This is a genomic window from Chitinophaga pinensis DSM 2588 (genome assembly GCF_000024005.1).
GTDB lineage: Bacteria > Bacteroidota > Bacteroidia > Chitinophagales > Chitinophagaceae > Chitinophaga > Chitinophaga pinensis.
In genome coordinates this window covers 2,076,029-2,133,699 of sequence record NC_013132.1, presented here as the reverse complement: position 1 = coordinate 2,133,699, position 57,671 = coordinate 2,076,029, and the positions used below count along the sequence as shown (strand labels likewise).

Here is a 57,671-nt window from a genome sequence, read left to right as displayed (position 1 = left end):
AGGCTGGATAATAAACTGCCGCTTCTTAATGCGTTTTACCGCAAAGGCTGCGACAAATGCATTCAGTTCATCCTCCGGCAGCAACATCCGTTTTAGGATATGTTGCTTCAATACTTCCAACTCGTTCATAGTGATAAATTTAATTCAGCGAAACGTCCGATTATACCTCTAAGTTAAACCACTCGCGGAAAACAAGGCTACATATATAATCTTCTCAACAATTTAAAAAACACCTTAATACTAACTATCTCATTGTAAAATATTTAGCACCGTAAATTGATTTACTTGTCCGAATTATCTGTATATTTAATTGCAGACCGCACCTCAAATAACGACTCAGAAGACCATAAACTATTACATCAACCAATTCAAAAATTGAAATCCTTAATATTTAGTGTAAGCCTTATCTGAAATCCACGCGACAATAGTCCAGCGTAGTGTACTGACATGTCATATCACAACAACTCATATGCAGGAGTGATGCCTGCCGGTGAAACTATTGTCTCATTTTTCCACAACATCACACCCAAATCCACATAGTAAAATGAAGTACATATTCAATAGAAAGATATGGCTGCTGATTTTGCCCGTTACAGCGGTTATTTATTTCTCCTGCGCAAACAACACTGAAAAGAAAACGCCAACAGCGCAAGCTGATGATGCCGGCTCCTGCCGATGCAGCGACAGCGTAAGTATTCCGTTCAATAACAATGTTCCCGGAGATCTTCCTGCGGGATTGTTTACTAACCAGGTAAATGCCAATTGTTTCGGCTGGTGGGAATTCGTCACATTAAACTGGCCTACACAAGGCGACTTTTTCGGTCAACCTGGCAGTACTGCTCCGGTACAATGGGAGAACTATATCACTTCAGAAGAGTTATATCCGTCTGATGGTGCTGCTCCCCGCCCCTGGACACAGCTAAGGGAACACTTAAATCTGCCGAAAGACGCACTGGCTAAGGACGAACGTATGAAGGAAGCTACGCTCCTGCTGAGTATGACCAGTAAATTTGATGGTTTACCGATGTTCCTGGATAGTATGAATACGGAAGAAGCACAGCCTCAGTTCAGCCCTGCCTGGCTGGGTGCACAGAACGGAACGAATGTATGGTACGCCATTCATTTCAACCAGGATGAGTATAACTATATTGTAAACAATAAATTCTACGATGCTTATAAGCAACATGAAGCGGTGAATAAAGGCGTACCTATCGTATTCCCGTCCGGCGCCTATAACGGCCCTACCGGTGCAGTAGAAGTAAAATCTGCCTGGCTGGAAGTGACTGATCCGGATAATCCTAAGTGGAAAACCTATAAATTATCCAAAGCAGTTGTAGAAGATATTAAAACAGGCACTTACCGTTATGCACTTGTAGCACTTGTCGGATTACATATTCTCCAGAAAACCACTTCTCAGCCACAATGGGTGTGGACAACTTTTGAACATGAAGCGAATGCGCCGGATATGAATCAGGCGGATACGACTTCCATTGCGTACAATTTCTATAGTCCTGATTACAAGCCGCCCACCGTCAAAGTGACCAGCGGCTGTAATAATAAAGATACCACTGTTACCTTCTCATCATTGCCTAACCAGGCGCCGCCCTACTATCTCTGCCGTGGCATGGGTCCTGTTCCTATTCAGGTAAAAAGACAGTTCCCGATAGATACATTGGCGAAGCTGGTGAATAAAAAACTGCATGCGTATATCGACAAAAACTATGCAGGGTCTATATGGTCACATTACCACCTGGTCAATGTACTATGGTCGACCAAAACGCCACCGCCAAGTATCCCGGAAAAGCCGCAGATACAGCCTTTACATCCGCTCGGTATGGCGCCGTCTCCGAAAGACCAGCCAGTCGCAAACACTACGATGGAAACTTACATTCAGTCGCAAACCTGTACCGGCTGCCACCGGTTCACACAGATTGCGCCTATTCCAAGTGATACCAATCCGAAGTTTGCGGCCGACTATACGTTTTCGATGTTCAACGCCAGCTATCCTGGAAAAAAGATCATTCAGAAAATTGATAAACAGAAAAAGTAGGACGGTAATAAATGAGAAAAAACAAGTTACGGCCCGTTTTCGGGCTGTTTCTTTTTATACTCATTCCTAACAGGCTATTGAATAATACATTCGAAATATTCTATATTTGACCTGAGATTGAATTTCAAACCTATACCAATGGATAATTTAGATATCGTACAGATATTAGGAACCGGCCTGTCCGGATTTGGCTTTTTGTTGATGTATCTGGCATATAAACTGATCAGTAGTCTGGTGCCCCTACCCAACGTTAATCCCAATATCATCAAGATGATCAACCGCTATATGCTGGTTTGTTTTATCATGACAGTGACCGTCGGCGTTTTTACCTTCATGACGACTTCTTATAAAAATAACGTGATCTCCGATCAGGCAGCCCTGATCAAGAGTAAAGATACGGTGGTGAATATCCTGACTGCTGCCCAGAAAGCTAAACTGCTGTCTGACAGTCTTTCCCGGAATATGGATAGTCCGCTGGCCGGCGAAGTAAAAACCAGGCAAAACAGCTACCTGGATACCTTACAGAAGTACATTGACGGAGAACACAATCCGGTACAACATGAAAGATTCAACCGGTATAAGGAAAGTCTGACTACCATCACGGATTCTCTGACTATGGACAATCTTGACCGTAGAAGAAAGGAATTCCTGAAGGAGAAATATGTAGGGATTAATGATTCTATTACACGATTCTCACTAAAACTGGCAGACGCGAAAAGCGTAGTCGCTCCGAAATAAGACCTGCTCAAATAGCAACAGGTGTTGTATCAATAAAAATGATACAACACCTGTTCTTTTTAATACCCATGGAAGCGGCGCCTTTTATAGGATGCAAGACGGCTTAGACAATCTCAGCTGCCTCCACGTTTTTATTACTTTTCTTCTCCTTCTCTTTTTCTGGTTGTACATATGGACAGATGAACGGATATTCCGCATCATCGATCAGTGGTTCTATTCCGAAGAAGTCATTCAGTACGGATTCCGCTGTACAATAAGCACCTTCTACCCAGGCCTGGTCATTGGAATACGCTTCTCCTACGATGAAGATATTTGCGTCCTGCCCCGGATTGAGTGACGATGGCTTACGGATCTTCTGTTGTACATCGCATACATCATAGTGCGCTGCCCAGGCATGATAGCCGGCATTGAAAGGCGGTAAGGACCAGTCCATGAACCTTGTTTCCAATGGCTCAGGAACAAAAGTATAGTCTGACTGCGGACCAAAATGCACGGCTGCAAGTTGCGTACGCAGCATTTTGATCATTGCTTTGGATGGTTCCCTCGGTCCGTCCAGTGTCTGGAAGTCCTCAGAAGTAGGTCTGAGACGCGGTTGGTTCGGTCCCAGTTCCATCCCTTTCCAGAAGCTGGCATATGTTTCATCATCATAAGCGGCCAGCAAACCATACACTTTTTTCGCCTCTTTATTCAGGGCATTATCCCCGAAATAAACAACCTGGCGAATCGGCATATCTGTTACGCTTGGTCCGATCGTATTGCGATGTGCAGCCAGCAGTAATTGCTTTTCCTGCTCTACTGTCAGTCTTTGATTCACCGCCAGTTCCACTGCCTTCACAAAGGTATCAGTAGATGCAAATGGCGTTTCAAAGATGTCGGTGTTCTTTTTAATATCCGTCAGATATTGCTCCGGAAAACCTGCTTTTCTCAGTTGCTCGATCACATCCTGAGTGATTTCATAACCATTGATCTGTGCAGGATAGGTCGGCGGGGTCTTTGCATTATCTGCCCACCATGGCTCATGGAAGAACATACCTATTTTGTAGGATGGCTGTAAAATAGCCGATTCCAGATAGAGCTGTACTTTGGAGGTATTCAGTACATCGACTGCACCCTCCAGATCTTCGTAACGCGTAGCCTGCGCTACTTTTTCGATCGGCGCACGGGACATGGCCATCCAGGCAGCATCTGTCTCAAAGACGCCGTTCTTCTTGTTGGGGTTCTCGCGGGAAGCCGTCGTATATCTGATCTTGTCGCCCACCTGCAAAATGGAATGCAGGCGCGTATTATGCTTATAATTCAGTATTACACCCTTCTCCTTCGCCAGGTCTTCGATGGCGTTAAACAGGGCGGTAAACATGTAAGAATAGCCCTTTGTCAATGTCTTGTACTCCGTGCCCGGTGTAAATTCATTGTTTGCCTGGAATGCGACCGCTGAGTTCCAGTTGATTACGTTAGAGCTATATCCGTTACCGTCTGAAGTGTAATTGAAGCCCTCCGTTCCCAATTGATCAAACATCAGGTTCCAGTAACCGATATCGCTTAATTTATCCCCTTTTTTGAAGGCGGATCCGTCCGGCATATTGACCTTGATCACACCGTTGGCGTAGAAGTTACACCATTCGGCTCTTGTCTGCGGACCAGAATGAGCAGTCACCGCCAGGTTTTCCACGATGTTAAAACCGGTATCTGGAGACGCTGCAGCACCGTAGTTATCTACATTATAAGGGGCAGGATTATTCGAAGAGATCTGGTTCAGGTACATATTCTTTGTACGCAGATAATACAGCGGATTGGTGGATTCATTAAAAGGTACGGCGTATTTATCCAGACCGAGTTTTTTGATGACGGTGGTTACCAGGCGGTGTCCACCGGCTTTGCCGTCATTATCCCCATTCCAGTAGGAATAACGCATCCCACCTACTTCCAGGTAAGAATTATCCGGATCGTTTTTATAATGCCATGTACATACACGTGCACCTGGTTCACGCGTACCTTTATTTTTGTCATTGAAGGCATAATGCCCGAAATCAATGAGGTCCAGTGTATCGCCGGCAGTCAGCTGTTTTGCCTTTGCACCGGTATCTCTGACTTTACCGTTCAGCAATCGCCAGGCAGTATAAAGTCCTGCTGCTCCGGCGCCAAAAATTGAATATGTTTTAGCCATTTTGTGTGGTGATTTGAAGGTGAGAAAATGTGAGCTAGATTATTCAAGGCCAAGACGACGCATCTGTCCAGGCAGGTCTTTCTGAGGAATAACGACTTCTACCAGTGCCGGCTGATTAGTTATTGCAGCGATAGTAGGGAGCAGGTCTTCCAGTTCCTTTACCGTAGTAACCCGGAAGCCTTGTGCACCAAATGCCTGTGCCAGCGCGATGTAATCCCATTTCGGCAGGAGATCGAACGTATCGAATTTGTGTTCCGGACCCGGTTTAAAGGCATCCATATTCACGTATACCTGTTCGATAGCATATACCGCATTACTCATTACAAATACGACTGCATTGAGGTTATTTCTGGCCAATGTGGATAACGACTGGCATACCGTCATAAAGCCGCCGTCACCTGCTACAGCCCATGCCCTTTTACCACTACCCAGCTGTGCACCGGTAGTAGCGCCGGTTTCATAACCGATGATCTGCCAGGCAGCTGAAGAGAGAAAACTGTTCTGTGGTAATCCGTAAGCATTGGTTGCTACATACATGGCAGAGCTGATCCCAAATGTCCAGACGATATCTCGCAGCATATTCTGGTCATTCAGGAATTTCATGGTATGCTGGAAGAAGCGGTTGTACGTGAGGACGTGCGGTTCCACATCAAAAACAGGATCCGAATTGGAGATCCATGGTTCGGGGTAAGGCGGCTGTGGCGGCGCTGTTACATTCAAGGGATAAGGCGCCCCGTGTAGTTTGAAACGGTCGATCAGTGCACGCATGAAATCTTCCATGGTCACTTCTTCATAGATGAAGTACCCCACTCTTACGAGTTCGGTAGTAGCCAGTACCATATCTGCGTACTTGTTTTCTATGAACCACAGATAGTCATCTGTGATAATAGTACCCAGTGTCAGGAAACAATCCGATTCCGCCACCAGGTTACGTACGCTTTCGATAGAAGCCTGGTCAGAATAAGTGCCGATAAATTTATTACCACCTTCATCCAGGACCGTTTTACCCAAACTGGTGGTGGTGTAAAGATATCCGCTGACGTCGATCAGTTCCTGTAAAAGCGGGGAAAGTCCGTGACGTAATACTTCCACGCCTGCAAAGATCAGGGGTTTCTGTGCCGCTGTCAGCTGTGCCCATGCTGTATTGACTGCGTTCTCCAGCGCCAGTGGTTCGCTTACGAATTTGATCGCTTCCAGTGGTGTTTCTGAAGGACGTACGCAGGGTTCTCCCCATACTTCTTTGTAACACTCAATGAATACCGGCCGCTTATAGGTCAGGGCAGCTACGATCAGCTGATCAATCTTTTCCGCAGCCCCTGCTGAAGTACTCAGTGTTTCACAAGCAACGGTTACCTGATCATAGACTTCCTGATCCGCAGCAAGATTACCGGTTGAGTGATGATACAACACGTCATACATCTTTGTGATCTGTCTTGCATCAGCTCCGGGAGTAGCAGAAATAACCACAACGGGACTCCGCTCCACATAAGCGCCACCGATTGCGTTTAATGCAATGAAAGTACTTACCCCATATTGCAGGGATACAGCGCCCAGTCCACGGGTACGGCCATATGCATCCGCAGCATAAGCAGCATCCAGTTCATTGATAGCGCCAACCGCATTCACGCCGGGGAAATGTTCCAATGTTTGTGTAAAGTGCTTTACATAATCTCCGGGGATCTGGAAGACTTCTGTAACATTCAATTGTCTAAGCCGGGTTAATAAATAATCCGCGACGGTAAATGTTTCGTTTTGCATGAGTTGTGGTTTACGATGATCATTCGAGGAATACTATGGGCAATAGCAAACATGTCCGGGCATATCATGCCGGCTACCTGCAACAAATAAAATAATTTCACCAGTTATTGAATTCCGCAGCAAAAAACACGAAGCGCTGTGGTGCAGCTACATCGTACGTTCAAATGTGAATTGAATTGATTAATTCTCTGAGGTCGATTTTGAGTATAGTATAGATTATTCTGAGTCGTTGTGATTATGATCCCACGAACTGAAATTATGGCAAATTTGTTTAAAAACAAAAAACATCGTTTTATTACGCATTGTCTTATAGCGACATTCCGAGGGCGGCTGCCAATGCTATTATTTTAGCCGGCGTATTCAAACTCTTTTCCATATCTGCTACTTTCAGATTCCCTGCCTTGCTTTTAAACAGGTATGTTTTGAAGGCATACTGATTGGCTACTATGGAGAACTGTTCTCCGTGTGTCTCCGTCAGTTGTTGCACAAACACCCCTATCCCTGTTATCAGTGCCGGATACATCGCAGATAAACGGGCAGACCATTGCGCAATGGCAGACAGGTATCCCTTTACTTCCGGCACTTCTATGTAGGCCAGTTTTTCCAGTTGTTTCTGTATCTGCTCAAAGGTCATGTTTTCCCAGTCCTTCGATTTGAGTACCGGTATCTGCCAGGTCACCTGCTCTTCTTTCCAGTAATCACGTTCCACTTTCACCTGGTGTATGATAAACCCTGGTAATTCTATCGCAGTAAGATAACCTGCATGACAGGCTCCGGTATCGATTCCCCAGGTATTGTTCTTTATTTCGGGTAGTGCACCGGTGACGTGATGACCATATATCAGAGGCTTATTACCCGGATAAAGATTCACCCATTCCGGTGCAGTACCATATTTCTTTTCCAGGTAACGTTCTCCGGCAGTAGCACCACATAACACTTCTTCCCGTTGGGCTGATAAGGGAACATCATGCTCAAAGGCGGCATGTACGATGATGGCTTCTGGCGTTTCATGAAAATATTCCAGTGTCGCACACCACTCCAGGAATGCCGGGTATCTTTCTCCGAACTGCAGTTTTACGATTTCCTGTGCATAACTCAGCACACCGTTCAGGTGTTTACGTTCGTGGTTACCCATCAGCACTTTACTGTTTGGTCTGTTCCGGAAGTATTCATATACCTCCCGGGATTTTGCCCCACGGTCCACGATATCTCCTACGGAAAGCAACAGGTCTTCGGGCTGTAGTCCCATCAGATCAGTCAGTTGTATCAGTTCATCAAAACAACCATGGATATCTCCTACGACGAATGTGCGGCTCATATTGCAGTATAGGGTAAGGTTAGAGCCGGAAAATTACGCCTTTCGGGAAAAATAATTTGTCTGTTTCAGCAAAAAGATTTCTCTTTGTGTCGAATTAACACAAAGTAAAATAAACCCACTATGAACAAAAATGAAAGAGTGGCGATCGCTTATGAGACCCTGGATATTTTAAGCACGGGTCAGTACAGAAACCCTAAGAATGAGCTGATAGATATCAGTGCGGAACTGCAATACACAGTAGATAACACAATTCATTATACCCCTGATGATTTTGAAAACGTACTGATTGCAAGAGACAAGCTGTTGCAGACACCGGTTGCGGCAAGCTGCACCTTCGAAGTGACTGCAGAAACGACCTTCGCCGCTGCTGCAAGACTGATCCGGGAAGAAGGACTGGAAGATGTCTGTTGTCTGAATTTCGCCTCTGCGAAAAACCCTGGTGGTGGTTTCCTGGGTGGCGCACAGGCGCAAGAGGAGAGTCTGGCGAGGGCCAGCGGACTGTATACATCGCTGAAAGCGAATCCTGCGATGTATCATTTCAACCGTGCAGATGGCAATCTGCTGTACTCGGATCATATGATTTACTCGCCGCTGGTACCGGTATTCAGAAATGATGAAGATCAGCTGATTGAACGTCCCTATTTTGTGTCCATCATTACTTCCCCGGCTGTCAACAGGGGCGCACTGATTGAAAATCAGCCAAATAATGCACACAGAATAGAAGCAGTGATGCTGGAAAGAATTGAGAAACTGTTAGCAGTAGCTGTTGTCAATAAACAAAGCACCCTTATCCTTGGCGCCTGGGGTTGTGGTGTATTCAGGAATAAAACGACCGATGTAGCGGCCTGGTTTGCCCATCATCTGTTGCATAATGAGGTATACCGACATGCCTTCAAAAGAGTAGTTTTTGCGATCTATGATCCATCGGAGAAAAAGCAAAGCAAAGACGCTTTTATAAAAGAGTTCAGCCGTCCTTTCACCCCTGTTGTTTAACCCCGGAACTTCCGGACCGGATGTTTGTCTCACACGTGGATCAAAATGCACCCGTACAAACCTGCTATATGGGATATATACGACGCATACACGACGCATCTCCGGAGTATCAATATAGGAATCGGGCACGAAAATGGCCAGATTCCCTCCCTGACAGGTACATTTTTCTTTGTCTTCCGGGGAGCATCATTATCCATCAGACCCCAGAAAGGTGTATCGGTATATTCCCGGTACACCTTTTTTCATGCAGAGAGGTTTACCAGATGCCGTTTTAATAATGCTTATCCTACGTTCATCTTACGTTCACGAACGTAGGATGAACGTAGGATAGTAAATATCTAAGCCTTATCTGAACGGAAATCAACCTACTCCCATGCCCTTGTTTTTCTTAATTTTAATACTGCATCAAAAGGGCTGGTTATGAAAAATACAATCTACCTCATTTCCCTGCTATGTTTCTTCACTACGGGAAATGCCCGGCAACGCACTTACTGCAACCCCATCAATATCGACTACGGTTTTACCCCTATTCCTAACTTTTCAGAAGCCGGCCGGCACCGGGCTACTGCGGACCCTGTCATTACTTTATTTAAAGGCGATTATTACCTGTTTTCTACTAATCAGTGGGGCTACTGGTGGAGCAGTGATATGTCTGACTGGCATTTCGTACCCCGGAAATTTCTCAAACCTTATCACAAGGTGTATGACGAATTATGCGCACCTACGGTCTTTGTATCAGGCGATACGCTATTGGTCATCGGGTCGACTTATGAAAAGAATTTCCCTATATGGATGAGCACCCATCCCCGTACGGACGACTGGACAGAAGCGGTAGATTCATTCCGTGCCGGCGCCTGGGATCCGGCCTTTTTTCTGGATGACGACAATCGCCTGTATCTCTATCATGGGTCCAGTAATACTTATCCCTTATACGGACAGGAAGTAGACCGGCATACGCTGCAACCTACCGGGGCACGACAGGATCTTATCCGTCTGCATGACGACCAACATGGATGGGAACGTTTTGGAGAGTATAACGACAACAACTTCATGTCGCCTTTTATGGAAGGCGCCTGGATGAATAAACACAATGGCAGGTATTACCTTCAGTACGGCGCTCCCGGCACTGAATTCAGCGGTTATGCAGATGGCGTATATGTCAGTGATCATCCGCTGGGACCTTTTAGTTATCAGGCGCATAACCCTTTTAGTTATAAACCGGGTGGCTTTGCCCGGGGCGCTGGTCATGGTGCTACCTTTCAGGATAAAAACAAGCGTTGGTGGCATGTATCAACGATTGTGGTGAATGTGAAGAATAACTTCGAAAGAAGGATCGGAATTTGGCCTGCCGGATTTGACAAGGATGGTATTCTCTATTGTAATACGGCCTTTGGCGATTATCCACATTATCTTCCGGGAGAGCCCGAAAGCGGACAATTTACCGGCTGGATGCTCTTGAATTATCAGCACCCGGTCTCTGTTTCTTCCACTTATGGTGCTTTTGCTGCAAATAATGCGGTAGACGAAAACATTAAAACATACTGGTGCGCTACTACTGCCAATCCGGGTGAATGGATACAGACAGACCTGGGACAAACAGCGACCGTACACGCCATCCAGATCAATTATGCCGATCAGGATGCCGATATCCTGGGGAAACGGACCGATATCTATCACCAATACCGTTTATGGCACTCAACAGATGGCAAAAAATGGCAGCTTTTATGTGACAAAAGCCGGAACAAAACGGATGTGCCGCATGACTATATAGCACTCACCCAGCCTGTTAAAACCCGTTATATCAAACTGGAAAATATCCACATGGCCAATGGTAAATTCGCCATCAGCGGATTAAGGATATTCGGTAAAGGAAACGGACCGGTACCGGCAGCAGTAAATAATTTCATGGTACTGCGTCAGCAATCTGATAAACGAAATGCCTGGCTGAAATGGTACCCTTCCAATGATGCTTATGCCTATAATATCTACTATGGTATCGCCCCTGACAAACTATACAGCAGCATTATGGTATATAATGCCAGCGAGTACTACCTGAAAGCGCTGGACAAAACAACGACCTATTATTTTTCCATAGAGGCCCTGGGTGAAAATGGCATTGGCAAAAGGAGTCCGGTGATTAAAATTGAGTGATTATCAATGATTTTAGTTAAATTTTAGTATCTTGGTCTTTCGAACGACCAGAAAAGTTAAGACCAAAACAATCGCATCCGCAGACAGGACGACGAATTCGCACGTTACCATTTCAGCAATAAATACTTATTAGTGTTATACCTCAACGATGATCTTTTATCTAACGCTGCGTAATCGATTACACTGAGGCGGAAGCTTGGTTCCACAACAACTAAATCAATTAAAAACCAATCAATTACAGCAATGAATCTGATTAAGACTGCTAGTGTATGTTTATTAAGTGTCGTGCTTGGTCAGGGCGTTATGGCGCAGACCGGCTGGAAAGCACAGTCCTCAACAATCAAAACCCGTTGGGCACAGGAAGTATCCCCAACCAATGTCCTCCCGGAGTACCCTCGCCCACAGATGGTGCGTGAGAACTGGCAAAACCTGAATGGCCTGTGGCAATATACCATTACCCCCAAAGACGCCGCCATGCCATCCGCCTTTGCGGATCAGATACTCGTGCCGTTTCCGCTGGAATCTGCACTTTCAGGCGTAAAAAAGCCGCTGCTGCCTACACAACACCTCTGGTACAAGCGCACATTTGTACAAACGCCTCTGAAAAACGGCGAACACGTGTTATTACATTTCGGCGCCGTAGACTGGCAGGCGACTGTCTATGTAAACGGTAAAGAAACAGGTACACACGCTGGCGGTTATCAGTCTTTCTCACAGGATATTACCGCTGCCCTGAAAGACGGAGAAAATGAAATTGTAGTAAAGGTTTATGACCCTACCAGTGAAGGCATTGGCCCTCACGGTAAACAGGTACTGAACCCGGCTAATATCTATTATACACCTTCTTCCGGTATCTGGCAGACCGTCTGGATGGAAACAGTGCCTGCAGCCTATATCGCAGGACTGACCCTTACTCCCGACGTAGACAAAAACGTCCTGAACGTGAGCGTAAACGCGCCGGCAGGTACTAATGTAGAACTGATCGCCACTGATAACGGCACAGAAGTCAGCAAAATAAAAGGCAAAGCAGGCGTACCATTGAAACTGCCTGTGAAGAACGCGAAACTGTGGTCTCCTGCCAGCCCTTTCCTGTATGATCTCACCGTAAAACTCAGCAAAGGCGGCAAAACAGTTGATGAAGTAAAAAGCTACTTCGGGATGCGTAAAATCGCCATTCAGAAAGATGAAAAAGGCGTTGACCGCATCTTCCTGAATAACAAACCATACTTCAATCTGGGTACCCTGGATCAGGGTTTCTGGCCTGACGGACTGTACACCGCCCCTACCGATAATGCGCTGAAATTTGATATTGAAGCCATTAAAGCAATGGGTTTTAATACCATCCGTAAACATATCAAGGTTGAACCAGCCCGCTGGTATTATCATACAGACAAACTGGGGATGCTGGTATGGCAGGATTTCGTGAATCCTAACCAGGGATTACCGGAAGGCGCTAAAGCGGAGTATGAGAAAGAAACCAAAGAAACGCTGGAACAACTGCATAATTACCCTTCTATCACTACCTGGGTAATCTTTAATGAGAAATGGGGTGCCTATGATCAGCAGCGTATCACTGAATGGGTGAAAAGCGCGGATCCTTCCCGTATCGTAAATGGTCACTCCGGTGAAATGCTGTATGTAAATGAACAACTGCGCAGCCCGTCTCCGAATGCATGGGTAAGTGCAGATATGACCGACGTACACTCCTACCCTGACCCGATGAACGCACCCGCAGAACCAGGTAAAGCAAGGGTATTGGGTGAGTTTGGCGGTATCGGTGTATTCATTCCTGAACACCAATGGAATACCGGCAGCGCCTGGGGATATATACAGGAAAAACCAGCTGCACTGGCGGCTAAATATAACATCATGAACCAGCACCTGAAACTGCTGGAAGCAGATGGCTTGTCCGGCTCAATCTATACACAGCCTTTTGATGTGGAAGGTGAGCAGAACGGCTTATTAACGTACGACCGTGAAGTGGTTAAAATCCCGTTTGAGCAGATGCGTAGTATCCATGCATCACTGAACCCTGATCTGGGTACTGTACCACAGGTAACCGCCATGAATGCAGACCTGACCGACCCGATCGTCGCCTACAGTAAAATGCTGCAGGAATACGTAGGGGGCCGCCGCGATGCCTCATTCCTCTTCAAGCTCGCTATGATGGCAAAACAGGCTGGCGATAAAGAAGGCGCTAACCTGGCCGGCAGTGCCTATATTGCCTCATTACACGCTCCTTATACGCCTGAACAGCTGGATCTGATCCTTCAGTTCACCAACAGTACAAAAGACAAAGGTTTTGCTGTATTACAGCAACAATTGCAATCCAGCAATCCTCAGTTAGAGAAAAGACCGGTGACTGTGAAACTGATGAATATCGTATTCAAAGACGTGATCGACCCTGTATTGCAGAAGAGTGCAGATCCTGACTGGTCAGCTATTGCCAACAGCATTAAACCTTATGGCGATCCGGGTGACGAGATCTATCTGCGTGCCAAAACCGTGTATACTTTCAATAAACAGGACTGGTCTAACTATGCTTCCGCAGCAAATACCTACCTGGAAAAATACGGACAGAACATTCCTGAACAGGAAAGAAATATGTTCCGTCAGGCTATTGACAACAATAAGAACCAATAATTATTAAAAGACAACAACAGGAAAGGGCTGGTTCTTCTGGACCGGCCCTTTTTTAATTAGGAATTAGGAATTAAGAATTAAGAATTGGTTAGCCCCCTGTACTATTGAAGGCATCCTTTTCTGATAATGTCTTAAGTTTTGGTAATTTTTTTTTTAGCGCGGAGTAATTCTTAATTCTTAATTCTTAATTCTTAATTCTTAATTCTTAATTCTTAATTCTTAATTCTTAATTCTTAATTCTTAATTCTTAATTCTTAATTCTTAATTCTTAATTCTTAATTCTTAATTCTTAATTCTTAATTCTTAATTCTTAATTCTTAATTCTTAATTCTTAATTCTTAATTCTTAATTCTTAATTCTTAATTCTTAATTCTTAATTCTTAATTCTTAATTCTTAATTCTTAATTCTTAATTCTTAATTCTTAATTCTTAATTCTTAATTCTTAATTCTTAATTCTTAATTTCTTTCACCTGAAAATCTTCAAATACCACCTCAAACGATTCCTTTCCCGGAGCCGCAGCCACAATACCAATACCTGCCTTTACATCAGGCGGAAAATAAGCCAGTCGCAACATCTCATATTTCACGCCATCAAAAGAGTATTTTATCTCTACATAATCGCCTTTTCGGAGTAAGGTCAGCCAGATAGCAGCCGGACTGTCATGTCTGGGTATCACAGACCAGTCAGACACTTCACGGGTAACGACGGCGCTTACATTCTGTACACCATCCACGTATTCAATACCGGTTTTGATCCAGTTCTTTTCATCAATTCTGACCATTAAGCCAGCCTGGTGAAACAGTTCTGTATACTGTCCGCTGATCTTTACGCCGGCTTCAAAATTCCCTGTCATTTCTTTATAATAAAAGGGACCGTTATCACGGATAAAACCATAATGTGTGATCCGCCAATAGTCGGTGTCTGGTTCAATGGTACAACTGAGTTTTGTTTCATTACCTGACCAGTTTTTGGGTTCGTTATTCCACTTCATCGGATTGTTTTGAGCGAATAAAAAAGTTGGTGAATAATAGAAAGGAACGGGTTACATCATTGCAAAATATTCAAATTTACCTGAACTTCAAAAGGAGTGTGGTATAACAGGAAAGACCGGCATTCAAGAAGTTGACAGGCATACTGATGTGTTTCACCTCAATTGCAAAATCAGTATGTCATGCCGGGAAAGACAGACATTCAAAAAGCCGGCAGGCATACTGATGTGTGGATCAGCAGCCTGACCGGCATTACATGGTATAGGGAGTGACAATCTTATCAGAACCTCATTAGCTGGTTCCAGTCAAAAATCCATTCGGGTGTGCTTAATATTTTTCCGCCGTTATATTGGTACCAGGGATCTTGATTCCTGGTTGGATTTTGCAGTATGTGAATATCCTGTGCGGGCATATAACTCTGTGCCAGCAAAAAAGTCTTCTGTCCCGCGTTATTGACACCCATATCCATTACGATCACAGCGTGACCAGGAGAACCTCCACGGATAAACACATCACCGATATTGATGGCAGCAGGATTATTCACAACATTCAATTCTTTACTGAGCGATAAAGTGCCGGCGTAAGAGAAAACGGTCTGCAGAAAATCAGCAAAACAAGCATCTCCCTTACAAGGCGCACCCGTCAGCTGCTTCTGTAAACGGCCCTGTTTTACAGGATAGCGATATCCTTTCATCCAGCTGCTGTAGTCCATCAATGTACCATCCGTAGCATGAAAGGCTATTTTCGTATACTGGTGCGATGCATATAAATACTCTGCATATAAGCGAATCACGGCATCTGCACATTGCTGTAAATCTTTTTTGCCAACAGAGATATCCAGTACGGCATATTGTGCAGTCTGATTTCCCTTTTTCTGTCCGTTATACAGATATACCGTATTATCTGTTTTTAAAGGAATTGTCCTGAGCCATTCACCAAATGACCCTTTCGCTACAGGTTCTCTTTTAAAACCGGGCGGCAATGGCAGCTGTCCTACTGTTTTATAGTAAGGGGCAGATACCGGATGCGGTGCTTTGGCCTGTAAATATTGCCAGGACAGTACAGCAACCGCGGTAACAAACAGGACCACAAAGGTCCAGGATAAGTACTTCAAGGCAACAACGTTTTTAATAGGATGCGGGTTACAACAGGATTCCATAAACAGGTGTTAACTTTTTTCTTGCATATACTGCAAAAAAAGAGCCCGCTTTTATGCGGGCTCTTTCAATTAGTCTGCTCTGTCGAGATCTGTAATCAGCAGCGGGTTATATTCCCGCATCTCGTCGATCAGCTTTTCGACTTCACTGGTCTGTGGTTTAGCCAGCAGTCGTTCAACTTCTTTTTTTGTCAGTCCTACCATCTGCAGGAACGTCACTTCACCATGCGGTGTATTTATCACACCTAATTCAGGATCCTGGACAAATGCCAGTCCTACAATATCCGTTGCCGTTTCCAGTCTGATTGGCCCGTTTGCAGGTACAAAATGGTAAGGTTCAAACCAACGCTCGCTTTTATATACATAGCGGGCCAGGTTATTCATCATCCGGATGGCCCATCCGGGATCGCCTTCATCTTCTGCAAATGGTTTTAAGCGGAAGGTAAATTCGAAGCCCCATTTACTGAATTCCTTACCAGCCTGTTCTTCATCATAATATAACTGTGACATGCCATAGCTGACGAGGTGTAAGTGCTTCATCTGCTTTTCACTGTCATAGATGCTGGTACCGTCAATAGGGTCTTCTCCTCCGACCATGAAATGTAAAGGCGGTGCATAATGCCTTGGTTCCTGTCCCGGATAAATGCTGTCCAGCTGTTTGTCAATTGCCAGCCAGCCCACTGCATCATCTGCCGTGAACAGTTTACTGTACTCTTCCTTTGTCATAGGTGATTAACATTTACAATTGGTGATTAACATTACAGTTCGTGTCTGATCATTTTTCTCACCAGGTCCTGCTGGGTTTCACGTTCCCTGATGATATATATTTTGTCTTTATCAATCATTACTTCAGCGGGTCTCACATGCAGGTTATAATTGCTGGCCATTACCATGCCGTAGGCGCCTACAGTAAATACGGCTACATAATCTCCCTGCTGTAATGGCGGCAAAGCACGTTCCTTCGCCAGGTAATCGGACGATTCACAGATAGGCCCTACCACGTCATAATTTGTCAATCCTTCCTGTTCTACCGGATAGTTCCTGTTAGTCAGCAGGTGCTGTGCCTCCGGCTTAACCGGCCATATGAAATGAAAGGCATTGTACATCGCCGGACGGATCAGTTCCGTCATACCGGCATCCAGTATCGCGATATTTTTGTCGCCGGATTTTTTAACGTAGAGTACCCTGGTGACCAGGACCGCTGTATTCGCAGAAATAGACCTTCCCGGTTCGAGGATGATCTTAAATCCTTCCTTTTTCACATAAGGCTCCAGTAATTCAATGATCGGACCGGCAAAACTCTCCCAGGAGAAATTGTCGTTATCCATGTAATTAGCAGGAAATCCACCTCCGATATTCAATACTTTCAGGATGATATTCTTCTGCTTCAAAGACTCCGTCAGACCTACCATCTTACGGATACATTCTTCATAAAATGTATAAGAAGATATCGGTGAACCAATATGACAATGCAGTCCTTTGATTTTCACAAAAGGATGATCTGCATTCTCTTCTATCAGCGCTTCCACGTTTGCATAATCAATCCCGAATTTTGCACCTTTATAACCTGTCCGGGTCTTTTCATTGGTCTTTTCGTCGGTGATATCCGGCTGTATGCGGATCAGTACACTCACCTCTCTTTTCAGGTCGCCTGCCAGTTCCTGTACCCTTGCCAGTTCCTGTTCTGACTCGATATTGATATAACCCACCTCACTCAGGATGGCGTCCGTGATTTCTTCATCAGATTTACCTACACCTGCAAAAACTACTTTAGACAGGTCAGCATTGCTCTGTTTCACCACAAACAGCTCTCCCCCGCTCACGATATCCATACCGGCGCCCAGGGCTGCCAGTTCATTCAGCAGGTGAACATTGTTACTCGATTTTACCGAAAAACAGATGACAGGATCCAGCTTCTCAAAAGCACCATAAATCTTCTTATAATGCAACCTGAGCGTGTTCGCAGAATACAGGTAAAAAGGAGTCGGAAGGCCCTTGGCCGGCAGACTGTCTACGGGAACATCCTCGCAATACAGTACGCCATTCTTATATTGAAACAAATCCATAAAAAATTATCTATAAAACATTAAGATAGCAGAAATTATTGTTATGAAAACATTATAAAATCGCTACGGCTAAAAATCGGGGAATTCCGATACCTTTGTAGTATGGATCAAGTAGACGTTTTTAAGGCCTTATCCAACAAAAAGAGGCTCGAAATATTAGCCTGGCTGAAGGAACCGGAAAAACATTTCCCTAAACAGGAATGTGGTGAGTTTGCGAAAACAGGTGTATGTGTGGGACACATTCAGCAGAAATCAGGACTGACACAATCCACCGTGTCAGAATACCTGTCTTTATTACAGCGGGCTAATCTGCTGATAGCGACCCGTTTAGGGCAGTGGACGCATTATAAGCGAAATGAAGAGGCGATAAAGCAGTTGGGGGATTTGATATTAAAGGAACTGTAAAAATTAGGAATTAGGAATTAGGAATTAAGAATTGGAAATGCAGCGAAGATTGTTGTTTATTAGATAATTAAGTAAGTTATAACTATAAATAGTAAAATATAAGGGGCTGACCAAAGTAAAATTTTGGTCAGCCCCTTATATTTTTACGAATTAAAATTGGTCTGGAAAGTACCTCGATATCAATACATTCAGCCCCGATTTTTAATTCTTAATTCTTAATTTTTAATTTTTATTTTCCCGCCGGGCTGTAATTGAGGGAAGAAGGCGGCGCTGCCTGCGCTCCTGTACCCCATTCTTTATTAGGCGATTCGCTCATTACCAGTTCCAGTACACCACCTTTCAGCAGGTCTTCATGTGTAAACCAGGGTACATTGAGCGGCTGACCGTTCAGCGTAGCACGCTGGATATACTTTTTAGTAGCAGAACTACCTGGTGCTGATATCGTGAATGTCTTACCACTGAACAATTTGATGGTAATCTCAGAGAACACCGGGCTACCGATATTATACACCGGAATACCAGGGGTTACCGGACAGAAACCCATCATGGAGAATACCACAAATGCGGTCATACCACCACCATCTTCATCTCCTGGAATGCCAAACAGGTTGTCAGTATACCAGGTATCCAGCAGCATACGGATACGTTTCTGTGTTTTCCATGGCGCACCGGTGTAATTGTAGAGGTAAGGAATGTGGAAACTTGGTTCATTTCCCATTACAAACTGACCTACCATACCAGTTGCATCCGGGAAGGTATACCAGAGATTGTATTTACTACGACCCAGGTTTTCACGGAATAACTGATCCAGTTTTTCCTCTGCCTTTGCTTTTCCACCCATCAGGTCAAATAAGCCGGTCAGGTCATGTTTTACATCCCAGTTATAGGTGTAAGCATTGTTTTCCGTGAAATAGTCACGTCCGCCCTGTCCGCCGGAGAACTTAGGATCAAAAGGTTCTATCCAGTTACCATCTGCATCTTTCGGCCACATAAAGCCTTTATCTGCACGATATACATTTTTGTAGTTAGTGGCACGTTTCAGGAACAACGGAATGTCTTCCGGATGACCAGCTGCTTTTGCCAGTTGGGCAATACACCAGTCGTCATAGCTGTTTTCCAGTGTTACCGCTACTGCCTGACGGCGTTCAAAATCATCTACTTCCTTCACGGTTTCTTTCTCGTCCGGTTTCAGGGAAGGCATATAACCATGTTCTGTGTAGAATGTATCCAGCGAGGTAGCAGGACCGTTTCTCCAGGGCAGTAAAGTAGCCTGTAAGGAGTTCTTTTTCAGTCCTTCATATGCCTTTGCAATATCGAAATTGCGTACGCCTTTGAACCAGGCATCTGCCATCCATGCCGCTGCGTGGTTACCTGTCATACAAGGCATATCACCATGCGCTACTGCGAATGAAGGCATCCAGCCGCTCTGCTCGTACATATCCACATAAGAGCGGATCTTATCGGCTTCCATTTCCGGATTTAACAGTGTTTGGAGTGGTTCCAGTGCGATGTAGGTATCCCATAGCCAGTTATCCACATAGAAAGGCTTGTCGGAAGTATGTACTTTATGATCGTAGGCGCTGTAGTACTGACCGTACTCGTTGATATTCACCATGCGCTCGTAAGCGCGGTACAGGGAGGTATAGAATACCCGCTTCTGTGCGTCTGTACCACCTTTTACATTAATCTGACCCAGCACCTTGTTCCAGGCTGCTGCACCTTTAATCACGAGCGGTGAAATCGTCCATAAAGGAATTTCTTTCTTCAGGTTAGCTTTCGCCTGTTCTACGCTGATGAAGGAAACACCGTAGCGTACGGCTATTTTCTGCGGATTGTTACCCAATGCGGCAAACAGGTGCTGTTTCTTATCTCCGCGGTATTCGGTACCGATGATATCCGCATTCACTTCCGCATAAAAATAAGCGCTCATACCGTTGAAAGTTTCCCGGCCACTGATAGCGCGTTTACCGTCTACGGTCAAATCTCCGTCACGGTTGAGGATGCTCAGACGCAGGTAATGCGGCGTATTACCTGTAAAGTCAATCTCAAAATATCCGCTGTGAGCTGCGGGTGCAAATGTGATCTCGTCAGTATCATCCAGATATGCAGAATATTTGCAAGGTGATATCTTTTCCCGGTCATACACTCTTGAACGCTTCCAGTTTTCGGTATTCACCTCACCGGAAAGCGGCATAAAGCCAAAAAGGCTTTGCTGACGATGAGAGGCTATTGTCAGTGGAAAAAAGTTGATCTGATCTTCCAGCTGATCTTTCCGGGAAGGGAATACCCTCACCATACTGTTTGGCAGATACATAGCGGGCCTGGTAGGCTCCAGAATCAGTCCCACACTACCGATAGTGGGATCTACATAAGTTAAATTTCCTGTAGGTTTCCAGGTGCTGCCTGCACCCACCTGAGCCAACGCTGACGTGGTAATTCCTAAGACTAAAATGGCTGTACTTATCAAGTACCTGTTTCTTTTCATTAGATTCCTTTTTGCATGATAGGACAGGTAAAGTACAAATGAAAAAAGAGACTCCAAAACCGGAGTCTCTTTTTTATGCCCTTTTTACTATTTCTTAGTCTTTCAGGTGCAGGTAAGCTTTCACCTGTTTGTAGTCATTCCAGTCGATACCAGCGGCTTTACGGGCTTCAGCACCACCGGGAATAATTACATATCTGTATTGCTGATATTTTGCTGTACCATCTGTAAAAGTGTTGAACGGACCGTTTGCCAGCAGTGTGATCAGACCAGTGGAAAAAGACGGGCTGATCGTAGCGCCGGTCACCGGACTCACATATGGCAAAGGTGCGATATCTTTCTCTGCGTCAGAATAAGTATTGATAAATACTCTTACATCGCCGGTAGACAGGATCTCGTCCGTGATCTTTTCTGCTTCGATCTGTGCGCCGAAGAAGATTGTATCGAGTACGCCATTACCGTTGTCATCTGTTTCTTCCTTTACAGCGGTGAAGGTGACATCCAGCCAGTCAGAATAGATAATACCGGAAGTGGCATCTTTACCAGGCGTACCGGCAGGACCAGCTGCACCGGTATCACCTTTTGCGCCCGCAGGACCAGTTTCACCATCTTTACCACATGCACCGAAGAAAATAATACCGCATAACATTAAAGCATACAATGACATCTTTCTCATGTTTCGATTTAGGTTTTGAATTTTAAGTTAAAGTGATTGAATTGTCTCCATCAAATAGTTTCCGTTGAAGCAGCTGTGCTGTATAAGAGTTACCACATATTACGCGGACACAGATCCGCAAAGCGATTCCCGATCATAATACCCAATACCATTTCATGAGAACCATGGCTGGCTATATTCAGTCCGGAAGTTGTATAGTCGTAAGAATACCCGATGTTAAAAGTGGCATTCACATTAATCCCCACCATTGCAGCAATACCATCGTTATAGCGGTAAGATCCGCCTACCCATATGCGGTCCCGGTATTGCAGTTTGGCATTGACATCAAAGCTCACAGGCAATGCCGTCACATATTTGATCATTACTGAAGGCAGCAGACTCACCTCCTCATTTACCCACAAGCGGTATCCCGCCGTCGCAAATAAATGTGGTACCAGTTTGCCTCTGTAGATGCTGTCTCCTTTTACTTTCCCATCATCAAAACCAATCCCTGAAGGCACTACATTCTGAGCGGAAATACCGGCAAAATATTGTGATGAATAGAGATACAGCCCTGCGCTCACGTCCGGCCTCCAACGGCCTAATACGGTGCTGGAAGCGATGGCTGGATCAGAAGGATTCTGGAACTCTAAGGCGGTCGCATCCAGGGAGATGCGTTGCGCACCGACACTGATACCTGCACTCAGACTGGTACCCGGCGCTATCCCGATATGATGTGCATACGTACCGCTGAAGGAAAACCTGCTCAGCGGTCCTGTCTTGTCATTCAGGATAGTAACTCCTGCGCCTGCATGTGAAGGAGGGGCTGTATAAGTCTCCCAATACGCCTTCCCTCTGGGGTTGGATCCTTCCGGATTAAAACCCGTTGCAGATGCCTGCGGATAGTCTGTTTTACGCAAAGGACCGTGTATGGTGAGATAGGTGGTGACCGGACTTCCATTCACACCCGTCCACTGATGACGATGACTGGCCTTTACATCCCAGTAATTCTCTATCCCCGCTACGGCAGGATTAATGATAAACGTGTTCAGTACATACTGTGTATAGTGTGGTTGCTGTTGCGCCAATACCTGTACCGGCAAGGCCAGTACAAGTATTATCGCTGTTATCATGCCCTTCAGCTGCATACGCTACTGTTTTAAGATCCTCAGTTCGATACGTCTGTTCAGTCTTCTGCCTTCCGGATTATCTGTTCCGTCAGGATTGGTATTAGGTGCTACCGGTTTGGTAGCGCCATATCCCTTGTATTGTAAACGTTTCTTGTCGATACCTTTATCCACCAGGTAAGCCACACAGTTCAGTGCACGTTTTTCTGACAGTTGCTGGTTGTAAGCGGCAGAACCTGTGTTATCCGTATGTGCACTGATCTCTATTTCCATCTGCGGATGGTCTTTCAGTAAAGCCACCAGTTTGTCCAGCGCCGGATGAGAAGCAGGCGTCAGTATAAATTCGTTCACTTCGTAGTAAATCTCCTGCATGGTAATGGCTGTATTCACCGGCGCATTCAGGATGGTATCGGCCAGGGTTGGCGGAGGAGTCACAGCCACTACAGGTTCTTCTTTCACAGGCGGCGGCGGTGGCGCCAGGTGCAGACTGAATAATTCCAGGCAACATTCTGCAGAACGGTCGGAAGAGAACCAGGCATCTTCCAGGATATATTCCGATTTGCTGCGGCTGAAGAAATACATATCATCCTTCACATCATTCACCGGATAACCGAAGTTGACAGGCGTTTCCCATTTCGTCAGATTACCCTTTGCATAATAGAGATCAAAACCTCCCATACCTGTCCGGCCATTGCTGGCAAACACCAGGGTGCCGGAAGCAGGATGAAAGAAAGGTGCTTCTTCATCCGAAGAAGTATTAATGGCTGGTCCAAGATTTTGTACAGACAATGGTTTACCTGCAGCATCCAGTTCCGCGCTCCAGAGGTCATATCCTCCCAGCCCTCCTGCCCTGTCGCTGGCAAACAACAGATGGCGGCCATCAGACATGATAAAAGGCTGTTGCGTATTAGCGCCTGCGGCATTGATCACCGCATCCAGTTTAACCGGTTCGCTCCATTTATCCCCTTCTTTATAGCTGGAATAGATAGCTGCTGACTTCTTGCCATCAGCGGTCGTCCATTGTGTGAGATACATTACATTCCCATCAGCGGAAATACTTACAGCACCCTGATGGGTCTTTGCTGCCTGTGGAATACCGGCGCGGCTGGTAACAGCAGCCGTATCTTTCGCCAGATAGATACGGTTGGTGTAATTGGATTCTTTAGTAGAAGTATATATTAACTGATCACCTGCCCATACAGGCGCATAAGAAGCGCCGCCGGCATTAAGCGCGGCGGACGCTTTTCTTATATGGTAATCGGACTGCTCTTTTTGCTGTAACTGTTCGCGGATAAAAGGCAGGTTACGTAGCTCCTGCGCTGCCGCACTACTGTATGCATCCTTTTTATCATAGCGGGACAGGAAATCTTTGAACGCAGCTTCAGCGGCATCATATCTTGCCAGTGCACGTAAACTTTCTCCGTAGTAATAAGCTGCCAGCGGGAAACGGCTGCTATCAGCCGCTACTACTTTTGCAAATAAAGGCGCTGCCTTATCATGATCGTGTAAGTGACGATAACTATCACCCAACTGATAAGCCGCCAGCACTTCATCTGCTGAAGGTGCAGGCTTCGCCGTACCACCCGGCGCTGTATATGGATTATATCCTTCTTTAGCAGCAGCTTTGATATTCACAGCCAGGTACTTTTCATAGTACATAGAAGCTGAATAATAATCTGCCTGTTTGTAATAGCTATCCGCGGCTTTCAGATAACTCACTTTATGTTGTGCCCATACCAGCTGCATCGCGGACAGGGCTATCATTGTCAGAAATACTTTCTTCATGTTGTAATCTTTTTTTCTTTATAACCTTGGGCAAACGAAATCACCGGCTGGTGTTTTCACTGACTTCCTGCCAATGAATGATAAAGAGAGTTCGAAGCTGTTATTACCCCTGGTGATCTTACCCAGATCAGAAGAGTTGACATCATAGCTCAATCCGAGCATAAAGCTTTTATAGCTTACCCCTGTATAGACAGAGAATGCATCTTTGAGACGATAGTTAGCCCCCAGCATGACATCTGTTTCAGCTGATACAGCGTATTGACCATAAGCACCCAGCATCTTCTCAGACGCTGCACCCTGCTTCATATACAGGACGTTGGGCGTGAGGCTGAACAGTTCTGAAATGGTCACTCTTACACCGGCATGTGCAGTGGTACGCATAGGGATGCGGGCATCGCCGGTAGCGCTGAACTGATCACTTGGTTTATTCAGGTGCATGACAGAAAAACCACCATAGAGATTATATTTCTTACCCGGCTGTGCATCATAGTACAATACACCGGCGCCTGCATCAAAAGCGGCGGAAGTTGTTTTGTTGAACATGTCATTGGTAGCCTGGCCAGGATTGTAACCAGTGATAGGATTCCATTGATCACCAAAGTGGAGTTTAGCCGGATCAAATCTGCGTTGGATCAGTCCCATCTGGAGACCAAATACCAGCCTGTGTTGTTCGAATGCACCCAGGCGTACACCTGTATAAGAAGCGCTACCATAGGCAGTCGTATAGTTATATCCTCCGTCTCCTGCTTTCTGATTCAGTACACTGGCGCCGAAGTTGATATTGTTATTCGTCTTCACTTCTCCTGCAATACCATAGGTTTTAAAAGGGCTGCTCACACTTCCCCACTGAGAACGATAGATGGCAGATACACGGTAGTCGCCATCAAATACACCTGTCAGCGCAGGATTCAACCATGCCGGATACACATAGTAACCGGAGAAGTGCGGGTCGGATTGCGCCTGCAGCTTTTTACCGGTCAGGCCCACTAAGCACAGCATCAACAATGCTTTGGTAAAAGTTCTCATGATGTCAGCTTTTTATTTGATCAATGTTTTAAATAGTTGTTTATACTTATCTCACCAACACTACATAACCAGTCAGCGGCGCAGATCCATTCTTTATTTTTATGACATAATAGTAAGTAGCGAGTGGCAGCGGATGTCCATTCATCGTACCATCCCATGCTGTTTTATAACCGGTGGACTGAAATATCTTCTGTCCATAACGGTTAAAGATTTCAACAGAACACTCCGGGTAATCAGACAGGTTGGTCAATACCCAGGTATCATTGATGCCATCTCCATTCGGAGAAAAAGCATTGGGGACTTTTACTTCTTTGAATACTTTTACAGACAGGTCATCACTGGCGGTACAACCACCAAGGCCGGTAGCAGTCAGGGTATATACCGCATCTGCTGTTACGGTCAGTACAGGCCGCAGGATATCCGGATTGGACAGATCAGTAGCAGGCGTCCATCTGAAAGTGAGTTCGTTTTCATTATTTACAACAGGTGCGAATTGTACAACAGATCCTTCTGCTACCACGAATGAAGGCCCGGCATCTACTACAGGTTGTAAATACACGGTTACCGGTGCGGTAAATGGCTCGGAGATACAACCTGCAGTACTTGTCACCGTCAGTTGTACAGTGTAAGCACCCGGTTCCTGGTATCGCTTCACAGGGTCCGCGATATTGTCGGAACTACCATCACCAAACTCCCAGGACCAGGCACTAATAGCGCCATTATCAACTGTACTGTTATCGGCGAAGAAATTGTCTGTACCCTGACATAAGGTATCAGGAGAGGCTGTAAAAGCAGCTGTAGGTTTATTGAAAAATGCGCTGAGTGTTTTAGTGGTATCATGTGTACAGCCATAAGCAGATACGACCGATAAGGTCACATTGTAGCTACCTGCCGTTGTAAAAACATGTGAAGGGTTTCTGTCAGTAGCAGTGGCACTGCCATCACCGAAATTCCATTCATAAGTATTTGCGGCGGTAGATAAGTTGGTAAATACTGCGTTTCCCTCCGGCATACAGATCGCTGCAGACGGATTGAAATTGGCGACCGGTAATGCGTGTACAACAGCGTTCTTGGTAGTGGTATCGCTTACACAGCCATTATCACTCACGACAGACAGTTTTACGGCATACGTACCTGCGGCTGTATACAGCTGACTGAAAGGGTTGTTGTTGTTCTGCGTAGCAGTCGTACCATCTCCCAACTGCCAGTTCCAGGTAATAATGCTACCACTGCCTACCGTAGATTGATCGGTGATAGTCACTACACTTCCCAGGCACACATCCGCAGTAAGCGAGAAATCAGCAAGAGGTGCAGGCAGTACATTGACGTTGGCAGTAACAGAGTCTTTACATCCGCTATCCGCAGTGAACACATATGTGACGGTATGTGTGCCGGCACGGGCTGCCGACGGATTAAAATTGCCGGCAGCATCAATATACGGGCCCCGGTAGATACCGGCCCCGGTCACGCCATTCGTAACCCCGGCAAGCGCAATGGACACGGTGCCCTTTACGCTTTCGCAAACAGCTGGAATACTCGCATAAGTCAGTACAGGCTTTACGTTGAAAGTAGCTGTTACCAACGTGTCTTTCACACAACCGTTTACGGTCGTCACACTGTGCCGGATTTTATAGGAACCATAGTAGGTATAGGAATGTAAAGGATTGTTGACAGTTGATGTATTGGGATTGACAGGTGTTGCATTGGCGTCTCCGAAATCCCAGGTATAAGTAGCTATTGCCTGTCCGTCAGAGGCAGTTGCAGTACTTGTAAACTGTACAGGTGTACCCTGTGTGATACAATCATCCGGATAGGTAAAGGAGGCTACCGGCGCAGCGTATACCGTCACTGTTTTCTTTACGGTATCGCTCACACAGAGGTCGCTTACTTTCACCACCTGGCTGACCGTATAGGTTTTGTAGTCCGTATAGGCCGCTGTTGTGGCAGCGTTGGTGGTATTCGTTTTACTGGTACCATTACCAAAATCCCAGTTCCATTCTTTTATTGGCGCAGTACCTACATAGGCGGCCTTGTCATTGAAAGTAACGGTACTACCAGCGCAGATTGCCGCCGTTGTAGCGGCAAAATCTGCCACCGGTTTGTTATAAACTGTCAGGTTAAAGCTTGTATCTGCCACACAACCATCTTCCGTAGCTACTGCTAACGTGATGGCTTGTGTGCCTGCATTCAGGTGCTGATCCGTCTGCTGTAAAGCGGATGTAACACCACCCGGGAAAACCCATTTCCATTGGGTCAATTTATAGCCATTACTGCTGTCTTTACCTGCGAAATACGCCGTATCCAGTTCACAGGCAGTAGAGAAAGTATAAGCAGCAACGGCATCTGGCTTCCCTTTCACCGCTACTGTGAAATTGACTTCTTCTGTATTGTTACAGTTGTCAATATGCGGCGCTGTGGATAACACGGTAATATCATAATAACCGGCATTCGGAAATCTATATGGCTGTGGTAATGTATATTGGTAATACTGTACACCTTCTATCACCAGTTGTTTGGCAGGCGCCGGTGAATCTTGCAAAACATCCGCAGCAGGGTTGATATTCGCGCCCAGTTTACTCAGTTGCCATTCCAGTTTTGTAGGCTGATAGGTCAGCAATACAGAGAGATCCAGGGGCGTATTCACACAGGTGAATGGATGCATTGCCCTGGATGTATCGGCCTGATTGTGGATCTGCCCTATTGCATTCAGGTTATTGATAAAAGTACCAGCATTGTATCCGTAGCTCTCAAAATCACCCAGACCATAAGTAGTAGCATTAAAAGCCGAATCACTCTGTACGGTACATTGTGCAGCGGCGGCTGTCCAGCGTTTCACTACCACGGTATATCCTGGCAGGTTCGGATGTGGATAACTCAGATCAAAAGTAGGCTGACCATCTATTTTCAGCGAAGGAATACCGTTGTCAGGAATCACGAGTAATAGGCCGTTTACTTCGATCTTTTCCACATTATTCCTGTAGAAGGCTACTTTCTTCGTGGCCTGTTCAATAGGACTGAGATAGATCATTTCAGGATCTCCTATACCGGTAGTATTCGGACAACCACCCTGAGAGGCCATAAACTGCGCCAGTAATACCGGCTTGTCAGCTTCAATATAATCGGCGGTGTTGCTGATAAACTCGTAGCAGGAATGAGACAATCCCGTCAGTACAACACCATTCCGTTTTACGACAGTAGAAGGATCTTTCACGACCACTTTGTATAAGTTGGTCTGGAAACTAGTGGCTACTCTGCCGGAGATAGGAGCTGTCAGGTAACGTTTTCCCCATGCCTGATAGGGAAATACCTGCTGCATATTATTATCTCCGCTGGTGCCTGCGGTACTACCCGGACAATTGATACTTGTTCGGCTACTACCGGAAAATACGGCTATGGGGAAACACTTACCGGATGCATTGGCGATGGAGCGGACAGTCGTACCTGTCAGTTCTTTTCCTTTACCGCCACCGAGCGGCGCACCTACCAGCTGGTAGATATCGCCTCTGTTGAGCGTCACCGTAAACGGTACGTTAGCTGGACGTCCGTTACGGCTCGACTCAGAGGGGTTAATCTCAACCATCGTATTGTCTTCCTTCGCGACGACATACATCCAGGAAAAACAGTCATTTGCAAAGCTCTGCTGGCTATTTAATGAGATATAAGAATAGCCCCAGGTAGATACCGGCATCAGCATTGTAGCACCGGAGGATACGCTTCCGTAAATATGTGCATAAGCTACGATCGGTACGTCGCTTATGATATGAATACCTTTGTTGCTAAAGACTCCTTCCCCACCGGTACCACCATAAGAAGGCGGTACAGAATACAGCCTCGCATCTACAGAGCCGGCTTTAGGAATGAGATCGCTTACGATCACGGTGTTAGCGGGAATATTATATGTTCTTGACCATGCGGTTCCATCAATGCTTATAGTCACGTTAGCAGCTTCTTCGGCACTCAGGTACACTACCATGTTCTGACTATTGGTGAAGCCGGGTTCCATAAACTGATGGTGTCCATAACCAACCCAGAATTCCTTACCTCTGTTGGACAGTCCCTGAGCCATCGCGCTAACGCCGCACAGTGTGAGTAAGCAGGCAGCAGCGCCTGTACGGACTGCTGCCTGCATGTTTTTGAAAATGTTGGTTACGAATGTCGTCATGGTTATCTGATCAGGTTGATAATTCCTTTCTTATCTACCGTACTGCCATCTGCCAGTTGCAGTCTGCATACATACATGTATACGCCTGATGGCTGGGGCTTGCCTTTATAAGTACCATCCCATCCACGGTTCTGTACATCAGATTCGAAGAGTTTTTCACCCCACTGGTTGAAGATCATCAGGTGGATGTCTTTGATGATGCTACCATACACTTTCAGTTCATCGTTCACCGCATCGCCATTAGGTGTGAAAGCATTCGGGATATAGATACCGCCCAGCAGTGTGGTACCGCTTACCGGTCCTGCTTCTACTGGTTTACAGCCCAACGCTCTTACCCAGAGTTTTACTTCCTGTACGGGTTGTAAACCGGTAAGGATATGGAATAATCCTTTGCTGCCGGAAGATGGAGTAGTCCAGTTCAGACCATCGGTGGATACTTCATATCCTGAAGCATTTGGCACCGCATCCCAGGTGAAACGCAGGGCGTTTACGCCTGTGGAATCGAGTGTTACAACTGGTGCCGTCAGCTGTGGCAATACGGAGAGTACCGCAGGTGTACGTACTGGTGAAGCACAACCTTCTTTATTTGTTTCCAGGTAATAGATGGCGTTTGCAGTAACATTGGTGACGCTCAGTGTACTGCCATCCGCTATTTTATTACCGCCTGCAGCGGCATCATACCAGCTGTAGTCTACACCTGTTGCAGGGCTTTGTACTTCGAAAGAAGCGGCTGTACCCATACAGATGGCCAGTGAGTCATTGACCAGTAGTCCTTCTGCAGGTCCTTTTACTTCCAGTGCTTTGGTCGTATCGGCTATACAACCATCTTCTGCTACCAGACCAATGGTCACATCGTATGTACCACCAGCTGAGTAGAGATATACAGGAGACTGTATACTATCTATCGCACCGTTACCAAACTCCCATTTCCATTTTGTGATAGCTGCGTTATTAGTTGTTGAACCTGTTCCTTCGAAGTGTACGGAGTCGCTTACGCATCCGTTGAAAGTGGCAGTATAATCAACTTTCGGTGCGGCTATTACATTCACCGGCAGGAAGGTCTCTATTTTGTTATCACAGCCTTCGAATGATGGGTCCTGCATCACTACCGGCACATAATAAGTACCTGCTTTAGAGAAGGCGTAGTCTGCATCAATCGCGAAACGGTAGTATTTCTTATTGTTCGCCATGAAGGAATCGACCGGTACCGGATTATTCTGTGTCACATCAGCAGCAGGTGTGATATTGCTCACCTTACTGATGTTCCACTGTAAAGAGGTTGGCCGTTGTGTCGATATAAAGGTGAACCTGAACGGCGTATTCTCACAGGTGTAGTCATTAGCAGCGCCTGTACCGTTATTCACGTTGGAGATCGAAGCACGGGTATTCAGGTTTCTTACCAGCGTACCGGCGTTATAACCATAGCTTTCATCTTCACCCAGACCATAAGTGATTGCAGTAAATGCAGAATCACTTTCTACGTAACTCTGTGCTTTCGTTGCATCCCAACGTTTTACTACTACCGTGTAACCTGGCAATGACGGGTGCGGATATTTGTAGTCGAACAATGTGCTGTTATCTATTTTCAGACTGCTCACACCATTGGTCGGAATGATCAGGGTCAGGTAGTTGGTAACAATACCTTCTTCAGTATTACGATAGAAACCAAGCTTTTTAATACCCTGTTCAATCGGGCTGAGATAAATCATCTCAGGATCACCGTAACCATCGGTATTAAAACATCTACCCCATGAAGCCATATACTGTGCCACCATAATTGGCTGATCAGCTTCAATATAGGCTGGTTCTTCACTTACATACTGGTAGAAGCGACCTTTATTCAACCCGGTCAGTAATACGCCATCTACCTTCACTTTTGTAGCGGGATCCTTTACCATAATCCTGTACACGTTACCCATCATTTTGGACGGATCTTCATCAGTGGATGTAGGAGCTGTCAGATAGCGCTTACCCCAGGCCTGTGAAGGGAAACACTGCTGAATAAAGTTATCTCCGTTACCACCACTGCCCGTAGGATCACAGCTAACGCTGGTACGGCTGTTACCAGAGAACACGGCGACCGGATAACATTTACCGGCAGAGTTAGATACTGATCTGAAGATCGTACCAGTCACATCATAACCGGTGGTTTCATTTACTCTTGCACCCATTACCTGATATACCTCCCCCTTATTCAGGGTTACGGTAAATGGCACGTTGGCTGGGTGACCGGTAGCTGTCGGAACAGACGGCGTAATCTCTACCACTGTATTTGGCTGATCTGCGATCACATACGCCCATGAGTAGTCACCGCTACCATATACCTGGTTATAACCCAGCGCATAATATTCATATCCATAAGTACCTACCGGCAGGAGCATGGTGGCGCCAGAGGACTGGTTACCATAAATATGCGCATATGCTACAATCGGTTTATCACTTTCAATGCTGATACCTCTGTCAAAGAGACCTTCGGATACCAGGCGGGCATCTTCCAGCCCATTTTTCGGTATTCTGTCTGTTGATAAGGTTGAATTCGCATCCAGGTGGTAATGTCTGATCCAGCTGGTACCATTCACTTTCACCGTAACGTCCGCGGCTTCCTGTGCACTCAGATAAAGCACCATATCCTGATCGTTACTACTGAAGAAGAACTCGTGGTGACCATATGCCACCCAGAAACGGGTACCTCTGTTGGAGCTGTCAGCCGGTGGTATCACGACAGGAACAACTGCTCTTGCGCTATCTACCAGACCTGTGAATTTATCAAGGAAGCTCAGTTTGGATTCGGTGATATAATTGTTGTATTCATCTACTTTACTACTGTCGGTCACCAGCCACTTGTCATCTGTATCTGTTCTGCCTAATCCCAGCTGTGATTGTTGTCTTACAAACCCCTGCCATGGATCCATGTAGAATGTCTTCACAGAGAAGTCGTATGTACCGGTACCGCTTGTTGTCACATCATTGTAGAAGTACATTTTTTCCACAGACGCATCTACATTCGGCGGCACGGTACCCGTATATCTTCTGATATCCACAGTAGCAGGAACCGGCGCACCTGCGGCCCAGGTGATTGACATTACGCTATCAGAACCCATCATAAAGTGCTGGGTAGTACCGGCAGCAGGCGCTGTAGGTGTAGCGGTCAACAAGGCTGGTGTGGAAGTCGGCACGAACTCATATGCACCCAGGTCAGGTACACCGTCCTGTAAGGTGGCAGACCTCGGCTGACCTTTGATATCATGATCATTGAAAGGAATCTGTACACCACGGCCATTGAGTGCCCATACGCCAGGCGCATTCAGCACCGGACTACCATCAGTCAGGTTCAGTTCCGGCTTGTAGAAGATAGAATGTATATCCAGTCCGGTATGTCCTACCCATGAAGCCAGGGTAGCATCTTTATACAGAGAGGTAGAAGCCAGTACTGCACCGGAAGAATAGATCAGGTTATAGTCTGTATTCTCTCCTGCTACACCACCCATATCCAGGGCGATGCCTGCTGCACCATGACTGAAGATGTTGTTTCTTACCACTACACTGCTACCATCGTCATCTCTGAATCTGGCGGTGATATTGGTAGTTTTACCGGAGAGGTCAGGAGATCCGTTATAGATCGTATTGTTATAGTAAGTCGCTGCCTTATCACCATCGACATACAGTCCATAGACTGTTTTGTTCGCTGTTACGAGGCTCACTACGTTGTTCAGAATACTGGTATTGTTGTTATCGCCGGTATATAAACCGTAGAGCGATGCTTTGTTGTTGGTCAGCGCGATCACCTTATTACCGATGATCTCGAAAGGCGCGTAAGTAGGCGTAGTACCCCATCTTGCCTGGATACCGTATATTTTGTCGCCGGATACTGTATTCAGGATGTTAACTGTATTCTGATTGATCTGCCAGGCGGTATCAGATTCGAAGACATAGATACCATAGCCGGAGCTACTCATATCACCATCCAGGTTGATAGTATTCCTGGTGATCTGCAAACGGCTGGTATACTGCGAATAGATACCCCATTTGAAGCTGTTGTTGATGATGTTACTATCGATCACATGATCCAGGGACTGACTCTGATCACCGAGACCATAGAAGTAAACACCGGCAGAACCATTTTCAATCGTGTTACCTTTGATTACGATGTTATTACCCACATAGTTTTCCCCGATGATAGCGGCAACATCTGTGCTGCTGTTGATCACATCCGGCGCAATGATCTTACAGTTCAGGATACTGTCGTAAGCAGCTGCTCCAGAGATAACAACGACTTTACCGTAGTTATTGTCTGTCGCCTTCATGGTGATACCATTGAAAGTAATATAGCTGGCACTATCCAGGCGGACTACATAGTTGGTATCATAAGGAGAAGCGTAGGTCAGTACAACACCTGTAGCGATACCGTTGGCGCTCCGGAAGGTAATCCTTGCATCAGGACCGGCGCCCGCTACTTCATGCATACTGATGTGCTCATTATAAGTACCTGCGGCGACATCAAATATGATAGCGCCATCGATACCACATTCCAGGGCTTCCACTGCTTTATTGAAGGATTGGAAGTTAGTCACACCAGCTGGTTTTGCCGGATCGATCGTATAATGACCTGCTGCAAATGCGGCGTTCATATTTACTTTTACCGCAGCAGAATAAGTAGTATCAGTACCACATACTACGATACAACGGAAGTAATTTTCGAAAGTGATCGGTGTAGCCAGTGTAGACACATACTGCCATTCACCGAAGTTTGTCCACGGACCGGTAGCTGCTTTCGCACGCTGCCAGTGATAGGTTTGCGTACCACCTTTGGTATTACCTGTCAGGTCCAGTCTCACTGTATCACCGAGACAAATACCACTGCCAGGTGTGGCTGTAGCTGTACCGGCAGTTGGTGGTGTGGTACATTTTGGAATATTGATTTCATATGCACCCAGGTCAGGTGTAGTCGTACTTCTTGTTACGCCGATGATATCTTTTGTCACACCTACTGGTATACCCGCATTGTCAAACGGAGAGATCACCGGTGCGTAGTTGCCATTAGGCATATCTGCGTAGATCGGTTCTACACTGATAGAAGCGATACCAAAAGGCGTAGCCTGCCAGGTCGCGATATCAGGCACCGTGATAGATTCTACTTTACCGATATAGGAGCGACCCGCTGCTTTAAGATAGATATTGTTATTACCGATACTCAGGATCTGCTGACTGGCATTACCCAGTTTAATACCGATCCTGTCGTATCTGTTACTTGTTTCGCTTCTGAGGCTGATGATATTGTTATTGAAAGCCAGACTGTCTGCATTACCGTCCAGCGAGAAGCCCAGTACGTCTGCGTCAGGAGAACTTTCTATTTCGATCGTATTATGATAGATACCGGTTTTATTGGTAAATCCGCCATAGATGGCTGTAACAGTTGATCCGCTGCCACCGGTAGCATGGATGATATTGTTTCTTACAATATTCCATACGTTACCTCTTGTCTGCTCCAGAGAGATACCTACGAATCCACCATAGGCGGTACTATTACCACCAAAAGGATTGATCACGCGGTTATTCTCAATGAGGAGACCGTTGTGTGTGGAAGATTTGATACCGTTAAAGTCACTCATACTGCCACTACGTGTAGGACGGCTGATGGTGTTACCCGCAATCACGGTATAAAGTGTACCATCTGTCAGGATACCGTTCTGCGTGAATTCGGAGATCTTATTATTCAGTATCTGGTTATTCATAGCCGGGTATTCTTCTTTACCAAATAATGTCAGTGCCGAATAACCACCTACGATATTATTTCTTTCTATCAGGTTATTATTACAATAAGAAGCGTTATAGCTTTCTGCTTCATCAGTACCACTACCATTGATCACCATCGCCACTCCTTTGGAATATTCCGTAGTGCTTACGATGATGTTACATCTGCGGATGATGTTGTTATCAGCATGGTCCATCAGCTGTATACCAACGCCGTACTGACCACTCCCGTCACCATTTACCGTCAGACTATCAATAATCACATAATCACTATGACGCAATTTGATCACTGCTCTTTCTGAGGATACGTCTGAGCTGTAAGCGATGGTATTACCGTTACCATTGAAAGTAACTGTATTTGTCGCGGATGCGCCTTTAATCGTATCCAGTATCATCTGTTCGTTATATGGACCGGAACCTGCCACCACGTTGAACACTACCGGGCCAGAGATACCGCAGGACAATGCATCCGCAGCAGACGTAAAGCTGGTGAAGTTGAGTGCGGAAGCCGGTGCATTTTTGTTGATGGTATAAGTCTGCGGCGCCATAGGTGGGTTTACCGTCAGCAATACCGGCACGGAGAAAGTAGTATTTCCGCTACAGGTGACTGCCAGGCGATAGTATTGTGTTGTGGTGGCCGTGATCGTCGTGTCCGGGCCAGACAGCACATTACCAATGGAAGTGAAAGGACCTGCTGCTGTTGCGGCAGTCTGCCACTGATAACTCTGCCCGATACCGATGGAGTTACCGTTTGCACCCAGCATGACATCGGTATTCTGACATACCACTGGTTTAGACAGTGTTGCAGTACCCGGTGCAGGCGGTGCTGTACAGGCAGGCGGGGTAAATTCATAAGCACCCGCATCAGGTGTAGTCGTGCTACGCGTAGCGCCTGTGATATCCAGGACTACATCTGCGAAAGCGCCTTTATCATCCACAGAACTATTCTGTGGTTTGAAATTGCCGGTTGAAGGATCTACAAATAATGGCGGTGCAAAAACAGAAGCTTGTTCACGGCCGGAAATACTCTGCCATTGTGCAAGCGTTGCGGCATCCTGTCCTTCATATCCGACAAAAGCATTCGTCACTGTATTCGCGATGAAGAACACGTTTCTGTCAGATTCCAGTCCGGAGCCCGCGCCATCTGTATACATGGCATGTTTCTTAAAGTTACCCGTCCTGGAAATGTAGATCAGGTTATTTTTAAACTGGAGACCACCTGCACCGTTATCAGCCGTAAAACCTTTTGTTGCGTAAGTACCCTGAGCGGCAGCACCGTCCAGGACGATGGTGTTATGATACAACCAGATATTATTGGAATAGTAACAGGCGATACCGGTAACATCGGCGCCGCTGTTCATATCATAGATCAGGTTGTTAGTGATTTTATTTTCAAGACCGGTGATAGCTACCACCATGTTAACGTTAATACCCGTAGCCGGCTGTTCCTGACCAGGCATACCTCCATATGGGGTATGGATACGGTTAGCGTTAACAATTGCTTTTGTGTTCAGTCCATTCAGTTCAATACCTGCGAAGTACCACTGGGTAGTTCTGGTCGGATTACTGATCTCATTACCTTCTACCAGTGTATTGAATGAGCCCTGCAGTTTTATACCGGTGTTGTGAACATCGTATATTTTATTGTTGATCACCTTGTTACCGGATACGGATGTAAACTGACCGCCAAACATGGCGATACCGTAATATCCACCGGTAATGGTGTTATTGCTTAAAGTATTGTTATCACACTTTGCATCTTCCTGTGTTGCACCAGGACCACCACTTAAAGTGATACCTACAAACTGATCGATGGTGGTTACCAGGTCACTGGTGATCGTACAGTTGTTGATGGTGTTATTATCTGCATCGTTTGTCAGGTGTACAGCGGTACCATATTGCTGGAAGCCGGTGCCTTCTGCTTTTATCTGCAGGTTATTCACCGTTACATAATCGATTCCATCCAGTTCCAGTACATATTGTTTTTTTGCATCGGCGGACAGGAAATGCAGCAATTCACCGTTACCATTGAAGGTAATCGTGCTGCTGGCAGATGTACCTGTAACAGCAGGAACAGAGACCTGTTCGTTATAAGGACCTGACCCTGCCGCAACATTGAATATTACATTACCGCTGATACCACATCTGATAAAATTGACTGCATCTGCGAAGGAATGGAAGTTATTGCCGGCAGTTGGTTGTCTGCTGTCAATAATGAAAGTACCACTCACCGGCGCAGGCGTTACTACCTGCTGACTGGCAGATGTAGCAGCGCTACCAGTGGTACAGGTTACTACACAACGATACCAGGTACTGCCCGTTTGTGTCACCGTTACACTTGGTAAGGTTGCAAAGCCGATGTTTGTCCAGGTCGTATTATTAGCAGAAGACTGCCATTGGAAAGTTAAACCGGAGGCGAGTGAAGTACCAGTCAGGGACAGGTATACTTTACCCGTTGCACAGAGTTCTGCTGCATTCGCTACTACCGTACCTGCGGCAGGCGTACCCGTACAGGCAGCTGCCGGCGTCCAGGTAAACAGGATATCAGGACGCGTATTCAGGTCGCCGGTGTTGGCGGTAGAAGTGGTACTACATTCTGTACCATCGTTCCCCCTGAATGTATGTGCCGCTTTATAAGGCATCATGGTGGTAAAGGCCACTTCCGGGTTCTCATTGCTGGTACCACCGGAAGGATCGCCGTTACATACCTCGACGATGATATTATCAGAACCATTCCAGGTAAGCGGCGTATTAAATGCGAACTTATTATAACCCGCTACCGGCAGGTAGTGGTTAGGACCGTATACCTGGTTAGTGACGGTTTCCCATCTGGTTTCATCCAGGTTATTCAATGTCACGAAACCTACCTTTATTACATAGTTTTCTATGATGCTCATACCACGCAGGTTCAGCACATTAAAACCCAGGGCACTGATATTACCGGCGCTCATACCTGCGGCCTGCAGGTCGGATGCGAGATACAGGTATTGTGCACGGGCGCCTTGTTTGTAGTCCTGCAAGGGGCATGGATACCAGCTGATCTCGCTACCGAAGGTGCTGGAGCCCAGTTTAATATCCTTGGTCTGGGACTTAACAGGCAGTATACCCAGCAGTGCTACTGCCATGAGCAACAAACTCCTGTAAAAAGAATAAGTAGAATACCGTTTCATGTGAATAACTTTCTTTTTGGATTGTTAAAACCAGGATATCCAGGATTTTCCGTCTTTAGCGCTTACCATATCGTAACCGCTGTTCGTTTTTACCAGGTAGAATCCGTTGGAGTCTGTGATCTTCGTAATGGTGTTGGAGACAGCAGTCTCTCCATCCGGCAGTTCTCCGAGTATGCCCAGGTACGGGAATATGATGCGGCCGTCTGTCTTGAAAGTCGGCGCGCTGAATGCAGGCCCGTATTCGATGTATTGTCCGGCCTCAGTGCGGGTTACAAAACCTAAGAGGTCATACACTGTATTATCGCTTGTGCCGAATTTCGGATAGAATACAACAAAGGAATAGTTAGGCAATTGCTGAATGCCATAGGCATCGTCAATACCGTCTACGTGAAATCCATCTACGGTTACCCAGTAGCTACCTGCGTCTACCTGCTGTTGCCACCAGCTCTTAGCAGCCTCTTTATCTATTACCAGCGGTTTAGCAGTTTCTTTGATTGTACCGGTATTACCATTGGCGGTAAAACCCAGTGTAGTCGTGGATGCATTCCAGGTAACATTGTCAAAGCCGGTCAGCGTTTCATTACCTGTACTGATTGCAGGAGAGAATGCTACACCGGTAGGTGTATAGTAGAAACCAGTGCTTGCTGTATGGTTATTGCCCCCTTCATCTACCCAACTGATTGTAATGGTTCTGCTGGCAACATCAAAAGACACATCATATCCTTTACTGTTAATGGTGAGGCGTTTGAAGTAAGTGAGGTAGCTACCTATTTTATCGATCAGGCGATTACTCTTTTCAGCGCTGTAGGCATTCTTCTCTGCTTCTGTTGCTTTTACCAGTACCGCTCTGCTGCCATGATATCTTCCTTTGAGTACAATGGAGTCTCCGCTCATTCCTTCGATAGAAAATTCAAAGTCAGAATACAGTCCCTCGCCATACACACCCCCATTTACGGATCCGTCAGGATCGCTCAGCAGGTGTATATAGGAGTAGGTATCAAACAGGAGACATGGTTGCTGCAATGCCTTCAGGCGATAGCTGCTTTCTGCCATGGTCACGGAAGATGCCGAATCAAAATCCGCATACATCTTCACCCTGTTGGAATCATTGAACTGAAAGTAAAAGGAGAATATTCCATGCTCCAGACCGGAAGGATATACCAGCCCTTTCCAGCCGTATGGCGCTGCCACCAGCATATCGTTATACTTTTTCAGGGTATCGTTCAGGCGGGTATCGGGAGGAGCGTTGAATACGTCTTCATCCGATTTCTGGCAGGCTGCCAGTACGAAAAAGGTAAAACATATCAGGAGTAAGCGTTTATACATAATATCTTGCGTCTTTTCTTTGTGTTTTGAAATGATTGTCAACAGCTGTTAGTAGATCAGTGACTCCACTGCTTTCCGCTTCTTCGTCTGCAGACTGTAGAAATCTATTTTCCAGGCTGTTTTAAAGTAGGCCACGACCATGGCTTCTTTCTGACGCAGGGCGGATATTGCCTGGGCCTGTGTCACACCGCTGGCGGCCGTACCTTCCGGTATGCTGGCAATCAGCCTTTCAAACCCTGCGCGTCCGTCCGTCAGCATCAGGGAGATCATTTCCACAAAGTCATCATCAAAACCTGACATGGCATATGGGGTAATAAAACCATTAGCATGTGCCTCGTCATCGCTGATATTCGTCCAGTTGGCAGAATAACGCCCTGCAGAGATGTTTTTAAAGGCGGGCGGGTAAAGTATCGTCTGATGAAGAATATGCCCGAATTCGTGTTCTATTACGTGAAAGATCTGCTTCAGCGTCGCTGAGTCAGAAGGCTTGTAATTAGGCATACCTTTAATGCGAAAAGAATTGATAGAATAAAGCACCACTTTACGACCACCTTCAGCGGTACCTAAAGTGATGGTGCCGTTATCCACATTCCAGCTGGCACTACCACAAAGGATCAGGAATTTCGGGCTGTTCTGACGGAAGAATTCAATACCAGCTTCCTGTACATAGGTGTCAATCCATACTTTTTTAATAGATTGCAGGGCTGGTTTTACCATTGCTTCCTGCGGCGGTACCAGTGTTTTGTTCAGGTCAAACTCAAACTGGTCCCATTTGTATTTGGCTTCAATGTTATACGGTACGACCAGGGTATCGTACAGCCATTTGTCAAGCGCTGTCTTTTGCCAGGTATCTCCACCCAGTCCCGGAATGTCTTCCAGGTTACTGAGATCGTCATCTTTTGCACATGCGGCCAACAAGGCCAGCGTCAGGAGAAGGAATAATGTCTTTATATTTTTCATGCTGTTTGCGGGATAAATCCTGAGAAATGTTTAGCGGGGATTTAATGGAAGTCCGGATGTTTTTGCAGATACCGGTATCTGGAAGACCCTGCGCGGATCGTCTGCTCCGAGTATCATCGTCTGTCCCTGACTGGTTACATGTGTAACGGGTACTTTGTAACGCATCAGGTCAAACCAGCGCGTACCTTCCTGTACGAATTCCGCTCTTTTGAAATCCAGTACGGCATTTAACAGTGCGCCTTTACTATCTGAAAGACCATAGTAACTTTTGCACTTCGCCAGTGTCACAACATCAGCACTTGCATCGTAATTGGTGATACGGGTACCGGCGTAGGTATTCAGATCAGCAAGAACAGCGGTGGTATTCCCCAGTTGTGCATTTGCTTCTGCCCTGTTAAACAGTACTTCTTCTGCAGTGAACAAAGGCACCATGGTGTATATGTAACCAATGGTCGCATTCACAGATTCCTTTACAAAATATTCACTCAGCTTAGGGATGAAGTAATCGGCAGTACCATAGGTATATGCCGGAAAGCACCAGTCTCCACCGGTTACGTTGCTCCCCATGATTGCTCTGTACATCGGAAAGTTCATACCAAAGCGGTATTGCGCCAGGTTACGGCCGTAGCTGGAATTGGTTTCTACCAGCAGGAAGTTGGCGTTCTCGCTGGAGTTAGAATAGATGTTGAACAATTCCAGTGGAGAAAGGAATACGTAGGAAGTATTCCATGGACGCAGATAGCTCACTGCCTGGCCTGTTGTGAAAGCCATATCCGCATAGGTAATCACTTTCTGATAGTCGCGTTTGTAGAGGTAAAATCTTGCCGCAAAAGCATACGCTGCTTTCTGGTTGAAATGGTACTTAGGCACCTTGTACTTATCATCGCGGATCAATGGTAAACCTGCCAGCAGGTCTTTCTCAATCTGATCGTATACATAAGCGACCGTTTTCCTGTCGTACTGTTTGAATACTACTTCTTCCGGCTCGGTAACATATGGGATGCCCATATCTGCATTAGCGGTTGTTGCATCATAACTTCTGGAGAAGATATTCACCAGCATAAAATGTGCATATGCGCGTGCTACGAGTGCCTCCCCTTTCTGACGACTATAAGCAGCTGTATCCTTTGCATTTTCACAGGCGATCAGGGCATTGTTAGCTGCAGCGATAGCGGTATAGGCAGCCGCCCAGTAATATTCAGGAGAATCCTGGTTGATGTTCTGCACATCATCAAAATAGAAAGGGTCTCTATTGGTACGTACGTCGACACCAGTACCTTTATCGGCTACGTTATCTGACATGGCTTCACAGAAAGTCATATAGTTAGCCTGCGGATAAGCAGTACCCAGCAACTGACTCACCTTTTCAGGAGTATCCAGTTGTGTCCAGGTACTATCCGGTTGCTGATCGAGATATTTTTTACATCCGGTTACGGACGGGAGAATAGCCAGGAGTATATATAGCGCTTTTCTTTGCATAAGGTCTGTTTTTAAATGCCCACTTTAAGAGATAATGTAAACTGCTTCTGTATCGGCTGCGCCACACCTCCGGCGTTGAAGAACTCAGGATCCTGTCCTTTCAGTGTTTTGTCCGAATAGATCAGCCACATGTTATTCGCAGCAGCTGTTACCAGCAGACTGCTAAAACCTGTTCTCTTCAGGAAGCTGGCCGGCAGCAGGTAAGTCATGGATACTGTTTTCAGACGAACAAAATCTCCTTTTGCTACACGCGCTGTTGAATAGTTATAGTTGTTGTAAGGATATGCACCACCGAGCAGTGTCTGCTCATATGCGTCGAGTATAGACGGTACATCTGTTTTAGTCTCATCTTTCGGCATTACCCAACGGTCATAGAATTCATTTGGCATCGCGTCAAGATCAGAATAAGCTGTTTTGAAAGCAGGATACAGGCGGATCTTGTTACCCCACTGGTAAGTCATGAATACATTCAGGGAGAATGCTTTGTAACGGAAGGTGTTGTTCAGACCACCTGTTACCGGCGGATCTACAGGTCCCTGGTACACCAGCGTACCGGTTGCATCATCCTGCAGGTCTACGTTTGAACTGGTCTTACCATCCCCTGTAACGAAAGTCGGCACACCCGTGCGCGGGTCCAGCCCTTTGTAGTCGAGAGAGAAGAGGCTGCGTACAGGATATCCTTCTTTGTTACCACCTTCAGCAGCTACCAGGTCAAAGATAAGCGGGGAGTTTTTCGCGTTGGTGATCTTGTTGGTGTTATAACCGAAGGTCAGGTTGGTTCTCCATCCCCAGTGTTTTTGGCGGATTATCTCGCCACCTACCATCACTTCGATACCTTTGGAAGTCATGTCTGCATAGTTGGCTGCCTTGTAGAGTTCACCACCGATACCGGATGTTTTGATAAGGCTGATCAGGTCAAAACTTTTACGGCTGTAAAGGTCGAGGGTCATGTTCAGGCGTCTGTCTAAGAAACCGGCTTCTACACCCACGTTGGAAGTATATAACTTTTCCCATGTTAATTCAGTGTTTTTCAGGTGCGCCAGCTGGATAACAGATTCCACTTCATTAAGGTGTGCACGGCGGCTGTTCACCGTCCGATAAACGATGTTAGAGTTGGTAGCAGGGCCCATACTTGCAGTCAGTCCATAGCTGGCGCGTACGGAGAGATAATCTACATGACGGAAGTCACGCATGAAGTCTTCTCTGTCCAGGTTCCAGCGACCGGCGAAGCTCCAGGTAGGAAGCCATCTTGCATTGGAAGAAGCACCCAGACGGTTGGAACCATCGTAACGGGCATTAGCGCTGATGCTGTATTTATCGGCATAAGAGTAATCAGCAGTACCGTAGAAAGCGGCGAACCTGTCATAGTCACGCGCCATACCATAATAGGGGAAGTTGCTTTCAATGGTTTGTTTCAGTACACGATAATCGATGTAAGGCACACCGCCATTGTTGTACTGGTAACCATAACCCGTGCTGGATGCATTTTGTCTGTCGGCATATTTTACCTGCTGACCTGCCAGGATGTTCAGGTTATGATTGCTACCGAAAGTAGTTTTGTAGCTGAGGGTATTACGGAAGTCATAGTTTACCAGCTGGTCTTCTGTTCTGTTATAGAAGCCTCCTTCTGGTAATACAATCACCGGCGGGGCATCCGGGTTCTCCGGATCACGGTACAGGAATTTATTATTCTGCGCGATAGTGGCATTGTCTGCCGCTCTGTAAGCGTTAGCCATGTTGGCGTCTTCTGTGATCTGATGTTCACGGGAAGACTTCACATAACGCAGTGCACCTACAAATTCCCATTTCAGTTTATCTGTGATCTTCCAGCCCAGATCTCCCTGCAGACGCAGGTCCATTACATTCAGGGACAGGTAGTTATTTTGCAGTTCGTTAATGATATTGAAATCAGCGAAGTTGCGTCTGAAGTATTCCAGGTTACCTTTATCGTCATATGCTCTCAGGGTACGGCTGGTATTCAGTGCGTAGCTGAAAGGGTTGATATCGAAGTCACGGTCATACTGACCTTCTACTGGATTACTATTACGCGTGAGTGCGCCCGGCGCTCTCTGCTGACGTACAGAACCGAGTGTAGAGAAACCGGCAGAGAACCGGTCAGAGAATTTATAGTTGTTACGGTAGTTCAGGGTATAGCGATGTACTTTATCTGCTATTGTCCAGCCGTTATCACCATAGTAACTGGTGGAGAAATAAGATTGGGAGCGATCCGTACCGGATGATACGCTGATAGAATGTTCCTGTACAAAGTTGTTGCGGAACAGGATATCAAACCAATCGGTGTTTGCTCTGCCATATTGCATCAGGAAAGCTTTGCGTGCTTCAGGCGTATTCTCCAGTCCGAAGTGGCCATTCACGTCGGTCTGCAACATATCATACATCTTTCCGTATACGCCTACGTCGCCACGGGAAAGAATATCGGATGTCAGCACACCTTTACGCTCAAGCTCCGCCAGCACAGACATCTGTCTGGCGGAGTTCATGATATTAAAGTTTCCATAGGTAGGTTTCAATTGTGTACTGAAGTTGCCGCTATAGGCGATAGCAGGTTTACCTGCACGGCCTTTTTTGGTAGTGATCACCACTACACCGTTCATTGCGCGGGCGCCATATAACGCCGTTGCGGCAGCATCCTTCAGGATATCGAAACTTTCAATGTCATTAGAGTTCAAACCTGCTACAGCAGAACCCAGCAAGGTGGTAGGGTCTCCGCTGGACAACTGATCGTTGGAGATATTGGCTACATCTTCCAGTACCACACCATCTACTACCCACAATGGTTTGTTATCACCGTTGATAGAGGTAGCGCCACGTATACGGATCTTAGGTGCAGTACCAAATGTGCCGGACACGTTCTGTACAGACACACCCGCTACACGGCCTTCCAGCATACGGCTTACATCTGCCACACCATTTATCCTTACGTCTTCTGCTTTGATAGATACGGCAGAACCCGCGAATTTCTTCTTATCAATATTCTGGAAACCAGTCACTACTACTTCTGATAATGAACCTTCCGTACCACTGAGCAGGACGTTCACTACAGCCTGACCAGTGAACAGTACGACCTGAGCTTTCTTACCAATAAAAGAAAAACGTAAGCTATCACCGGAACGGGCGCTCAGTGTAAAATTACCATCAACAGTCGTCACGGTACCTTTTTTGGTAGACAGGTTGACTACTGATACATTAGGCAGGGCTACTTTCTCTTCCGCACCGGTCACTCTTCCTTTTGCCAGACCCATAGGCATAGAATCTCTTACGATACGGCTGTCAGCCGCATGGTTGGTTCCGGCAGCATGTGCTGCGCCGGATAGTAATAGCAGTATTGTAACCGTAATAATTCCCCTCCGGCGCTTTTTTAGAGACGCCGGCAATTGATTACCATGTATAGGTAATGTCATATGTATAGCTGATTTACTGAAATGATCCTGGTTGTAAAAAATATCTTCTTCTGGTTGCTCCTGACCCGATAGTGTGACGTACTATCCGGCTTTTACTGTTCCACGCGTTAGATTTAGCTGTAACGAATTAACATTCAACTGTCAATACCCCTTTAGAATGTTGCGAACTAGGCTCGTTTTTTCAAAAGCTAAAATTATTCAGTTGGGAAGGTTATTGCATCCGGGTAAACCGCCTTTATAGAAATTAGCGGTAAACCACTATTTAATTCTTATCTTACTCCCCGGAATCAGCCAAACTTTATATTCGTAACGACACTATTTTATAGGAAATCCTTTGTTGCAACCAGAATCTATTTCGTATCCTGTAATAACTGTCAATTTTACAGGAAAAATTTGCCATGATGCCACAAGGAGAATGAAATGACTTCTAATGATGGGTAACCTTAGTAACCTGTTCCACGGCAAGATCCGTAGGACGCTGCTTTTCGTGCTGTTACTTTTAACGGGTAACGGCTTATCCCTTAGTGCCCAGACGGTAACTGACCAGTTGTCACGGAGTGTCACGCATTCCGGGACCAGTATAAAACATGTGGACAGTCTGTTAAAGCTTGCCGGCACAAAAAAAGACACTGCTACCAGCAATGCCGTTCGCCTGTATTATATGGGGATGGAAGATGCCCGCATGTTAAAGTATAATAATGGCGTCGCACATGCGCTGGCAGGTCTGGCACTTTGTTATAATAATAACAATGAGAAAGATAAGGCCCTGTCATGTGAGCGGCTGGCCCTGCATTACTGTGAAGATAACCAGGAAGGACTGGAGATGCGGGTGAACATTTACCTCTTTATGTCGCAGAGTTTTTATTATAAAGGCAAGTATGATTCTTCCGCCTACTACCGTTATGCAGCGCTGGACCTGCTGGAAGCGAATAAGGTAACCGACCGGCGGATGCAGACACGGGTATATTGTAGTCTGCTTGATTTCTGGTTGAATATTAATGAAAATATCCAGAACGACTCGCATATTCAACAGATCATGGGCCATATCGACAACCTGATTGACAGCGCCAATATTAAGAAGGATACCACCGCACTGATGATGCTTTACTATTATAAAGCAGGCTATTTTAATAACATCGTTCAGAACGACTCCGCCCGTTACTACTGTGCCTCTGCCATCCAGATGGGAAAGGCAACAAAGATCTCCGCCAGTATGGAAGCGGGTCTGCTGATCAATACCGCCCTTACCTACCTGGATGATAAGAATCCGGTACCTGCTATTGAATACCTGAAAAAGGCAAAAGCGCTCTTTCCGGCGAACAATCCTATTCCCAACAGGCACCAGATCTTCGCAGACATCTGTACCGGTCAGGCTTTCGTGATGCAACAACAGTATAACAAAGCCATCACCGTTACATTACCGGCACTGAATAATGCTGAGGAGCGACATATGGTCCACCTGTTGGTAGGACGGGGAAACCAGGTACTGGCAGATGCCTATGAAGCTGTCGGACAGTATAAGAGTGCGGCAGAATACAGAAAGGCTTACACCATTATCAGGGATAGTATGATGAAGGTGGAGAAACTGGAACTGGTATTCAACCTGGAAATGAAATATCGTATTGCGGATAAGAATAAGGAACTGGCAGAGAAGCAACTGGCGATTACCCGTAATGAAAGCAGGATCAAGACGAAAAACATGCTAATTATTGCAGTGTCTTCCGGTTTGCTGCTGATACTGCTGATCAGTGTGCTGATATACCGTAATAATCTGCATAAACAGAAATTACAGCTGGAGAAGATCCGGAACCTGCGGCAGGAATTACAGATCAGTAATTTGCAGGCGATGATAGCAGGAGAAGAGAAAGAGCGGAGCCGTATTGCCCGTGATCTGCATGATGGCATGGGTGGTACACTAGGTACGATCCGTACGCGCCTCAGCGCTATCTTCCGCAGATATACCACAACCGATGTGACAGAAGATTTTAAAGAAGTATTACACCTGCTGGAAGAAGCGTCAGTCGAACTCCGTAAGACGGCGCACAACCTGATGCCGGAAATATTGCTCCAGGAAGGACTGACAAAAGCCACGGCACTATTCTGCGAACGCGTCAGGAAAGGACATACGCTGGAGATCACTTTCCAGTCCATCGGCGCCCACACCGGACTATCATCCGCAGAAGAACTGACTGTTTACCGTATTATACAGGAACTTGTGCATAATATCCTCAAACATGCGAATGCAAAACATGCCATCGTTCAGATCGCCTGTCATGAATCACAACTTGCTGTAACTGTAGAAGATGACGGTAATGGTATGTTATCATCTGCACAATCTGACGGTATCGGATTGAAAACTATCCGGGAACGCGTAAATTCGTTAAACGGGGATTTACATATAGAGAGCGTACCTGGCGAGGGAACCAGCGTACATATAGAAATTTCGATTAAACATAATAATACTGCCAGACATGCCTATCAAACTAGCGATTGCTGACGATCACCCTATTGTAGCTAATGGCATCTGTAGCATATTACGTGATGCTGTCCATGTAGAAGTGACCGACATCTATACCAATGGAAACACCCTTTTAAAAGGTATCAAGGAAAGACAACCGGACGTCCTGCTGCTGGACATGCACCTGCCGGATATGAGCGGCCCAGAGCTGGCGGCGAGTATCCTGAAAAACTATCCGCAGGTACGTATTCTTGTACTCAGCAGTTCTGATGTACTATTCCTTGTCAAGAAAATGCTGAAGCTTGGTTGCATGGGATATCTGCTGAAAGAGTCAGACGATGTTACGATCCTGCAAGCCATCGAAACAGTACAGAAGGGGGGGCAGTACCTCTCTCCTGCCCTGAATCAGCAACTGATAGAGGATATGTTCCGGAACAAGAAATCGGAGAAGAAAAACACGGCCCTGACCCGCAGGGAGAAGGAAGTTCTGCAACTGATTATCGACGAACATACCAACCAGGAAATTGCCGACAAATTGTTTCTGAGTCTGCATACAGTTGAAAACCATCGTATAAGTCTCCTGCACAAACTGGAAGTTAAAAACACGGCAGGACTGGTAAAGGTAGCCCTACAGACGGGACTGGTTTAGAATGGGTTATATGCTCATTATTTCGTAGTATCGTATAATGAGTAAACGGACCATCTTTAACAGTCTGCTGTTATTATTGCTATCCATAGCCATATCAGCACCTGCACAGAAAAAGAAAAAGGAACATAAGAAGAAAGATAAACAGGAACAATCATCCTCCGGAAAAAAGAAAGTACAGCCAAACGCATCTGTCCAGCCGCAGGTACTGGGGATCGTACAAAGTTCGGCCATTCAGGAAGCTTCCGGTCTTGCTGCCAGCAGGGCGCTGCCGGGTTACTTCTGGACACACAACGATAGTGGTAATAAACCCGAGGTCTATCTCCTTGATAATAAAGGGCAACTGATCAGCACTATTCAGCTTGAAGGCATCAAAAACCGTGATTGGGAAGACATAGCGGAAGGCGCCGGCCCGATTCCACATAAGCAATATGTATATGTCGGCGATATTGGTAACAATATCCGTCTGGACCTGCATACCCGTATTTATCGTTTTCAGGCCCCTTCCCAGGCACCAGCGAGCAAAACAACAGTCAAGCCGGAGACACTGCAGATCAGCTATCCTGATGGCCCCAGAGACGCAGAAACGGTCATGGTAGACCCGATAAACAAGTTCCTGTATGTGGTAAGCAAAAGAGAGAAAGCGGTAGGCATTTATAAAACGCCGCTGCACTTCAGGGATGGTGAAAAGGTGGTTATGCAGAAAGTAGGTACTGTACCTTATACCTGGATCACTGCGGGTGATATTTCACAGGATGGTAGGCATATTGTGATCAAGGATAAAAGCCTGGTGTATTACTGGAGCCGGCAGGCAGGGGAAACGGTGGAAGCGGCAATGGCCAGACCGGCAGTTAGCTTGCCATATGTACCCGAGCAGCAGGGAGAAGGTATTGCCTTAATGCCGGATAATTCGGGCTATGTGACGATCAGTGAAGGAAAGAACCCGGCGCTGAATTTTTACCCCCATCGGTTCTAATCTGTTCAGTGACGATGATATATACTGGCCATCCTGCTATTAGGCAATTAAAGCAGGGTGGCCATTTTTTAAAACAGCACTATAAATATCGCTTCTATAAGTCCGCCTATCAGCTCCCCGAGGAGTTCGCTCCATAACCACTTCACAATATGTCCTGATCCCCGGAGTATTGTCCGGCCAAATTCCACTATGTTGTTATTGTTATTCACATTCCTGTTATTAAATCCTCAAGATAATAGTTTGTGCTATCTCTACTGCTGAGCAGGTAACAGTGACTTGTCTACTATTTCCAATGAGACACATTTTCAAGTTGTTACAATTTGTTAAAAAAAATTGTTTACTCCTGCGCAAATAGGTTGCACACATATAACCGTTATTTGTCCTTGAAAACTATAAGCATGAAAACTATAAAACATGAACAAATTCGAACGATTAAAAGCCGAGTTAGAACAAACCGGCAAAGGAAAGATGAAGGCATTTGGCAGCTCGATGTTACCCATTCTTAAAAGCGGCTCACAACTGACCTTCGAAAAAGCCAGCGAATACAAGATCGGAGACATTGTATTCTGCAAAGTAAAAGGGCATTATATCGATGCGCATAAGATCATCAAAATTGACGCACATAAAGGGTACCTGATCGCCAATAATCATGGATTTGAAAACGGCTGGACCAGGAATATTTATGGCAGAGTCATCATCGGAGAATATCAGCATCATGTTATCTATGAAGCATCGTCTAGAAACAGGTAGTATTTATTCTTAACGGCAAGGCCGTTCCCCTTCCCTCAAAATAATATACCATTCTCCTCTTCCATATCATTTATCCACATTAGCCCCCTGTACTTTCACTTAATCATTCCCCGCTTAAACAATAGTTATACTATACTCATCTTACGTTAATGCTACGTTCAGAAGGCAACATTAGCGGAAGATATGTATAGGATAAGTATGGTAATAAAAAGAAAAACGCCTGGTAATGTTACCAGACGTTTTCAACTATTTATACTATTTATCAACAGCTCATTTCAGGTTAAATGTGTACTTACCGGGTGTCAGTACAACCTGATCAAACTGCTGACCATTCAAGGTAATACGTGTTGCGTTTTTATCATCTGTCATACCGGCTGGTAATCTTACCGTTGCACGTGAAGGTATTTCAACAGATAGTTTTATACTGTTTCCTTTACGCTTCCATTCTACTTTAATCATACCTGCACTGCTGGCATAATCCGCCTTTACAAAATTCAGTGCTTTTACAAACGCGGGTTGTATGTAAAAATGCTGGAAACCAGGCGCTGCTTCATCTGGACGGATACCTGCAAGTGTTTTATAATACCATGCACAGTAATCGCCGAAGAAGATGTGGTTATGGGATAATTCTCCCGGCCAGTCTTCAAACAAAGTAGTTGCACCGTTGGCAATCCAATGTGCCCAACCGGCGTAACCGGTATCAGTCAGCATTCTGAATGCCACATCTGCATAACCGTAATCACTCAGGGTAGGTAAAACATATTTGGTACCCATCACTCCAAAATCCGCATGGTAGTTACTACGCTGTACTTTTGAAGATAACTGTGCAGCTGTCTTTGCTGCTGCTTCCGGAGAAGCCAGTCCGTGGAATACAGCAGCACTTAATGCGGTCATAGTACTGTCTTTGTACACACCGGTATTTGCATCAAAATAGGTGCGGTTAAAGGCAGCACGGATGCTGTCGGCTAATCTGCTGTACGTTTGTTCGTCAGCCTTATTACCTAAGACACGCGCCATCTTTGCGACAAGTTCTGCATCAGTATAAAAATAAGCAGTAGAAGTCAGCGGCATGGGTGTTTTCACTAAAGACATCCAGTCATCCAGTCCATGTTTGAACAGGTAACCTTCCGCTCCTTTTGCTACAGCATCCGTATACTTTTTAAAGGCATCGTAATGCTCTCTTACCAGTGCAGTGTCATTATGATAGAGATACATATACCAGGTAACAAAACCTAAGGCACTGCCCCAGGCAGGACCGAATGTAAACTCTTCATTACCGGGGCGGTCATATCCCCATCCGTTAGAAGGAGCAATACCGGGCATAGCGCCGCTTGGCAACTGGGCGTCGCGTACATCATGCAACCATTTGCGATAGCCTTCTGTCGTCTGATAATTCCAGAGACCGATCTCTGTAGAAATATGTGCATCGGCCGTCCAGCCATTCTTTTCACGCTGCGGACAATCCGTAGGGATACTGAGGAAGTTACTGCGATAAGACTGACGGGCTGCTTCGTACAGTTTATTGATCATGGGATCAGAGCTTGTAAAATGCCCTGCTTCTTCAAACGCAGTACTGTAGAAAAGTCCTTCCAGTGAATGTACATTCAGCTCAAGCGGCTGGTCTGTTTCTATCTGCACATACTGAAATCCGTGGTATACAAAACGTGGGGTAAACACTTCACGGGCACCGCCTTTCAGGAAATACACATCGGTCTGAAAACGCAGTTCACCGGGCATACTACGCATATGCTCTGTGTTATGCACCATATCCAGTTCACCGTTTTTCAACACCTCTCCATAGTACATTGTTACCTTCGTACCGGCCTGTCCTTTTACGTTCAAGGTAGCCACACCGGCGAAGTTCTGTCCCATGTCAAACAGGTATTTTCCATTACCCAGGTTCTTCATGGATACAGGCTTGATACGGCGTATCACTTTAATAGAAGGCATGATCTGCTCATGTAACGCACCACCGGGAGAAGATGTCAGCAATACCTGTTTCCAGCCGGCATCATTAAAGGCTGTCTGATTCCAGCCGGCTACTTCCTGACGGGCATCATAGATCTCACCGGAATATAAACAGTTAAACTGGCTGGGACCGGTTGCACATTTCCAGCTATTATCCGTAGCGATTGTTTCCGTCGTTCCATCATCATACCGGATCACGAGATCCAGTAAGAGGCGTGGCGTTTTCCTCCATGGTGCATTCTGGAATCCCCATACGGCGTGCGACTGGATATTATACCATCCATTACCTAATTCGGCCGCGATGCTCTGTGTACCTTTGCGGGATAATAAGGCTGTTACATCATACACCTTGTATAACAGGCGTTTATCATAGCGGGTATATGCCTGTTCCAATACAGCATCTGTAACAGGCTTACCATTTACAAATACAATATGATACCCCACGCCGGCTACGTAGGCAGTCGCGCTGACTACCTTCTTATCCAGTGTAAATGTCTTTCTTAAATAAGGCGCCTTTGTAGCGGTGGTATCTTCCGTATTGGTGATCCAGCTGCCTTTCCAGGCGTTATACTGTGCGCTTACAATACTGGTAATCAGCAAGAACGCTGCGGTCAGAATAATTCTCAATGTCAGTTATTTTAAATTATGGTACAACAGGGAATGCAACAACTCTCACTTTCGTAAAACCATAGGGCACTAATGTGATGTTGTGCATAACGGTATCTACCTTCCCTTTATAGAACCCTTCCCTGTCGGTTGGAGGCTGATAAGCTACTCCGTTCATTACCTGCCAGGATGGGATCTTTTTGGCCTTTGCGGTTATTTCCAGTGGCGCATGTTTAAGGTTCCATACGAAACTGGAATCCAGCGGACGCTGTTTTGTCACTTTCATGCTGTCAGCAGCATGGCGGATATCATTGCGGCGCAATGCAAAGTTCCAGTCGCCGGTAGGATATACACTATAGTAAGCCCCTTCTGTCGGATCGGCGTCTTTTACCCAGCGTTCTTCCAGTTTTAAGGCATATACCAGCGGACCTCTTTCCACTGCACTGGCGTTACGTCCCCAGGTACCGGTTGTAATGGTCATGGGCAATTGCAACGTCAGTTCGTCTTTATCCTGCCATTCACGTTCGATAGTGATGATCTGGCCTCCTTTGTCTTTTCGTAAAGGCTGGCCATTGAGTAAGATCACGGCTTCATTACACCAGGCAGGTATACGCAGCTGTAACGGGAACTCCGTTTCTTTCTTTATAGCGATCTGAAACCGGATTTCTTCATTAAAAGGATAATCGGTGACTTCTGTGATGGTTACATCTCTATGCTTCTTTCCTACTTCTGCTGTCATGACACAGGGACCATATTCCAGTGCTGCCACACCTTTACCGGAGGTCTGATACCAGAGGTGAGAAGTGTATTTGGTCCAGCCCTGGTGCATATTGGCCAGGCAACAGGTATAACCGCTGCGGGCGCCTAATACGTTGCACATTTCGCGATCGAAAGGCAATGAGAAGTTGAATACCCCTTTGCTGATCTGCAACTGATTAGCGACCTGGAAATACTGTTTCTCGTTGTAGTCGTCCGTCGTCTGGGTAGGCAAGGCATTAAAGGCCATCTTTTCAAGTGCATCCATATAGAACACATCTCCTGTGATTGCACTGATATTTTCCAGGGAATACATGGCTTCAACGATGGCGCATAGCTCTACTCCCTGAGTAGGATCATTTCCATTGAGATCTTCATCTCCGGAAAAGATACCCATGGGCAGACCGTGAATAGTCATCAGGTCCTGCCAGCCTGTACGGAGGTGCTGCAGGTATTCCTGTTTACCGGTGCGCTGGTAATTAACTGCGGGCGCTTTTAACCCCATGGCGACATTCACGGCGTGTCTGTTCATCCATTGGGTGTTGTTCCGATAGGTAGTGGTATTGATCACCCAATCCCTGTTACCAAACCAGGTTGTCCAGGGAAAGGACTGTTGTTCGATCGTCTCCGCCAGTTCCAGCAGGTAATCATCTTCAGTAATGCTATACAGCCATTGGGCCATCATCACATTTTCAGCTCCGCGGGATTGCGCCCATTCTGTCCATTTACCTACCGGGGCTACTTTCAGTGCTTCCAGCTGATAACGGAAATACCTGGACATGAATTTGATCACGCGTTTGTCTTCTGTAGCGGAGTAATACTGCTGTAATACTTTCAGCATGACCATTTTAGGCCACCAGTCCTCTCCTTCTGCGGCATGCGCCGCATCGATATCCACCTGTCGGGTAATTTCAGCATTGGTCAGCGGACCAAAATAACCGCTTTTACGCTGGTGGTCCATTGTCCAGTTAACATAACGGAGCACCTTATCTTTCAGTACGGCGTCATCCAGCAGATAAGCGAGTGGCAATGCGCCGTCCAGCCAGTAAGGAGTTTCCTCCCAGCCGTCGCCACGGCCACCGAGCCAGCCGTTATCGTTTTTAATCTTGCTGTAATATTCATCCAGATGACCGGATGATCCCTTACGCATAATCTGCAGCTGACGTTTGAGCCAGCCCGTGGGTTTAACATTACCCAGGCGTAACGCTTCGTACGCGGGAGGAGTGTAGGCGCCGGGTGAGACCTGTTTGATGCCGGCTTGTGCCACCAGTGGTAACATGAAAACCACTGGAAGTGCACAACACACCATCCATTTAATTTTCATTTGTTTGACTTGAGTAGTGAGTAATATGGAATTTTAACGTGGGCTACAAAATAGGAAATCCTGCTTAATAATACACATTAAAAAGCAACAGAAATGCCCGCTACTGTGGAGACAGTATAGGATGGTTACTCAGTAAAAATTACTGGTTATGGTTTACAGCGATGGCGCATACAACAATGGCAACACGTCGGCAATATTTCCGACCTGTCTGAAATTAGGGTTGTCGATATGTACGTCTACATGTTCATGTTCCCAGGTGATGTGATAGGGAATATGAATGGCGCTTCCACCGATACCCAGGACAGGCAATACGTCTGATTTCAGGGAATTGCCGATCATCAGGAACTGATCAGGCGTGATATCCAGGTGTTTTAACAGTTTGCGGTAATCGCCTTCCTGTTTATCGGACATTACTTCTACATGGTGGAAATAATGCAGGACGCCGGAGTTACGCAGTTTACGTTCCTGGTCCAGCAGATCTCCCTTGGTAGCGACCACCAGGCGATAATGATCTTTCAGTGCGGAAAGTACTTCAGGGACGCCCTCCAGAATTTCTACCGGCCTGGCCAGCAGTGCTTTGCCATATTCGATGATCTTTTCCACTGCACTGATATCAATGGTTTTATTGGAGACCGTCAGGGCTGTTTCTATCATTGACAGCATAAATCCTTTAATACCATACCCGTACAGGGACAGGTTTTTGATCTCTGTCTGCAATAGTTCACGTGCGACGGTGTGCTGTGGTAAATAGCTTTCCATCAGTTGGCAAAACTCAGCTTCTGTTTCGCGGAAATAGGGTTCATTGATCCATAATGTATCGTCCGCATCAAAGGCAATTACTTTTATACTCATATATCTTCAGACTAGGGTTAATGCAACAAAAGTATTTAATAAGTATGGGTTTTCCGTGTTTTTTAACCATAAAAGTTCACTGCTGTACTGGTGCAGATTTTGTAGTAAATAACCTGCATATCAATAACATTTATCGTGAATATACTGCTTACAGGCGCAAATGGCTACATAGGTCAACGATTAATTCCGGTATTACTGGAACAGGGTCATCACATTACCTGTTGTGTAAGAGATAAGGACAGGTTTAACCAGCAGCATAACTATCCGGTAGATGTTATTGAGATTGACTTTCTGCAACCACAGGCGGCCACCTTTCCCCGCGATATTGACGTAGCCTATTACCTGGTACACTCCATGAGCAGCGGTGGACAATTTGAGGAAAAAGAAGCGGATTCTGCAAGAACATTTGTGCGGCTGATCAGTGCTACAAATTGCCAGCAGGTGATCTATCTGACCGGAATAGTCAATCAACAGGAGCTTTCCAGGCATCTTAGCTCCCGGTTAATGGTGGAGAATATCCTGAAAGAAGGGCCTGTTCCGCTGACAGCATTAAGGGCAGGTATTATTGTTGGCTCGGGAAGCGCCTCTTTTGAGATCATCCGGGACCTGGTAGAGAAATTGCCCGTCATGGTCACACCGCGATGGCTGAACACCCGTTGTCAGCCTATCGGTATCAGAGACGTCATTTTCTTTTTATGTGGTGTATTGGGGAAAAAGGACACCTATCACGCTAATTATGACATAGCGGGTCCGGAAGTACTTACTTATAAACAGCTATTACTGCAATATGCAGCGGTCAGGAAGCTGAAAAGATATATTCTTACCCTACCTGTTATGACGCCCCGGCTCTCTTCTTACTGGCTTTATTTCATTACATCTACCTCTTACAAACTTGCAGTCAATCTTGTTGACAGCATGAAAGTGGATGTAACAGCGAGGCCGAACCAACTTGCTGCAGATCTGGGCATACATTTACTCACTTACGAACAGGCTGTTGAGCTGGCATTTGGCAAAATAGAGCAGAATCTTGTGACAAGCAGCTGGAAAGATTCTTTTTCATCAGCTAACACACCTCAGACGTGGATGGATAACATTGAAGTGCCCAGTTTTGGTTGCCTGAAAGATGAGCAGCAGATTACCATTGAACAGGATGACACACTTGTCCTTAATAATATCTGGAGGATAGGAGGCAATAACGGCTGGTACTATGCAAACACGCTGTGGCGGATACGTGGTTTTCTCGATAAACTTGCAGGAGGTGTAGGGCTGCGCAGAGGCAGACGGGATCCCATAGATATACATGCGGGCGACGCCCTTGATTTCTGGCGGGTGCTGGTTGCAGATAAGAAACAACGAAGACTTTTATTATTTGCGGAAATGAAGCTTCCTGGAGAGGCCTGGCTGGAATTTCAGATAACGGAAAAAGACAATCAGTCTATACTAAGACAAACTGCTACATTTCGCCCCCGAGGCTTATGGGGCAGACTCTACTGGTTTACAATGCTTCCTTTCCATTACTTTATTTTCGGAGGAATGATCCGCCGGCTATCAAATGGA

The 57,671-nt window shown here is 46.0% G+C and carries 33 protein-coding genes (2 of these 33 running past the window's edge); 11 read left to right on the top strand and 22 right to left on the bottom strand.

The window, feature by feature from the left end:
- Window positions 1-129, bottom strand: the 5' end (the start) of a protein-coding gene (locus CPIN_RS08855; protein WP_012789430.1) for a Crp/Fnr family transcriptional regulator. Its footprint begins 471 nt before the window's first position; only the first 129 of its 600 coding nucleotides appear in the window; the start codon lies at window positions 127-129; its stop codon lies off the left edge, out of view.
- 415 nt (window positions 130-544) lie between these two features.
- Between CPIN_RS08855 and CPIN_RS08850 the strand changes: the two genes are divergently transcribed.
- Entirely contained in the window at window positions 545-2,050 is a 1,506-nt protein-coding gene (locus CPIN_RS08850; RefSeq protein WP_012789429.1) for a hypothetical protein, read from the top strand.
- A gap of 138 nt (window positions 2,051-2,188) precedes the next feature.
- Window positions 2,189-2,788, top strand: coding sequence for a hypothetical protein (locus CPIN_RS08845; RefSeq protein WP_012789428.1), 600 nt, complete (start codon window positions 2,189-2,191; stop codon window positions 2,786-2,788).
- A gap of 103 nt (window positions 2,789-2,891) precedes the next feature.
- Here CPIN_RS08845 and CPIN_RS08840 read toward each other — a convergent pair whose 3' ends face one another.
- From CPIN_RS08840 to CPIN_RS08830, 3 genes are all read right to left on the bottom strand, one after another.
- On the bottom strand, window positions 2,892-4,952 hold the full coding sequence (locus CPIN_RS08840; RefSeq protein WP_012789427.1) for a flavin monoamine oxidase family protein: 2,061 nt from the start codon (window positions 4,950-4,952) through the stop codon (window positions 2,892-2,894).
- A gap of 39 nt (window positions 4,953-4,991) precedes the next feature.
- Window positions 4,992-6,710, bottom strand: coding sequence for an alpha-keto acid decarboxylase family protein (locus CPIN_RS08835; RefSeq protein WP_012789426.1), 1,719 nt, complete (start codon window positions 6,708-6,710; stop codon window positions 4,992-4,994).
- Between the two features lie 307 nt (window positions 6,711-7,017).
- Window positions 7,018-8,028: a metallophosphoesterase gene (locus tag CPIN_RS08830; protein ID WP_012789425.1), complete on the bottom strand. Its 1,011-nt coding sequence runs from the start codon at window positions 8,026-8,028 to the stop codon at window positions 7,018-7,020.
- Window positions 8,029-8,148: 120 nt separating this feature from the next.
- Here CPIN_RS08830 and CPIN_RS08825 point away from each other — a divergent pair, with 120 nt between their 5' ends.
- The 3 genes from CPIN_RS08825 (at window position 8,149) to CPIN_RS08815 (ending at window position 13,815) form a co-directional block, all read left to right on the top strand.
- A complete protein-coding gene (locus tag CPIN_RS08825; protein WP_012789424.1) occupies window positions 8,149-9,021 on the top strand; it encodes a TIGR02452 family protein in 873 nt (290 codons plus the stop codon).
- A gap of 420 nt (window positions 9,022-9,441) precedes the next feature.
- Window positions 9,442-11,172 carry a family 43 glycosylhydrolase gene (locus CPIN_RS08820; protein WP_012789423.1) on the top strand — a complete coding sequence of 577 codons (1,731 nt, stop codon included), beginning with the start codon at window positions 9,442-9,444 and terminating at the stop codon, window positions 11,170-11,172.
- A gap of 243 nt (window positions 11,173-11,415) precedes the next feature.
- Window positions 11,416-13,815 (top strand): glycoside hydrolase family 2 protein, encoded by a 2,400-nt coding sequence (locus tag CPIN_RS08815; protein WP_012789422.1) that lies wholly within the window; start codon window positions 11,416-11,418, stop codon window positions 13,813-13,815.
- A 450-nt stretch (window positions 13,816-14,265) separates the two neighbouring features.
- Here CPIN_RS08815 and CPIN_RS08810 read toward each other — a convergent pair whose 3' ends face one another.
- The 4 genes from CPIN_RS08810 to lysA form a co-directional block, all read right to left on the bottom strand.
- Complete coding sequence (locus CPIN_RS08810; RefSeq protein WP_012789421.1) at window positions 14,266-14,808, bottom strand: DUF1349 domain-containing protein; 543 nt, start codon at window positions 14,806-14,808, stop codon at window positions 14,266-14,268.
- 278 nt (window positions 14,809-15,086) lie between these two features.
- Window positions 15,087-15,920 carry a DUF4846 domain-containing protein gene (locus CPIN_RS08805; protein ID WP_222838189.1) on the bottom strand — a complete coding sequence of 278 codons (834 nt, stop codon included), beginning with the start codon at window positions 15,918-15,920 and terminating at the stop codon, window positions 15,087-15,089.
- A gap of 114 nt (window positions 15,921-16,034) precedes the next feature.
- A complete protein-coding gene (locus CPIN_RS08800; protein WP_012789419.1) occupies window positions 16,035-16,688 on the bottom strand; it encodes a suppressor of fused domain protein in 654 nt (217 codons plus the stop codon).
- Window positions 16,689-16,720: 32 nt separating this feature from the next.
- Entirely contained in the window at window positions 16,721-18,028 is a 1,308-nt protein-coding gene (lysA, locus tag CPIN_RS08795; protein WP_012789418.1) for a diaminopimelate decarboxylase, read from the bottom strand.
- Between the two features lie 102 nt (window positions 18,029-18,130).
- Here lysA and CPIN_RS08790 point away from each other — a divergent pair, with 102 nt between their 5' ends.
- Window positions 18,131-18,433 carry an ArsR/SmtB family transcription factor gene (locus CPIN_RS08790; protein WP_012789417.1) on the top strand — a complete coding sequence of 101 codons (303 nt, stop codon included), beginning with the start codon at window positions 18,131-18,133 and terminating at the stop codon, window positions 18,431-18,433.
- Window positions 18,434-18,662: 229 nt separating this feature from the next.
- Here CPIN_RS08790 and CPIN_RS08785 read toward each other — a convergent pair whose 3' ends face one another.
- The 11 genes from CPIN_RS08785 to CPIN_RS08735 form a co-directional block, all read right to left on the bottom strand.
- Window positions 18,663-20,918: a GH92 family glycosyl hydrolase gene (locus tag CPIN_RS08785; protein WP_012789416.1), complete on the bottom strand. Its 2,256-nt coding sequence runs from the start codon at window positions 20,916-20,918 to the stop codon at window positions 18,663-18,665.
- 94 nt (window positions 20,919-21,012) lie between these two features.
- Complete coding sequence (locus CPIN_RS08780; RefSeq protein WP_012789415.1) at window positions 21,013-21,591, bottom strand: collagen-like triple helix repeat-containing protein; 579 nt, start codon at window positions 21,589-21,591, stop codon at window positions 21,013-21,015.
- Between the two features lie 89 nt (window positions 21,592-21,680).
- Entirely contained in the window at window positions 21,681-22,718 is a 1,038-nt protein-coding gene (locus CPIN_RS08775) for a PorP/SprF family type IX secretion system membrane protein (protein ID WP_012789414.1), read from the bottom strand.
- 3 nt (window positions 22,719-22,721) lie between these two features.
- The gene (locus CPIN_RS08770; protein WP_012789413.1) at window positions 22,722-24,482 is read right to left on the bottom strand and encodes an OmpA family protein; all 1,761 of its coding nucleotides are present in this window, start codon (window positions 24,480-24,482) and stop codon (window positions 22,722-22,724) included.
- An 18-nt stretch (window positions 24,483-24,500) separates the two neighbouring features.
- On the bottom strand, window positions 24,501-25,508 hold the full coding sequence (locus CPIN_RS08765) for a PorP/SprF family type IX secretion system membrane protein (RefSeq protein ID WP_012789412.1): 1,008 nt from the start codon (window positions 25,506-25,508) through the stop codon (window positions 24,501-24,503).
- Between the two features lie 46 nt (window positions 25,509-25,554).
- Window positions 25,555-29,670 (bottom strand): T9SS C-terminal target domain-containing protein, encoded by a 4,116-nt coding sequence (locus tag CPIN_RS08760; RefSeq protein WP_012789411.1) that lies wholly within the window; start codon window positions 29,668-29,670, stop codon window positions 25,555-25,557.
- 2 nt (window positions 29,671-29,672) lie between these two features.
- A complete protein-coding gene (locus CPIN_RS08755; RefSeq protein WP_012789410.1) occupies window positions 29,673-38,591 on the bottom strand; it encodes a DUF8696 domain-containing protein in 8,919 nt (2,972 codons plus the stop codon).
- Between the two features lie 24 nt (window positions 38,592-38,615).
- Window positions 38,616-39,917, bottom strand: a complete 1,302-nt coding sequence (locus tag CPIN_RS08750) for a DUF4302 domain-containing protein (RefSeq protein WP_012789409.1) — start codon at window positions 39,915-39,917, stop codon at window positions 38,616-38,618.
- Window positions 39,918-39,965: 48 nt separating this feature from the next.
- Window positions 39,966-40,877: a zinc-binding metallopeptidase gene (locus CPIN_RS08745; protein ID WP_012789408.1), complete on the bottom strand. Its 912-nt coding sequence runs from the start codon at window positions 40,875-40,877 to the stop codon at window positions 39,966-39,968.
- A 30-nt stretch (window positions 40,878-40,907) separates the two neighbouring features.
- Window positions 40,908-42,356 (bottom strand): RagB/SusD family nutrient uptake outer membrane protein, encoded by a 1,449-nt coding sequence (locus CPIN_RS08740; protein ID WP_012789407.1) that lies wholly within the window; start codon window positions 42,354-42,356, stop codon window positions 40,908-40,910.
- Window positions 42,357-42,367: 11 nt separating this feature from the next.
- Window positions 42,368-45,778, bottom strand: coding sequence for a SusC/RagA family TonB-linked outer membrane protein (locus CPIN_RS08735; protein ID WP_012789406.1), 3,411 nt, complete (start codon window positions 45,776-45,778; stop codon window positions 42,368-42,370).
- A gap of 430 nt (window positions 45,779-46,208) precedes the next feature.
- On the opposite strand from CPIN_RS08735, the gene CPIN_RS08730 reads away from it, so the two are divergent.
- The 4 genes from CPIN_RS08730 to CPIN_RS08715 all read left to right on the top strand — a co-directional run bounded on the left by CPIN_RS08730 (window position 46,209) and on the right by CPIN_RS08715 (window position 50,608).
- Complete coding sequence (locus CPIN_RS08730) at window positions 46,209-48,275, top strand: ATP-binding protein (protein ID WP_245552095.1); 2,067 nt, start codon at window positions 46,209-46,211, stop codon at window positions 48,273-48,275.
- On the top strand, window positions 48,250-48,885 hold the full coding sequence (locus CPIN_RS08725; protein WP_012789404.1) for a response regulator: 636 nt from the start codon (window positions 48,250-48,252) through the stop codon (window positions 48,883-48,885). The genes CPIN_RS08730 and CPIN_RS08725 overlap by 26 nt, the downstream gene beginning before the upstream one ends.
- A gap of 37 nt (window positions 48,886-48,922) precedes the next feature.
- The gene (locus CPIN_RS08720; RefSeq protein ID WP_012789403.1) at window positions 48,923-49,858 is read left to right on the top strand and encodes a YjiK family protein; all 936 of its coding nucleotides are present in this window, start codon (window positions 48,923-48,925) and stop codon (window positions 49,856-49,858) included.
- A gap of 414 nt (window positions 49,859-50,272) precedes the next feature.
- Complete coding sequence (locus CPIN_RS08715) at window positions 50,273-50,608, top strand: S24 family peptidase (RefSeq protein WP_012789402.1); 336 nt, start codon at window positions 50,273-50,275, stop codon at window positions 50,606-50,608.
- Between the two features lie 270 nt (window positions 50,609-50,878).
- Here CPIN_RS08715 and CPIN_RS08710 read toward each other — a convergent pair whose 3' ends face one another.
- The 3 genes from CPIN_RS08710 to CPIN_RS08700 all read right to left on the bottom strand — a co-directional run bounded on the left by CPIN_RS08710 (window position 50,879) and on the right by CPIN_RS08700 (window position 56,114).
- On the bottom strand, window positions 50,879-53,203 hold the full coding sequence (locus CPIN_RS08710; RefSeq protein ID WP_012789401.1) for a family 78 glycoside hydrolase catalytic domain: 2,325 nt from the start codon (window positions 53,201-53,203) through the stop codon (window positions 50,879-50,881).
- Window positions 53,204-53,219: 16 nt separating this feature from the next.
- Window positions 53,220-55,262 carry a beta-L-arabinofuranosidase domain-containing protein gene (locus CPIN_RS08705; RefSeq protein WP_148230527.1) on the bottom strand — a complete coding sequence of 681 codons (2,043 nt, stop codon included), beginning with the start codon at window positions 55,260-55,262 and terminating at the stop codon, window positions 53,220-53,222.
- Window positions 55,263-55,415: 153 nt separating this feature from the next.
- Entirely contained in the window at window positions 55,416-56,114 is a 699-nt protein-coding gene (locus tag CPIN_RS08700) for an HAD family hydrolase (RefSeq protein WP_012789399.1), read from the bottom strand.
- Window positions 56,115-56,249: 135 nt separating this feature from the next.
- Between CPIN_RS08700 and CPIN_RS08695 the strand changes: the two genes are divergently transcribed.
- Window positions 56,250-57,671, top strand: the 5' portion of a protein-coding gene (locus tag CPIN_RS08695) for an SDR family oxidoreductase (RefSeq protein WP_012789398.1). The gene runs 27 nt beyond the window's last position; only the first 1,422 of its 1,449 coding nucleotides appear in the window; its start codon is at window positions 56,250-56,252; its stop codon lies off the right edge, out of view.

Bases quoted from the DNA above. Each gene is read 5' to 3' on its own strand.
- CPIN_RS08700 (WP_012789399.1), bottom strand. From the start codon at position 56,114: ATGAGTATAAAAGTAATTGCCTTTGATGCGGACGATACATTATGGATC.
- CPIN_RS08755 (WP_012789410.1), bottom strand. From the start codon at position 38,591: ATGAAACGGTATTCTACTTATTCTTTTTACAGGAGTTTGTTGCTCATG.
- CPIN_RS08765 (WP_012789412.1), bottom strand. From the start codon at position 25,508: ATGAGAACTTTTACCAAAGCATTGTTGATGCTGTGCTTAGTGGGCCTG.
- CPIN_RS08820 (WP_012789423.1), top strand. From the start codon at position 9,442: ATGAAAAATACAATCTACCTCATTTCCCTGCTATGTTTCTTCACTACG.
- CPIN_RS08740 (WP_012789407.1), bottom strand. From the start codon at position 42,356: ATGCAAAGAAAAGCGCTATATATACTCCTGGCTATTCTCCCGTCCGTA.
- CPIN_RS08840 (WP_012789427.1), bottom strand. From the start codon at position 4,952: ATGGCTAAAACATATTCAATTTTTGGCGCCGGAGCAGCAGGACTTTAT.
- CPIN_RS08810 (WP_012789421.1), bottom strand. From the start codon at position 14,808: ATGAAGTGGAATAACGAACCCAAAAACTGGTCAGGTAATGAAACAAAA.
- lysA (WP_012789418.1), bottom strand. From the start codon at position 18,028: ATGGATTTGTTTCAATATAAGAATGGCGTACTGTATTGCGAGGATGTT.
- CPIN_RS08760 (WP_012789411.1), bottom strand. From the start codon at position 29,670: ATGACGACATTCGTAACCAACATTTTCAAAAACATGCAGGCAGCAGTC.
- CPIN_RS08730 (WP_245552095.1), top strand. From the start codon at position 46,209: ATGATGGGTAACCTTAGTAACCTGTTCCACGGCAAGATCCGTAGGACG.
- CPIN_RS08775 (WP_012789414.1), bottom strand. From the start codon at position 22,718: ATGCAGCTGAAGGGCATGATAACAGCGATAATACTTGTACTGGCCTTG.
- CPIN_RS08780 (WP_012789415.1), bottom strand. From the start codon at position 21,591: ATGAGAAAGATGTCATTGTATGCTTTAATGTTATGCGGTATTATTTTC.
- CPIN_RS08770 (WP_012789413.1), bottom strand. From the start codon at position 24,482: ATGAAGAAAGTATTTCTGACAATGATAGCCCTGTCCGCGATGCAGCTG.
- CPIN_RS08800 (WP_012789419.1), bottom strand. From the start codon at position 16,688: ATGACAAAGGAAGAGTACAGTAAACTGTTCACGGCAGATGATGCAGTG.
- CPIN_RS08750 (WP_012789409.1), bottom strand. From the start codon at position 39,917: ATGTATAAACGCTTACTCCTGATATGTTTTACCTTTTTCGTACTGGCA.
- CPIN_RS08830 (WP_012789425.1), bottom strand. From the start codon at position 8,028: ATGAGCCGCACATTCGTCGTAGGAGATATCCATGGTTGTTTTGATGAA.
- CPIN_RS08715 (WP_012789402.1), top strand. From the start codon at position 50,273: ATGAACAAATTCGAACGATTAAAAGCCGAGTTAGAACAAACCGGCAAA.
- CPIN_RS08815 (WP_012789422.1), top strand. From the start codon at position 11,416: ATGAATCTGATTAAGACTGCTAGTGTATGTTTATTAAGTGTCGTGCTT.
- CPIN_RS08745 (WP_012789408.1), bottom strand. From the start codon at position 40,877: ATGAAAAATATAAAGACATTATTCCTTCTCCTGACGCTGGCCTTGTTG.
- CPIN_RS08835 (WP_012789426.1), bottom strand. From the start codon at position 6,710: ATGCAAAACGAAACATTTACCGTCGCGGATTATTTATTAACCCGGCTT.
- CPIN_RS08705 (WP_148230527.1), bottom strand. From the start codon at position 55,262: ATGAAAATTAAATGGATGGTGTGTTGTGCACTTCCAGTGGTTTTCATG.
- CPIN_RS08735 (WP_012789406.1), bottom strand. From the start codon at position 45,778: ATGACATTACCTATACATGGTAATCAATTGCCGGCGTCTCTAAAAAAG.
- CPIN_RS08845 (WP_012789428.1), top strand. From the start codon at position 2,189: ATGGATAATTTAGATATCGTACAGATATTAGGAACCGGCCTGTCCGGA.
- CPIN_RS08720 (WP_012789403.1), top strand. From the start codon at position 48,923: ATGAGTAAACGGACCATCTTTAACAGTCTGCTGTTATTATTGCTATCC.
- CPIN_RS08790 (WP_012789417.1), top strand. From the start codon at position 18,131: ATGGATCAAGTAGACGTTTTTAAGGCCTTATCCAACAAAAAGAGGCTC.
- CPIN_RS08825 (WP_012789424.1), top strand. From the start codon at position 8,149: ATGAACAAAAATGAAAGAGTGGCGATCGCTTATGAGACCCTGGATATT.
- CPIN_RS08850 (WP_012789429.1), top strand. From the start codon at position 545: ATGAAGTACATATTCAATAGAAAGATATGGCTGCTGATTTTGCCCGTT.
- CPIN_RS08725 (WP_012789404.1), top strand. From the start codon at position 48,250: ATGCCTATCAAACTAGCGATTGCTGACGATCACCCTATTGTAGCTAAT.
- CPIN_RS08785 (WP_012789416.1), bottom strand. From the start codon at position 20,918: ATGAAAAGAAACAGGTACTTGATAAGTACAGCCATTTTAGTCTTAGGA.